This is a genomic window from Rhodohalobacter sulfatireducens (assembly GCF_022012475.1).
Lineage (GTDB): Bacteria > Bacteroidota > Rhodothermia > Balneolales > Balneolaceae > Rhodohalobacter > Rhodohalobacter sulfatireducens.
Genome location: NZ_JAKLWS010000001.1, coordinates 403,700 through 461,370, shown reverse-complemented (window position 1 = coordinate 461,370; position 57,671 = coordinate 403,700). Strand labels below are relative to the sequence as shown.

52 protein-coding genes (1 of these 52 cut by a window edge) are annotated in these 57,671 nt (G+C 44.6%); 19 read left to right on the top strand and 33 right to left on the bottom strand.

Annotated features, from left to right (window positions below; translation table 11 throughout):
- The 14 genes from L6773_RS01980 to L6773_RS01915 form a co-directional block, all read right to left on the bottom strand.
- A protein-coding gene (locus L6773_RS01980; RefSeq protein WP_237852161.1) for an AtpZ/AtpI family protein crosses the window boundary here: on the bottom strand, positions 1 to 95 show its 5' portion. The gene continues 208 nt to the left of window position 1, outside the view; only the first 95 of its 303 coding nucleotides appear in the window; its start codon is at positions 93 to 95; its stop codon lies off the left edge, out of view.
- Positions 96 to 110: 15 nt separating this feature from the next.
- A complete protein-coding gene (locus tag L6773_RS01975; RefSeq protein ID WP_237852160.1) occupies positions 111 to 506 on the bottom strand; it encodes a F0F1 ATP synthase subunit epsilon in 396 nt (131 codons plus the stop codon).
- A complete protein-coding gene (gene atpD, locus L6773_RS01970) occupies positions 503 to 1,879 on the bottom strand; it encodes a F0F1 ATP synthase subunit beta (RefSeq protein ID WP_237852218.1) in 1,377 nt (458 codons plus the stop codon). Before atpD ends, L6773_RS01975 begins: the two co-directional genes overlap by 4 nt.
- 240 nt (positions 1,880 to 2,119) lie before the next feature.
- The gene (locus tag L6773_RS01965) at positions 2,120 to 4,888 is read right to left on the bottom strand and encodes a cation-translocating P-type ATPase (protein ID WP_237852159.1); all 2,769 of its coding nucleotides are present in this window, start codon (positions 4,886 to 4,888) and stop codon (positions 2,120 to 2,122) included.
- Positions 4,866 to 6,500 carry a chaperonin GroEL gene (groL, locus tag L6773_RS01960; protein ID WP_237852158.1) on the bottom strand — a complete coding sequence of 545 codons (1,635 nt, stop codon included), beginning with the start codon at positions 6,498 to 6,500 and terminating at the stop codon, positions 4,866 to 4,868. The genes L6773_RS01965 and groL overlap by 23 nt, the downstream gene beginning before the upstream one ends.
- Positions 6,501 to 6,547: 47 nt before the next feature.
- Positions 6,548 to 7,420, bottom strand: coding sequence for a hypothetical protein (locus tag L6773_RS01955; RefSeq protein WP_237852157.1), 873 nt, complete (start codon positions 7,418 to 7,420; stop codon positions 6,548 to 6,550).
- Positions 7,421 to 7,487: 67 nt separating this feature from the next.
- Positions 7,488 to 7,949, bottom strand: coding sequence for a hypothetical protein (locus L6773_RS01950; RefSeq protein WP_237852156.1), 462 nt, complete (start codon positions 7,947 to 7,949; stop codon positions 7,488 to 7,490).
- A 150-nt stretch (positions 7,950 to 8,099) separates the two neighbouring features.
- On the bottom strand, positions 8,100 to 10,544 hold the full coding sequence (gene ppsA / locus L6773_RS01945) for a phosphoenolpyruvate synthase (RefSeq protein WP_237852155.1): 2,445 nt from the start codon (positions 10,542 to 10,544) through the stop codon (positions 8,100 to 8,102).
- A gap of 80 nt (positions 10,545 to 10,624) precedes the next feature.
- Complete coding sequence (locus L6773_RS01940) at positions 10,625 to 11,380, bottom strand: SDR family NAD(P)-dependent oxidoreductase (protein ID WP_439653416.1); 756 nt, start codon at positions 11,378 to 11,380, stop codon at positions 10,625 to 10,627.
- A gap of 69 nt (positions 11,381 to 11,449) precedes the next feature.
- Positions 11,450 to 11,899, bottom strand: coding sequence for an Hsp20/alpha crystallin family protein (locus tag L6773_RS01935; RefSeq protein WP_237852153.1), 450 nt, complete (start codon positions 11,897 to 11,899; stop codon positions 11,450 to 11,452).
- A 1,160-nt stretch (positions 11,900 to 13,059) separates the two neighbouring features.
- Positions 13,060 to 13,719 (bottom strand): response regulator, encoded by a 660-nt coding sequence (locus L6773_RS01930; protein ID WP_237852152.1) that lies wholly within the window; start codon positions 13,717 to 13,719, stop codon positions 13,060 to 13,062.
- A gap of 46 nt (positions 13,720 to 13,765) precedes the next feature.
- Positions 13,766 to 15,151 (bottom strand): PAS domain-containing sensor histidine kinase, encoded by a 1,386-nt coding sequence (locus L6773_RS01925; protein ID WP_237852151.1) that lies wholly within the window; start codon positions 15,149 to 15,151, stop codon positions 13,766 to 13,768.
- 292 nt (positions 15,152 to 15,443) lie between these two features.
- Positions 15,444 to 15,989, bottom strand: coding sequence for a YfiT family bacillithiol transferase (locus L6773_RS01920; RefSeq protein WP_237852150.1), 546 nt, complete (start codon positions 15,987 to 15,989; stop codon positions 15,444 to 15,446).
- Between the two features lie 83 nt (positions 15,990 to 16,072).
- Positions 16,073 to 17,791 (bottom strand): SulP family inorganic anion transporter, encoded by a 1,719-nt coding sequence (locus L6773_RS01915; RefSeq protein WP_237852149.1) that lies wholly within the window; start codon positions 17,789 to 17,791, stop codon positions 16,073 to 16,075.
- Between the two features lie 159 nt (positions 17,792 to 17,950).
- Here L6773_RS01915 and L6773_RS01910 point away from each other — a divergent pair, with 159 nt between their 5' ends.
- Together L6773_RS01910 and L6773_RS01905 are read left to right on the top strand one after the other, a co-directional pair.
- Positions 17,951 to 19,495 (top strand): class I adenylate-forming enzyme family protein, encoded by a 1,545-nt coding sequence (locus L6773_RS01910; protein ID WP_237852148.1) that lies wholly within the window; start codon positions 17,951 to 17,953, stop codon positions 19,493 to 19,495.
- 476 nt (positions 19,496 to 19,971) lie between these two features.
- Positions 19,972 to 20,127 (top strand): hypothetical protein, encoded by a 156-nt coding sequence (locus tag L6773_RS01905; protein WP_237852147.1) that lies wholly within the window; start codon positions 19,972 to 19,974, stop codon positions 20,125 to 20,127.
- 773 nt (positions 20,128 to 20,900) lie between these two features.
- On the opposite strand, the gene L6773_RS01900 is transcribed toward L6773_RS01905, so the two are convergent.
- Positions 20,901 to 22,883, bottom strand: a complete 1,983-nt coding sequence (locus L6773_RS01900; RefSeq protein ID WP_237852146.1) for a glycoside hydrolase family 3 protein — start codon at positions 22,881 to 22,883, stop codon at positions 20,901 to 20,903.
- 157 nt (positions 22,884 to 23,040) lie between these two features.
- Between L6773_RS01900 and L6773_RS01895 the strand changes: the two genes are divergently transcribed.
- The 4 genes from L6773_RS01895 to L6773_RS01880 all read left to right on the top strand — a co-directional run bounded on the left by L6773_RS01895 (position 23,041) and on the right by L6773_RS01880 (position 28,547).
- Positions 23,041 to 24,567 (top strand): nucleoside hydrolase-like domain-containing protein, encoded by a 1,527-nt coding sequence (locus L6773_RS01895; RefSeq protein ID WP_237852145.1) that lies wholly within the window; start codon positions 23,041 to 23,043, stop codon positions 24,565 to 24,567.
- A gap of 156 nt (positions 24,568 to 24,723) precedes the next feature.
- Positions 24,724 to 26,175, top strand: coding sequence for a nucleoside hydrolase-like domain-containing protein (locus tag L6773_RS01890; protein ID WP_237852144.1), 1,452 nt, complete (start codon positions 24,724 to 24,726; stop codon positions 26,173 to 26,175).
- A gap of 36 nt (positions 26,176 to 26,211) precedes the next feature.
- Positions 26,212 to 27,738 (top strand): hypothetical protein, encoded by a 1,527-nt coding sequence (locus tag L6773_RS01885; protein WP_237852143.1) that lies wholly within the window; start codon positions 26,212 to 26,214, stop codon positions 27,736 to 27,738.
- A gap of 494 nt (positions 27,739 to 28,232) precedes the next feature.
- On the top strand, positions 28,233 to 28,547 hold the full coding sequence (locus L6773_RS01880; RefSeq protein WP_237852142.1) for a hypothetical protein: 315 nt from the start codon (positions 28,233 to 28,235) through the stop codon (positions 28,545 to 28,547).
- A 4-nt stretch (positions 28,548 to 28,551) separates the two neighbouring features.
- Here the strand turns inward: L6773_RS01880 and L6773_RS21655 are convergent, their stop codons facing one another.
- The 14 genes from L6773_RS21655 to L6773_RS01815 all read right to left on the bottom strand — a co-directional run bounded on the left by L6773_RS21655 (position 28,552) and on the right by L6773_RS01815 (position 42,088).
- Positions 28,552 to 28,743, bottom strand: a complete 192-nt coding sequence (locus L6773_RS21655) for a zinc ribbon domain-containing protein (protein WP_369431023.1) — start codon at positions 28,741 to 28,743, stop codon at positions 28,552 to 28,554.
- A gap of 44 nt (positions 28,744 to 28,787) precedes the next feature.
- The gene (locus L6773_RS01875; protein ID WP_237852141.1) at positions 28,788 to 29,282 is read right to left on the bottom strand and encodes a cupin domain-containing protein; all 495 of its coding nucleotides are present in this window, start codon (positions 29,280 to 29,282) and stop codon (positions 28,788 to 28,790) included.
- Between the two features lie 269 nt (positions 29,283 to 29,551).
- On the bottom strand, positions 29,552 to 30,298 hold the full coding sequence (locus L6773_RS01870) for a carboxymuconolactone decarboxylase family protein (RefSeq protein WP_237852140.1): 747 nt from the start codon (positions 30,296 to 30,298) through the stop codon (positions 29,552 to 29,554).
- Between the two features lie 20 nt (positions 30,299 to 30,318).
- Entirely contained in the window at positions 30,319 to 31,974 is a 1,656-nt protein-coding gene (locus tag L6773_RS01865) for a carboxylesterase/lipase family protein (protein ID WP_237852139.1), read from the bottom strand.
- A 233-nt stretch (positions 31,975 to 32,207) separates the two neighbouring features.
- Entirely contained in the window at positions 32,208 to 32,666 is a 459-nt protein-coding gene (locus L6773_RS01860) for a nuclear transport factor 2 family protein (protein WP_237852138.1), read from the bottom strand.
- Between the two features lie 50 nt (positions 32,667 to 32,716).
- The gene (locus L6773_RS01855; protein ID WP_237852137.1) at positions 32,717 to 33,883 is read right to left on the bottom strand and encodes an aldo/keto reductase; all 1,167 of its coding nucleotides are present in this window, start codon (positions 33,881 to 33,883) and stop codon (positions 32,717 to 32,719) included.
- 179 nt (positions 33,884 to 34,062) lie between these two features.
- Positions 34,063 to 35,451 (bottom strand): PQQ-dependent sugar dehydrogenase, encoded by a 1,389-nt coding sequence (locus tag L6773_RS01850; protein ID WP_237852136.1) that lies wholly within the window; start codon positions 35,449 to 35,451, stop codon positions 34,063 to 34,065.
- A 167-nt stretch (positions 35,452 to 35,618) separates the two neighbouring features.
- Positions 35,619 to 36,650, bottom strand: a complete 1,032-nt coding sequence (locus L6773_RS01845) for an SMP-30/gluconolactonase/LRE family protein (protein WP_237852135.1) — start codon at positions 36,648 to 36,650, stop codon at positions 35,619 to 35,621.
- Positions 36,651 to 36,791: 141 nt separating this feature from the next.
- A complete protein-coding gene (locus L6773_RS01840; RefSeq protein ID WP_237852134.1) occupies positions 36,792 to 37,256 on the bottom strand; it encodes a nuclear transport factor 2 family protein in 465 nt (154 codons plus the stop codon).
- 181 nt (positions 37,257 to 37,437) lie between these two features.
- Positions 37,438 to 38,034, bottom strand: coding sequence for a flavodoxin family protein (locus L6773_RS01835; protein ID WP_237852133.1), 597 nt, complete (start codon positions 38,032 to 38,034; stop codon positions 37,438 to 37,440).
- A 28-nt stretch (positions 38,035 to 38,062) separates the two neighbouring features.
- Positions 38,063 to 39,217 carry an aldo/keto reductase gene (locus tag L6773_RS01830; RefSeq protein ID WP_237852132.1) on the bottom strand — a complete coding sequence of 385 codons (1,155 nt, stop codon included), beginning with the start codon at positions 39,215 to 39,217 and terminating at the stop codon, positions 38,063 to 38,065.
- A gap of 61 nt (positions 39,218 to 39,278) precedes the next feature.
- Entirely contained in the window at positions 39,279 to 40,262 is a 984-nt protein-coding gene (locus L6773_RS01825) for an aldo/keto reductase (RefSeq protein WP_369431066.1), read from the bottom strand.
- A 109-nt stretch (positions 40,263 to 40,371) separates the two neighbouring features.
- Entirely contained in the window at positions 40,372 to 41,271 is a 900-nt protein-coding gene (locus L6773_RS01820; RefSeq protein WP_237852130.1) for a helix-turn-helix domain-containing protein, read from the bottom strand.
- A gap of 61 nt (positions 41,272 to 41,332) precedes the next feature.
- Complete coding sequence (locus L6773_RS01815; protein ID WP_237852129.1) at positions 41,333 to 42,088, bottom strand: hypothetical protein; 756 nt, start codon at positions 42,086 to 42,088, stop codon at positions 41,333 to 41,335.
- A gap of 290 nt (positions 42,089 to 42,378) precedes the next feature.
- On the opposite strand from L6773_RS01815, the gene L6773_RS01810 reads away from it, so the two are divergent.
- Both L6773_RS01810 and L6773_RS01805 read left to right on the top strand, forming a co-directional pair.
- A complete protein-coding gene (locus L6773_RS01810; RefSeq protein WP_237852128.1) occupies positions 42,379 to 42,936 on the top strand; it encodes a cupin domain-containing protein in 558 nt (185 codons plus the stop codon).
- Between the two features lie 165 nt (positions 42,937 to 43,101).
- Entirely contained in the window at positions 43,102 to 43,878 is a 777-nt protein-coding gene (locus L6773_RS01805; RefSeq protein ID WP_237852127.1) for a CPBP family intramembrane glutamic endopeptidase, read from the top strand.
- A gap of 33 nt (positions 43,879 to 43,911) precedes the next feature.
- Here the strand turns inward: L6773_RS01805 and L6773_RS01800 are convergent, their stop codons facing one another.
- The 3 genes from L6773_RS01800 to L6773_RS01790 form a co-directional block, all read right to left on the bottom strand.
- A complete protein-coding gene (locus L6773_RS01800) occupies positions 43,912 to 44,304 on the bottom strand; it encodes a c-type cytochrome (protein ID WP_237852126.1) in 393 nt (130 codons plus the stop codon).
- 168 nt (positions 44,305 to 44,472) lie between these two features.
- Positions 44,473 to 46,671, bottom strand: a complete 2,199-nt coding sequence (locus L6773_RS01795) for a xanthine dehydrogenase family protein molybdopterin-binding subunit (RefSeq protein WP_237852125.1) — start codon at positions 46,669 to 46,671, stop codon at positions 44,473 to 44,475.
- Positions 46,672 to 46,674: 3 nt separating this feature from the next.
- Entirely contained in the window at positions 46,675 to 47,133 is a 459-nt protein-coding gene (locus L6773_RS01790) for a (2Fe-2S)-binding protein (RefSeq protein WP_237852124.1), read from the bottom strand.
- A gap of 361 nt (positions 47,134 to 47,494) precedes the next feature.
- Here L6773_RS01790 and L6773_RS01785 point away from each other — a divergent pair, with 361 nt between their 5' ends.
- The 11 genes from L6773_RS01785 (at position 47,495) to L6773_RS01735 (ending at position 56,627) form a co-directional block, all read left to right on the top strand.
- A complete protein-coding gene (locus L6773_RS01785; RefSeq protein WP_237852123.1) occupies positions 47,495 to 48,652 on the top strand; it encodes a cysteine desulfurase family protein in 1,158 nt (385 codons plus the stop codon).
- Positions 48,649 to 49,800: an XdhC family protein gene (locus L6773_RS01780; RefSeq protein WP_237852122.1), complete on the top strand. Its 1,152-nt coding sequence runs from the start codon at positions 48,649 to 48,651 to the stop codon at positions 49,798 to 49,800. The genes L6773_RS01785 and L6773_RS01780 overlap by 4 nt, the downstream gene beginning before the upstream one ends.
- Positions 49,797 to 50,402 carry a nucleotidyltransferase family protein gene (locus L6773_RS01775; RefSeq protein WP_237852121.1) on the top strand — a complete coding sequence of 202 codons (606 nt, stop codon included), beginning with the start codon at positions 49,797 to 49,799 and terminating at the stop codon, positions 50,400 to 50,402. Before L6773_RS01780 ends, L6773_RS01775 begins: the two co-directional genes overlap by 4 nt.
- A gap of 8 nt (positions 50,403 to 50,410) precedes the next feature.
- Complete coding sequence (locus L6773_RS01770) at positions 50,411 to 50,650, top strand: MoaD/ThiS family protein (protein ID WP_237852120.1); 240 nt, start codon at positions 50,411 to 50,413, stop codon at positions 50,648 to 50,650.
- Positions 50,651 to 50,653: 3 nt separating this feature from the next.
- The gene (gene moeB, locus L6773_RS01765) at positions 50,654 to 51,697 is read left to right on the top strand and encodes a HesA/MoeB/ThiF family protein (RefSeq protein ID WP_237852119.1); all 1,044 of its coding nucleotides are present in this window, start codon (positions 50,654 to 50,656) and stop codon (positions 51,695 to 51,697) included.
- Complete coding sequence (locus L6773_RS01760; protein WP_237852118.1) at positions 51,690 to 52,121, top strand: molybdenum cofactor biosynthesis protein MoaE; 432 nt, start codon at positions 51,690 to 51,692, stop codon at positions 52,119 to 52,121. The genes moeB and L6773_RS01760 overlap by 8 nt, the downstream gene beginning before the upstream one ends.
- A 105-nt stretch (positions 52,122 to 52,226) precedes the next feature.
- The gene (locus L6773_RS01755) at positions 52,227 to 52,601 is read left to right on the top strand and encodes a four helix bundle protein (protein ID WP_237852117.1); all 375 of its coding nucleotides are present in this window, start codon (positions 52,227 to 52,229) and stop codon (positions 52,599 to 52,601) included.
- Positions 52,598 to 53,581 carry a bifunctional molybdenum cofactor biosynthesis protein MoaC/MoaB gene (moaCB, locus tag L6773_RS01750; RefSeq protein ID WP_237852116.1) on the top strand — a complete coding sequence of 328 codons (984 nt, stop codon included), beginning with the start codon at positions 52,598 to 52,600 and terminating at the stop codon, positions 53,579 to 53,581. Before L6773_RS01755 ends, moaCB begins: the two co-directional genes overlap by 4 nt.
- Positions 53,574 to 54,566: a GTP 3',8-cyclase MoaA gene (gene moaA / locus L6773_RS01745; protein ID WP_237852115.1), complete on the top strand. Its 993-nt coding sequence runs from the start codon at positions 53,574 to 53,576 to the stop codon at positions 54,564 to 54,566. Before moaCB ends, moaA begins: the two co-directional genes overlap by 8 nt.
- Positions 54,566 to 55,729 (top strand): molybdopterin molybdotransferase MoeA, encoded by a 1,164-nt coding sequence (locus tag L6773_RS01740; protein ID WP_237852114.1) that lies wholly within the window; start codon positions 54,566 to 54,568, stop codon positions 55,727 to 55,729. Before moaA ends, L6773_RS01740 begins: the two co-directional genes overlap by 1 nt.
- A gap of 142 nt (positions 55,730 to 55,871) precedes the next feature.
- Entirely contained in the window at positions 55,872 to 56,627 is a 756-nt protein-coding gene (locus tag L6773_RS01735) for a sulfite exporter TauE/SafE family protein (protein ID WP_237852113.1), read from the top strand.
- A 262-nt stretch (positions 56,628 to 56,889) separates the two neighbouring features.
- Here the strand turns inward: L6773_RS01735 and L6773_RS01730 are convergent, their stop codons facing one another.
- Positions 56,890 to 57,621 (bottom strand): SDR family NAD(P)-dependent oxidoreductase, encoded by a 732-nt coding sequence (locus L6773_RS01730; RefSeq protein WP_237852112.1) that lies wholly within the window; start codon positions 57,619 to 57,621, stop codon positions 56,890 to 56,892.
- Positions 57,622 to 57,671 lie beyond the last annotated feature (50 nt).

Genomic DNA, 57,671 nt, shown 5'->3' with positions numbered 1-57,671 from the left:
TGCTTCTCATTTCGAGCCTTGATTTTTCTCGTAGACTTCTCCTGGATTTTTTCCGCAAATTCTTCCGATTTCTGTTGGTTTTCCTGTTCCGACATCACAGCTCTCTTTCGCTATTTATTGATTTCAATAAAATGGAGCAGCAGCTCCGCTTCCATACTTTTCATGGCAAACTCCGTGGCTTTATTCAACTCCTCTGATTTGTAAAACACGTCTCTTACCGTTTTGTCCAACTCAGCCAGTTTAGTGGCTGCAATTGCGTTCAGCACTGATACCATCACATCTTGACCGCATTTCACGAGTATGCCTTCATCAATCGCCATGTAGTATTCTTCTGCATCCGATTCATACACCAGGATTCCCGGTTTCAGGGCACTCACAAAGTCAATATGACGGGGTTTCAGGCAAAAAGAACCATCCAATCCCTCGGCAATCACTTTGTCAACCTCTTGATCGAGAACTATTTTTTCCGGCTTGATTATCTTCAGGTAGATTTTTTCTTTATTCATAACTCTTTAGCCTCCGGAATTTTTCCAATCATAAACAGTTTGTGCTCCGGTATGCTGTCTAACTCTCCGTCCAGGATTCGCTCACAACCGGAAATCACATCCTCGATATCCACAATTTTTCCCTCGATTCCTGTAAACTGCTCTGTGACTGAGAATGGCTGCGTAAAAAACCGCTCCAAACGCCGGGCTCTGCCTACAATTTGCTGATCTTCCACAGACAGCTCCTCCATTCCAAGCATGGAGATGATATCTTTGAGTTCTTCAAAATGAGCAAGCGTTTCTTTAACGGCCTGCGCAACTTCGTAATGGCGGTCTCCAACAATATGCCGGGCCAGCATTTTGGATCCGGATTTTAACAGATCGATTGCCGGATAAAGTCCCTGCCCGGCTCGGTCTCTCGACAGTACAATGAATGCGGAAAGGTGAGCGAACGTATGAGTAACCGCCGGGTCCGTAAAATCATCGGCGGGTACATACACCGCCTGTATGGATGTAATTGCTCCTTTTTTTGTGTTGCATATTCGTTCCTGGAGTTCGGCAAGCTCACTGCCTAACGTCGGTTGATATCCCAGCCTTGAGGTGACCTTTCCCATTAAACCGGAAACCTCTGCACCGGCCTGGACAAACCTGAAAATATTATCGATGAGAAGCAGTACGTCACGACGTTGAACATCCCGAAAATATTCCGCGATCGTCAGCGCTGTTTGACCGACTCTAAACCTGGCACCCGGAGCTTCATTCATCTGCCCAAAAACCATAACCGTATGCTCCAGCACCCCCGATTCACTAATCTCCCGGTACAACTCCTCAGCTTCCCTGCAGCGCTCACCAATGCCACAAAAGAGACTAACGCCCTCGTGTTTGGTTACCATGTTTCGAATCATCTCCATAATCAGAACCGTTTTGCCGACGCCTGCCCCACCAAAAAGCCCTGCTTTACCACCTCTTTCAAGTGGTGACAAAAGGTCGATGGCTTTAATGCCTGTGGAGAGAATATTCTGGCTGGTTTCCTGGTCCATCAACGGGGATTTTGGCTGGAAAACATTGCGCAGTTCCTCGGGTTCTATCGGGCTCTTGTCATCAATCGGCTCCCCAAAAATGTTAATGGCGCGTCCCAAGAGTCCCGTTCCGACGGGTATCTTCATTGGGGAACCCGTGTCCAGAACTTCAGTACCTCTCCTGAGTCCCTGTGTTGATGTAAGCGCCAGCACCCTGACTACATGCTCGTTAATGTGAGCCGCCACTTCTGCGATAATCCGGGGGTCGGTTTGGATAACCAACATTGTTTGCATTTCGGGAAGATCATACGGAAAATGTACATCAATAACGCTTCCGCGTACCGACTGAACCGAACCCATATTCTCACCACTCATTGAGCGAGTTCTTTCACCAGGCCCACCTTCTGCTATTTTTTGCCCGATTTGCATCCTTCCACCTATTTTTTAAAAATCCGGTAGGTACCCAATCGATTACCGGGGGATTCTTTCTCTGCCTCTCATTCTTAAAGTTCATCAAAAATAGAGAGTACTATTAATGACCCAGAACTTGTTTTTTTGTAGTGAAGTGGATGTTTTTTTTGTAGGCAAATACCTGACAAAATTATGATTATTTAATCAGGCTTCTGATTGTTTAAGGGTGGGAGTGATCCCTGCTTGATGGTGATTGTTGAAAACTAATCGAATTAACTCTCCAGCTACAATGGGAACCAGGCTAAATATCAGAACAACAGCCCAGCCATTGAATGCAGGCGGATGAATCGAGAGTACATTTGCAAGTGAAGGAATATAGACAGCTGCAAGAATTAACCCGGCAGATAGAACAATAGCTCCCCAAACAAAACGATTGTTAATAATCGTATTATCAACAATGCTTGATCGATCTCCACGCATATTAAACACATGCCAAAGCTGGGCAAAGGCCAAGGTTAAAAACGAGAGTGTTACTGCTTCAGCCACCGGGAGGTTCATTACCTTCATACCAACAAATAACGTTGCCATTACGGCCATTGAAATCAAAGCTCCGTAACCGGCAATTCCAAACCAAAGCTGGTTCGTTAGAATGGGTTCCTGCCGTTTTCTGGGCGGCTCTCTCATGATCTGTTTTTCTCCTTCGCCCAGCCCTAAAGCGAGAGCCGGAAACACATCCGTCACTAAATTCAAAAACAAGATCTGGAGGGGTAATATCGGAAGTGGAGAACCTACCACAAATGAAAGCGCAATGACCGTTACCTCGCTCACATTACAACTCATCAGATAATAAACAAATTTTCGAATATTGGTGAAGATGATGCGACCCTGTTCAATGGCTGTGACGATGGAGGAGAAGGCATCATCCGTTAATATCATGTCTGCCGCTTCGCGGGCAACCTGTGACCCACGCCGGCCCATTGCAATTCCGATATCCGCCGATTTCAGTGCGGGGGCATCATTCACTCCATCACCCGTCATTGCCACGGTGCGGTTATTTGCCTGGAACAGATCGATCAGGCTTAACTTTTGCGCCGGGCTGATTCGGGCAAAAACCGTGGTTTCCAAGAGTGATCTTTTTCCCTCGTTTGAGAGTTTCTTGATATCCATTTTTGCCAGGTCGCGGCCGTGCACCACATTTGCATTCGGATCGGATTCAATTCCGATTTCATTGGCTATGTATCGAGCTGTATGCTCCTGGTCACCGGTCACCATCACCACATTAATACCGGCCCTCTTGCAGTTTTCTATGGCTTGCTTCACATCCGATCGAGGCGGATCCAACAGCCCTACCAGTCCGGTAAACGCCAGGGTTTCGTATGGATTCCCGTCTGTTGATGACACGTCTTTTTGAGCAAACGCAATCATCCTCAACCCTTGAGCGGCTAACTGATTATTCTTTTCGATCCATTCTTCTCTTTCGGTTTCAGCCATCGGTTTTGTTGAACCGTTGGCATACACGGAGTTGCATGATCGCAAAACAGCATCCGGTGCCCCTTTTACATGTACCCGATATGTACCTTCGCCAATGGAATTCCAAGTAGCCATCATTTTTGCTTCAGCATCAAACGCCTCTTCTCTTTCTTCGGGGTATTCATTCCGAACCGATTCAACAGAGATCCCAAAATTCTCGGCTGCAGCCAATAGAGCAATTTCGAGCGGATCGCCGGAACCTTTTACATTTTCGAGATCTGTAAGTGTAGCATTGTTGCACAAAATACCGGTCTCCAGCACATCCTTTAAGATTGGGTTATCAGACAATCCCTTTTTATCCTGGTCCTGATTTCCACTTACTGAAACTTCTCCTGACGGCAGCAGGTAACTCTGTGCAGTCATCCTGTTTTCGGTAAGCGTACCCGTTTTATCCGTAAAAATGACTTGTGTTGACCCAAGTGTTTCAACCGAGGAGAGACGAGTGATTAAGGCGTTTTTCCCGGCCATCGTTTTCACCCCATTTGCTAGTGCAATGGTTGCTACAACCGGCAATCCTTCCGGAATAGTTGCAACGGCCAGTGCCACCCCGGTCTGAATCATAAAAATGATCTCCCGGCCTGTGTAGATCCCAGTGATTGTTATTACGGATGCAATGCCAAGCGTTACCCAAATTAGTTTGTTCCCAAGTTTATTGAGCCTCTCTTCAAGAGGAGTTTTCTCGTCATCGGCACCCTGTACAAGTTCGGAGATGGCTCCCAGTTCCGTTTCCATTCCCGTGCTCACCACTACTGCTTTTCCTGAACCGCGAGTAATAGCCGTTCCTTTGTAGAGCATATTGTTTCGTTCGGCCAGGACGGTTTCGGAGGAGAGCGGCTCAATTTCCTTACTCACCGGGAGACTTTCACCCGTCAGCACGGATTCATCTGCCTGGAGTCTTGAACTTTCGAGAATGCGAAGATCGGCTGTAACTACATCTCCGCCCTCAAGCAGTACGATATCGCCGGGAACAAGTGTCTCTGCATCTGCGAGACTTACCTTCCCATTACGCAGGACTCTTGTCTGTACGTGGCCCAATTTGTATAGAGCTTCCATCGACCGAACAGCACGAAGCTCCGTTATGAATCCTATCATTGCACTGATCAACACAACAACCAAAATGGCCCATCCATCGAGGTATTCCCCAAAGAGAAAAGACGAGACTGCCGCAACCACCAAAAGCAGGATGATCAGGCTTTTAAACTGGTCGGCAATGATTTCAAAAATGGACTTCTTTTTATACTCTCTTAGTTTATTTTTACCGAATTTTGAAAGCCTTTTGGTAACCTCTTGACTCGTTAATCCGCCCTGCTGATTTGAATCCAGGTTTTGTAGAGCCTCTTCAAAAGAAATACTCCAGGGTTGATGGTTAACTGAACCTGTTGTTTCATTTCCCATTTTTTGATTCTCCAACAGAACGGGATTATTCCCCAAAATCCCCTCCATAATCACTTGTGTGAGATTTACCGGCTTCTGGTTCTTCGATATCTGTCATCGTGGCTTCCGTAAGCAGCAGAACACTCGCTACGGAAACGGCATTTTCCAGTGCTACCCGTACCACTTTTGTCGGGTCGATAATTCCGTGTTCAAACAAGTTTACATATTGATTGGTGGATCCGTCGAATCCCATGTTTCCTTTTCCGGCCCTCATCTTTTCGACCACCACCCCAGGGTCCATTCCCGAGTTTTCAGCGATTTGACGTGAGGGTGCTTCAAGGGCCCTGCGTAAAGTCATTATACCGGTTCGCACATCACCATCATATTTGGCCGCTTCTTTCTCTACTGCAGAAATAGTTTTGATGAGTGCAAGACCCGCTCCCGGAACAATTCCCTCTTCCACGGCTGCTTTGGTTGCGCTGATGGCATCATCAAACGCCTCTTTTAAGCTTTTTAATTCAGTTTCCGAAGGTGCCCCAACACGTATCACGGCCACTCCGCCGGAAAGTCTTGCAAGGCGTTCCTGCAGCTTTTCTTTGTCGTAATCGGAGGCGGTTTCCTCCATCTGATGACGAATCTCATCACACCGGTTTTTAATAGCATCCGGTTCTCCACGACCGCCGATAATGGTTGTGGTATCTTTTCCTACAATCACCCGCTCGGCATTTCCCAGTACATCAAAACTAGCATCTGTCAGCTTCATCCCTTTCTCTTCTGAGACCAAATCAGCCCCTACAAGTATCGCGATATCTTTCAACATCTCTTTTCTCCGATCGCCAAAACCGGGAGCTTTTACAGCTACACAACTCAAAACGCCGCGCAATTTATTCACAACAAGGCTGGTCAGTGCTTCGCCATCCACATCTTCGGCAATGATGACAACCGATTTTTGTTGATTGGCCACCTCTTCTAAAAAGTTAAGAAGATCTTTTAGCACACTGATTTTTCGATCCACCAGCAAGATCACAGGATTATCTAAAATGGCTTCCATTTTCTGCGGATCGGTAATAAAATAGGCGGAAAGATACCCCCTATCGAACTGCATTCCCTCCACAACTTCAAGAGTGGTTTCCATTCCTTTTGCTTCCTCAACTGTTATCACACCTTCAGGCCCCACTTTTTCCACGGCATCGGCCACCAGGTTCCCGATATTTTCGATGTTATGAGCTGAAATGGAAGCTACCTGTGCCATCTCAATTTTTTCAACAATCGGCTTGGATAGTTTTTTAAGGGATTCGATGGCTGTCTTCATCCCGATCTCAATTCCCCGTTTCAATTCGATGGAACTGGCTCGTGCCGCCACATTTCTAAGGCCTTCCGAATAGAGAGAGTAAGCAAGAATGGTTGATGTAGAAGTGCCGTCGCCCACCACTTCCCCGGTTCGTTCAGCCGCCTCTTTTAAAACCTGAACACCCAAATTTTCATCGGGATCTTTGAGTGTCAGTTCTTTTGCAATGGTTACCCCGTCGTTACAGACGATAGGATGTCCCCATTTTTTTTCGATCAGTACTGATTTTGATTTTGGCCCCAACGTTACCCGAACAGAATCATATAGTTGGGTAGCTCCTCTAAGTACTTTTTCACGTGCCTGTTCTCTGAATAATAACCTTTTATGACTCATTTTTCTCTCCCGGTAAAACGATATTTACCACATGCATTATGTTGATTTTAAAACAAAATTAAATTCCAGCCGACACCTGCTGAAAAGTCGGGCGCCGATTCTGTCAGCCCAAATAGTAACAGCACGTGAAAGGACCTGGAATCGGGATAGGTATAGGCCGCTCCCAGGTTAATGGACATAGGCGGATCAATATCATTGATGATGGCTGTTGATCCACGGAAACTTCCGTTCACAATCCAGTTAGTATATGGGGATTTATGGCCTATTCCGGCACCGTAAGAAACCACATTGTTTAATTCCAGTTCATTCATGTCTCCATAGTTCCAATAAGAAACATCACCAAGAAGAAAGAAATCACGAATCCGCTGAGAAAACGAGAAGCCTGCTCCGGCATCCCATGCCCCGGTTCCAAATCCCTTAGACGGACTTGCAACCGGAAACTTAACACCGGTTGTTATCCTGATGGATGTTCTGCTCCAGGGCTGAAGCAATGAAAAAGAGGCGTTCGCCCATGGATCACCAACTCCCATCTGGTTGTAAGATGTAGTATCCGTAAGTTGAATTTTGCCGTGTTTTCCCATCCCGCTCATCATTCCTGCATTTCCGGACTGCCTGTTGCCCGCACCCCTGCCTACAGATCCATGTTGAGTGCCGCCGGTGGGAACGGCTCCCCTTGCTGTGTATGAAATCCATGGCGAGTTTTGAACAACAAGAGGAAGATTTGCACCTAGAGACAACCTGCCATTTGTATACTGAAGGCCATTTACGAGATAGAAGCTTTTTGTATTCTCCTCAAAAAAATACGATCCCGTAGTAAACTGCCCGTTGCCCGACCATGATACGGACTGAGCCTCACTTCTGCCCATCATAAAGGCAGCCAATACAGTCAAAAATATCGTCGAACGCCAGATCGTATTCATTATTTCCTCCTTGATAAATTGCCATCATTCTTCAGCTAACAGTAAGCCAGATTCAGACGTTAATTTTCTATTGAGACTGCCGTTCCCGCAGCCGGGTTGTCATACGTTCCATCAATTGAACAGCCTCCTCCATCTGACCTGACATACCGGATAGATGTTGCTGCATTCGATTCATATCCTGCTGCATATTCCTATCGCGCATCATCTCCTGGTTTTGGAGAATTTGGTTACACTCATTCAGTGTGTTTTTCATATTCCCGAGAGCCAGTCCTAGCTGATCCCCAAACTGATGCATCATCCGAAACTGATTTCTCATCTGCTCGTTTTGGGCCTGTTGCATGCTTCGGTTCATCTCCATCGTCATATTTTGGGTGCGCTCCATCATCTGATTCATTCGATTCATCATCTCCTGCATATGCTGCTGTTGTTGCATCTGCTGCTGCATTTGCTGGCCCTGTTGCTGAGCCTGCACATTTACGGCAAAAAACATCAATACGATTAACAGGAAATTAAATTTTACTTTTTTCATAATTGTTCTCCCTTTATTTCTGATTTATCTATAGTGTTTACCGGTTAAGAATCTTCAAACGTCCGCATATCCTTAAAGCTTTCGTTTAGTCGTGACCCCGTGACATTTCAAGATCACTTCTATTGCTAACCAGAAACCTGGTTTATCTGCTCATGTTATTTGATACTCCAAATCCTCTTTTGAACTTGTTTCTGCATCTTTCACTTTTTGTATCACATCGATTACACTGTCCGGCACAACCGAGATAGAATCTATTCCGCATTTCACCAGGAATGCAGCGTATTCAGGATTGTCACTGGGTGCCTGGCCGCAAAATCCAACCGGGGTATCTGCCTCATGAACTCGTTCAATCACCTCTCTTATAGCTGTTTTTACAGCTTCATCATTTTCACTGAAAAGGTGAGCCATCTCACTCGAATCCCGGTCTACTCCCAAGATTAACTGTGTTAGATCGTTTGATCCGATAGAAAATCCATCGAACAACTTTGCAAACTGATTTGCCAGAATATAGTTCGAAGGAATTTCACACATCATATAAATTTGAAGGCCTTTTTCACCCCGTTTGAGTTCGTTGTCCGCCATTACGTTTAGAACTTTCTCCGCTTCATTCAGTGTTCTGCAGAATGGTATCATCACAATCACATTGTCCAACCCAATCTCTTCTCTTACTTTCTTCAGGGCCCTGCACTCCAGTTCAAAACCCTCGCGATATCCCTCGCTGTAATATCTCGATGCACCGCGCCATCCAAGCATCGGGTTTTCTTCATGAGGTTCGAAATGCTGTCCGCCAATCAAACCGGCATATTCATTGGTTTTAAAATCACTTGTACGTACAATTACCGGTTTAGGATATTGGGAGGCTGCAATTTTTGATATACCACTTGCCAGCCGATCCACAAAGTATTGCTTCAAATCGCTGTAACCGGCCGTTAGCTTCCTGATTTTCCTGAACTCCTCCTCGTTGTCAATTCGGTCGGGGTGAACCAATGCCATCGGGTGAATTTTTATGTGATTACTGATGATGAACTCCATACGCGCAAGCCCGATCCCTTTCACAGGCAGTTTCCACCACTTAAATGCAGATTCGGGTGTGGCCAGGTTTAGCATCACGTTGGTTTTTGGATCCGGCAGATCAGAAAGGTCAGTTTCATAAATATCGAATTCGAGTTGACCTTCATATACATAGCCGGCATCCCCTTCTGCACTTGACAGAGTGATCTCTTGTCCGTCTTTAAGGGTTTTTGTCGCATTCCCCGTTCCCACAACAGCGGGAATACTCAGCTCACGGCTTACAATAGCTGCATGGCAGGTGCGTCCTCCAAAATCCGTTACAATACCCGAAGCACGCTTCATAGCCGGAACCCAATCCGGTTCGGTCATTTCGGTTACCAAAATCGTATTTTCATCGATACCTTTTAAATCTGTGGCATCGCGTATAACTTTCGCCTTTCCGGTTGAAATACTACTGCCAATGCTCACCCCTTTAACAAGAATATTATGTTTACCCGGCTTCAGTTTATAAGATTTAAAAAGCCCATTTTCTAATGTTGAATGAACCGTCTCAGGTCGGGCCTGTAAAATGTAGAGTTTTTGGGTTTCATCCTCTTTCACCCATTCAATATCCATCGCTTTTTGGTAATGGTTTTCAATGGTAAGTCCCCAACGCGCAAGTGTTAGAATTTCATCGTCACTAAGTACAAACTTATCCCTCTCAGTAATATCTGTGGGTACTACAGCTGTATTTTTACCTTTCTCACTCGCATAGATCATTTTTACCTCTTTTGAGCCCAGAGATTTCTCAATGATCGGTTTGTAGTCCAAATTGTTCAAATGTGGTTTAAATACGTAAAACTGATCAGGGTTTACCGTTCCTTTCACAACTGTTTCACCAAGCCCCCAGGATCCTGTAATCACAATCGCTTTCGGAAAGCCGGTTTCTGTATCTACAGTGAACATGACCCCCGAACAGCTTTCATCAGGCCGAACCATTTTTTGCACTCCTATCGACAGGGCTACTTTCATATGGTCAAATCCCATCTTCTCGCGATAGGTAATTGCTCGATCGGTAAATAGCGATGCAAAACAATTTTTACAGGCATTCATCAGGTCGTCGGGCCCGTTTACATTCAGGTATGTTTCCTGCTGTCCTGCAAAACTTGCATGGGGCAGATCTTCGGCCGTGGCACTACTTCGTACTGCCACGTTAACAGAAAAATCTTCCGACAGTTTTGGAGTGCCGTTCTGATATTTTTTACTTAAAATTTTATATGCTTCCTGAATCCCTTCAGCCAACGGAGTGGGAAAGGTACTCTTAAGAAACATCTGCCGTAATGTACGGCCCGCTTCTTTGAGTTCTACTTCCCCGTTTTGATATGCTGTAATTACATTTTCAATTGCTGGCTCAAGTTTATTAGAGTGGATAAATTCCCAGTAGGCATCGGCCGTTGTGGCAAATCCGTCAGGTACGGAAATTCCTTCTTTTGTAAGGTGCCTCGTCATCTCACCGAGTGAAGCATTCTTTCCGCCAACAATCGGGACATCATCCATTCCAATTTCAGAAAACCATATGATGTAGGGTTTCGATATCTGATTCATATTTTTCTCCATTAAATTCCTATGCCATACCAGTTGTTCATATCCATCTGTCTGTAAAAGTCATGGCATCTATATATTTTTTATTGAACTGTGTATCCGCCATCTACCAGTAATGTATGGCCGGTAACAAAGGTGGACTCATTTGAGGCAAGCCACAAAACGGCATCTGCAACCTCTTCGGGCCTGCCCAGACGCCCCATCGGGTGAAGATTAACAACACTTGCTTTCATCTCTTCGTCGGTAGTAATCCCGGCTTTTTCAAGCATGGGCGTTTCTATAAATGCGGGAGCAATTGCGTTTATACGAATTCCTTTTGTTGCGTATTCCAGCGCCGCCGTTTTTGTAAGACCTATTAAACCGTGTTTTGCAGCCGTGTAGGCGGGTGCATTGGCAAATCCCACAGTTCCCAGGATTGATGCAATATTGATAATTGACCCCTCGCCATTTTCCAGCATGGCTTGAATTTCGTACTTCATGCAGAGCCACTGGCCCCGCAGGTTTATATTGATCACCCGATCCCACTCCTCTATTGAATAATCAGCCGTAGTTGCCAGTTCACCGCCTACACCGGCATTGTTGCAAGCGATATCTAATTGTCCATACTCTTGAATGGTTTCCTCGATCAGTTTCTTTACATCCTTTTCATTGGAAACATCGGCCACAACCGGTATGGCACGTCCTCCCTGTTTTTTGATCGTTTCGGTGGTTTTGATTAGTTGCCCTTTATCAACATCACAGAGCACCAGGAAAGCATTTTTGTTTGAAAACAAGATGGCTACCTCTCTGCCAATTCCGGATGCCGCGCCTGTAATAACCGCCACTTTATTGTGTAACATCATCTTCTACCCCCGGCAAACGGTTAAAATGAAAAGTACCGGAACGTATCATGTCCCGGTACTCTGAGTTCAGCTAATTTTAATAGCTTTAGGTTCTACCACTTCAGCTTTTGGAATTGAAATTTTTAGCACGCCATTTTTAAAGCTTGCATTGATTTCATTTTCTTTTACGGCTTCGGGAAGTGTAAATGACCGATAGAAGCTGCCTTCATATCTCTCTTTACGGATGAAGTCTTTTTCCTCTTCGGTTTCCTCCTCTTTTCGGTCTCCTGTTACGGTAATTCGTCCATCCTGGAAGTTCACTTTGATATCTTTTTTCTCCATTCCGGGAATATCCATTCTAAGCAGATATTCTTTATTATCTTCAGAGATATCGGCACTTGGAGCCCACGATTCCATCATTTTACCACCGTTATCTCGCGTCCATGAAAATGGTACCAGGTCATCAAAGAACTGATCCATCTCCCTTCTCAACACATCTATAGTGCTTGCTTTGGGTCTGTTTTTTGCGAGTTTCATTTTCAATAACCTCAATTGATTTTGATTTATAAGAATTGAACACCCGGTTATCCTGCCGGGCCTTCCATATAAAAGAAAAGCAGATTTAGCCTGAATTCTTGCAGTCTGAGTCTGAAGCAGATTGTAATGGAAGGCTTACTATTTGTTTAAGGGTTTTCCTTACAGAGGTGTTTGGGGATTAAAAATCTACCCTTTCAGGGTCGAAAGAATAAATAGAAGAACCTGCCAGAGTGCGCTATCTCCTGGCAGAATTCGGATCCTATCTAATCTACTTAATGTCGCAAGCGTCCTTGTTTGCCAAAGCTTTAGCGTAGTGAACTCGTGTGTGCCCACGATTCCATGTGCTTTGGTTACTTGCCCAAAAAAATTTACATGCCCAACCCTGCGACATCGATATGTTCCTGGAATAATTATTGCCTTGGGTTTTTAAATGAATACGCTTTTCACCCCGGGGTTGCACCCCTGGCTGTATTCTGTGACCCTTTCAGGGTCGAAAGAATAAATAGAAGGACCTGCCAGGGTGCGTCAGCTCCTGGCAGAGTTCGAACCCTATCTGATCACAGCTCAAAACCTTCGAGTGCCCTTTTGCAATTTCTAATGCAAGCACGAGCGAGTCAACTACGCTAAAGCTTCGTTGACCAAGGGCGCTCGCGCTATCTCCTTCTTGATTTTTGCCGATCCCTAATAATCGTTGAGATTATTTAGTCAATAATAAATCTTCATTTCTCAATGGAATTCTTCAGACCCCGAATGGGGTCATCTATTAAAGCCCAGGGTTAACCCTGCGTAGCTGGGTGCAACCCTGGGTTCAGAGGTCAATACCTACGTAAACCCGAGGCAATACTAGTATCCAAGCCCAAATTGTTGTCGAAGGGTTGGGCAACAAGCCTTTATAGGTTAATAACACTAGCTCCGTTTAAGGATATAGCCGTTGATTCATCCATAGGCGGAGCTATTGGTGATAGAATTGTATTGTCACCCCGGATTGCGCCCGGCATCGCTTTGAGCCTCACCATACTCGCCAGACGGGCTTACCCCGGGCTGTATTCTGTGACCCTTTCAGGGTCGAAAAAATGAATAGGAGAACCTGTCAGAGTTCCCTTTCCTAATCTCTAAGACGAGCACGAGCCAGGACCCTCACTCTATACCTTAAACAAAATCTAATACTCATTTTCAACCCATTTCACGGCATGGTACATCATCTCGGTTGAGTTCTTGAAGTTCAATTTTTCTTTAATCCTGGACCGATAGGTTTCTATGGTTTTGGAGGCAAGATGGAGCTGCTCAGCAATTTCGTTACTGCTTTTCCCACGCCCAATCAATTCAAAAACTTCCAGTTCGCGGTCACTCAGCACATCCACGGGTGATGAAACAGCTTCTTTTTTCCCCTGCATAGCACTCATCAAGAGTTTTTCGTTGATCTCTTCACTTACATAAATGCCACCCCGGAGTACTTTTTTAATTGCACTCATCATCGTTTCACTGTTTTCAAATTTCATCACGTACCCTTTTGCCCCGGCCCTGAGAGCCCGCTCCGCATACAGTGATTCTTCATGCCTGGAGACCATTAATATTTTTTGATCCGGCTTCTGAAAGATCACATTCTTCACCAGTTCTATACCGTTCATACCGGGAAGGGATACATCCACAATCATCAAATCGATATCCTCATCATCCAGTTTTTCGAGAACTTCTTCGGCCGTTTCTAATTGGTATGCTACTTCGTACCCCAACTCCGATTCAATGGTACTCGCCAGCCCTCTTCTCATCATCGGGTGATCGTCAACAATCAGAATTCGTTTTTTAAAAGTTTGTTCCATAACAGCCTCCTTCTAATCATGACTTCGATTCGCTTGTTTATTTATGTTAGTCGAGATCGATTGGAATAACAACTCTCACAACTGTTTTATCATCATCCGTTCTGCAAATATTTACCGTTCCCCCCAAAAGATCGGCCCTGTATTTCATGATTTGAATACCTGATCCTCCGTCAGGCACCTTTCCTGATTCAAAACCGATGCCATCATCTTCAATGATAACGGACAAATACGTTTCATTCTTAGTCAATCGAATACAAATGTTTTCAGGATCTGCATGCCGTACGGCGTTGGTTACGGCTTCCTGAACGATTCGGTAGATGTGTAATGCCAATGTATGATTATCGAACTCAAATTCGCCCTCTTCTGTGTAAATACAATTAATACCAAATGTTTTTGGTATTCGAGCAGCCAGGTTTTCTAATGCATTACTCAACCCCTTTTCAACAAGATGCACCTCCACTAAACCACGGGAAATAGCTCGTGCTTGTTCATCTGCTTCTCTAATCATATTTGAGATCTCCTTTACTTCCCCGGCACCGGGAATTTCGTTGGCTTTTAATTTGCGTGCCAGGCTTTCTGCCACCATCCGGGTTCCCGTGAGCATCTGTCCCAATCCATCATGCAGTTCCCTGCCAATACGCCGCCGCTCTTGATTGGCTATGTCAACCATCTGTTTTTCCAACTCTCTTTTTTGTGTCAGATCTCTGATAATTCCCACGAACATTTGTTCACTATTCCAGGGCACATTGCTGACCGACATACTGATATAAAATACCGATCCATCTTTACGTATCCCCTGAGTATCAATATCTTCGCCTGTATTCTTCATCTCTAATTTGCTGTAGTATCGCTTAATAAAAACATGCAAGCTTTTTGGGTTGAAGGATGGAATGATCGTACGGAGATTTTTACCAATAATTTCCTTTTTATCGTAACCAAACATTCGAACTGCTGCTCGATTAAAATCTAAAATGTTTCCCGACTCATCGGCTGTGAATATCGCTTCAGTACTTGTTTCAAAAATTGTTTTCTCGAGTGCAGTAGATTTTTCGAGGTCCTTTTTTGCTGTTTCAAGAGGTTCGATATTATTGATTGTAATTACGCAATACTTCTTATGATTAGTCTCGTCTATCAACGTGCTTGATTGAGCATCTAACCAAATTTGTGAGCCATTTTTACATTTTGCACGCCATCTTCCCTTGAACTTTTCTTCGCGTCTGCATTTATCTAATAGTTTATAGAATGTTGCGGATTCAGCTTTCTCTTGCAGCAACTTTATAGATTTGCCGATGATCTCTTCAGAAGTATAGCCAAATAACTCTTCACAGGCTGAATTACAGTACAAAATAGTCCCATCGAGATCAATCACAATAATTCCATGCTGAATGTGATTCAGTAGATCGATCTTATTTAATAGTGACGATCCTTGCATGGTCTCTCTGTTTTATTTGAACACAAAAGACAAAGTATTTTAGACGAGAAGTTTCTAATAAACACTTTCCCTATATAAATGTAGTCATATCCAGGGTAATTTAATGTGGGTAAAAACCCTACAAATTGGGCAAAAAAATACCTACATGGCCCCATTCCATTAATTGGGATAGTATGAGTGAGATTCAGACTGACTTGATGGTCGTTAATCCAAAATTTCACACAGCAATATCATGAAAGTAAATGTTCAATCGGAAGTGATGATTCTTCCGAAATCACATTCACTCTTATCATCAAAACTGTCCGGCTGACTCCAATCCCTGTTTGATATGAGCCAAATGATGACGGCAGTGCCACGCATACAAGCCAAGCATAAAAGTCAACGTTAGATCGCAACCCTGCTCAGGATGAAAGAGCTTTCGTTTGAAATCGTCTTCACTCATCGATTTCAGTAGAAGAGTCCAGCGTTTGTGTAATCCATCCAGCAGAGATAGTGAAATTGAGATGGGAGCTTCGGAATCCGCAAGTTCGGCCCACATCTCTTCATGGTATGGTTTGATGGCCGGAACCTCTTCCGTTAGTGCAAGTTTGAACCGAATGATTGAATTCATGTGGCTGTCGGCAACGTGATGTACCACCTGCCGGATTGTCCAGCCATCCGGGCGATATTTCCAATCCAGTTCCTCCTCCGAAAGGTTTTCTGTGATCTCCCTTACTTTTGAGGGAAACAATTCAATAGTATCAATCCATTCTGAAATCTGCTCTTTTGAGACATCTTTCGGAACATTCAACTTTCCGACGGGGTAGCGGAGGGATTCGATGTCGACGGATTCGGCCATGTGCATTCAGTTTGTTGAAGTTTTCAGAAGGGTCTTAGAATATATCAGATTTCAACTTTTTAAATTTAAATATCGGCGATTTTTTAAACCAAATGAGATTCTTCTTCCTTCTCATCGGTTAAACTCTCAACGGCTTCATTGATATCCACATAAAATCTTTCGGGGCCTATGGTATCGTCGAGGCCAGACCGCTGAAACATATCACGAACAGGACCTTTCACCCCCGTAAAAATCACCTTAATGTCTCTCTCTTTGTAGCTGCTGACTAAATCTTTGATGCCTTGCACGGCACTCGCATCCACTTCATTGATTCCAATGGCATCGATAATAATCTGGTTCAGTTTTTTGCCGCTTTCCAGTTCAAGTTTCTCCAACTGTTCTTTAAAGTAAGGGATATTTGCAAAGTAGAGGGCTGCATCAACCCTAACGATAATTGTATTGGTCTGAGTCAGGGCTTCGGGATAGCGATTCAGGTCCCGGTAGGTATCGGTTTCGGGGATGCGACCCAGCATCACAATATTCGGGTATGTACTTCGATGAATCACAATGACCAGTGAAATGAGTACCCCCACTCCAATACCTTCGAGTATCCCCAGCAAAAGAGTGGCGAAAAAAGTGATCATCATCAGGGCAAGCTCTCTTTTTCGTACTCGCAGCAGAAAACGAACTTCACCCAACTCAATAAGCCCGGGAACTGCCGTAATGATAATTGCCGCCAGCACCGCATTCGGTAAATAGTAGATGAAGGAAGTAAAAAACAGGAGCATCAACAAAACAAGCAATGCGCTTATCAAAAGAGAAACCGGTGATTTTGCATCATTTTCGGAGTTCACGGCCGTCCTTGAAAAGCTGCCGGCAACCGGGTATGCATTAAATACCGACCCAATCATGTTGGCAAGCCCTAGACTGAACAGCTCCTGGTTCGAATCAACTTTATAGTCCGTTTCCGGCCCTGTCATCGCCTTTGCAAGCGCAACGGATTGCGTGAACCCAAGAAATGCAACGGCAAGAACCGTAGGAAGAATATTCCAAAAGGGGATATCAAAAAGAGCAGGAAGAGCCGGTGTCGGAAAGCCGCTTCCAACGTCTCCTGTGATACCGACCCCCATTTCATGAAGACCAAAGAGCCAAACGGCAAATGTAGATAACACTACAGCAATCAGGTGTGCCGGTAATTTTGGGCGGATTTTTTGGATGATCAGAATCAATACCAGCGATCCCAAACCCAGGGCAAATGTGGGAAGATGAATTTGGCCGATGTTTTGGTAGATATCAGCGATTACAACGATTACATATTTGCTCCCCTCCAGGTCGATGCCTAACAAGTTGCCGGCTTGGCTGAAACCGATTATGAATGCTGCCGCTGAAGTAAAACCGCTTAATACAGGATTTGACAAAAAATTCATCAAAAAACCTAACCGGGAAAGCCCCATCAAAAACTGGGTGGCTCCAACCATCAGTGCAATGCCCAATACAATAGCGATATATTGTTCACTTCCCTGCTCGGCAATTCCACTCACACCGGTTGCTATTAGTATGGATATGATAGCAACCGGCCCGATACTTAACTGGCGGGATGTGCCGAATATGGCATAAATCATCAGTGGAATGACGGACGCATACAGACCATACGTTGGCGGCAGACCGGCGAGAAGAGCGTAGGCCATACTCTGCGGAATAAGGATAACTCCAACAGTAAGGCCTGCACGTAAATCGTTTTGGAAGTCCGGGTAATTGTAATTCCGGATCCAATCAGTAACAGGAACGAAACGGTTTAAAATTGATTTTTCCCGGTGTTTCATCTGCTATTCAGATACAGTTTAGTATTTAACCAAAGCAAACCGTTTTCTGATATTTACATTAAATGAATTACAAACAATTACTATTCATTCCATCTGTTAAGAGTAGTAAATGATTGTGACTCTTAAAATTAAAATCTGACTGATATCAAGGTATGACTGATGCAAATAACGAAATATTGTAAAAAAGCGGTAGAAAATTATCCAAACCGTCCGGCGACTGTCGATTTGCAAACAAACCGTCAAATCAATTGGCAACATTTCATAAAGCGTGTAAGTAAACTTGCCGGGGCACTTCTATCGTTGGGATTGAAGAGGGATGATCGCGTAGCGGCTCTGACCTGTAACAGCGCCGTTCACCTGGAATATTACTTTGCAACCATATGGGCCGGTGGAATTTTTGTGCCCCTGAACACTAGATTAACGTCGCATGAAATCAGTCGTCTTTTGTATGATTGCCGTGCAAATATTTTGGTTGCAGATGATCACACCTATTCAAAGTTGGATGAGTCCTCTAAACCTGAGCACACCATCTTTGCCGGGAAGAGCTGTACACCTGATGGATGGATTGACCATGAATCCTTTTTAAAATCCGGTAAACCTGCAACCGACAAAAATCGTGGCGGGGAGGATGTAGCTACGATTCTCTATACCGGCGGGACAACCGGTCAACCGAAAGGAGTAATGCTGACCCACAACAATATCATCAGCAATTCACACTCGGCTTTATCCATTTTGGATGATGGAAAACCCTGGAGATATCTGCATGCCGCACCGATGTATCACATAGCCGATTGCCAGTGGAATCTCGGAGTTACGATGATTGCAGGCACGCATCTTTTCCCGGAAAAATTTGAACCCGATCAAGTTCTCTCCGTGATTGATCGCTTCAGGATCACTCACACAGCTTTGGTACCGACGATGATCAAGATACTCTGTGATGTACCGAATATCGATTCGTATGACCTCTCCAGTCTAAGAAAAATCAACTTTGGCGGTTCACCGATCTCTCCTCAACTTATTAAAAGAGCCAGGGAAACATTTCCGAAGTGTGAATTCATCCAGGGATATGGAATGACGGAAACCTCACCGAATATCTCCATGCTGCAGGACCGATACAACACCCCGGGCAATCCCAAAATTGAATCAGCGGGCCGGCCTGTTCCCGGAATGAGCGTAAAGGTTGTTGATGAGAATGGTGAGGAACTGTCGCGAGGAAAAATAGGGGAGATCATCACAAAAGGGCCGCACGTGATGGCCGGATATTGGAATAACCCAAAAGAAACCGAAAGGACGATTCGAAACGGTTGGCTGCACACCGGGGATCTGGGATATATGGATGAAGATGGGTTTATCTATATCGTGGATCGCCTGAAAGATATGATCATTACCGGCGGGGAGAATGTCTATTCAACCGAGGTAGAAACAGCCATCAAAAAACTGGACAAAATCAATTCCTGTACGGTTATTGGCATTCCGGATGATACCTGGGGTGAGGCGGTTTTTGCAATCGTCGTTCCAAACTCAGGCCAAGAGATAACTGAAGAGGAAGTCATCTCTCATTGCCGGAAATATATCGCTGGTTATAAGTGTCCAAAATCAGTTGAAATCCGCCGAGAGCCGATGCCGACGAGCGGGCCCGGCAAGATCTTAAAACGAAAACTACGCAAACCTTTTTGGCCGGATGATGAGCGACAGGTGAGTTGATGTAAATTTGATGCAAAAATTCGAGAGGAGTGTCCCCCTTCGATGTTCTGTTTCGGGACATGGTTTTACACAGATAGCGCACGCGTCCTTGGGTAACGAAGCTTTAGTGTAGTTCAATCGCTTGTGCTCCCAGCAAGGGCTTCAACTAACACAGGTGTTCATTTTGGCTTGACCCAAAACGAACCAAAAGGTCAAGGCTGCGAAAGAATTTGCGGCGGTCACTGAATCTCTGCTACCTTTTATCAATGGTCCATCGCGCTTATAGATTGTAAACCAAGGTAAGAGCCGGTATGATAAAAGGTCTCCGCAGATCTTCAGGTTCCCTCAATCCGCCAATTCTTTCGAGGCCGAATTTCATGAATGCTTAAGAACGTCATTCTATCTTCTGACCGGGAATAGCGGGTCCCGAGGCTTAGGGGTTTGGGTACCTTTTTTCACATAAAAAAGGTACGACCACTTAATGGGAGTAGATTTAGGTGAGGCTACTTTTAACACTTGCATTAGATGGTTTAGCGAAAAAAATGATGGATGGAATCTTTAACTGGCTGGCTGAAATGGAAGCTGGAGGTTTCCCGAGGGGTCGGGGTGTGGTGGCTGATGGTTCAGCGTTGTGCCTTTCAAATGACTCATAGTTCATTTTGGCTTGACCCATTCCGACAATATCGGGACCAGCAAAGCTGGACCAAAAGTTCAAGGCCAATTTCTTTTTTCTGCACTTTCGAACAATATGAAATAGCGCAAGCGTCCTTGGTCAACGAAGCTTTAGCGTAGTTGACTCGCTTGTGCTCCCAGTAAGGGCACCCAATGGCACAAATGCTCACCGAAGCGTCAGTTGAGCCGCCCACCGGCCGTATCGCCCAGAGAAAGTGGACCAGCCGGATATTCTCATAAAAACGATTGATAGCTTTGAAGTTGAAATTTCTCCTAACCCTCCAAAAGGATAGGCTATTGCTTTCTCTGATGCCCTTTTACTCATTTAGAGTCTCAATCTTTTCTTCAAATAATAACAGTCATGGGTCTCCCACTGGTGTTGGTTTGGCAAGTGAGAAAGGAAGCCGGAGCTTCCATAGTTCCGTTGTGAAGGAGGACCTTCGCAACGAGTAAAGCTCTGCTTCCTTTCACATGATAAAATTTGATTACTGAATCCCATCTCGTCCATTCAAGCAGAATGGACTGAGGGGATGGAGCTGTGGATACGAAAACAGTCGTCGGTACAATTCATGACTGCAGTGGACACAGAGGATGGTGCTGAGTTTACAAATTCTCAACCAATTGCCGCAATTAATACATTTTTAAGGTTTTTACACAGGCCATGACCTTCGGAACGAGTTAAAGAATCTCAATGACCAACGAACTCGAACCACAACCACTAACTACCAACTACCAACTACCAACAATTTCAATTTTACTCTTCATAACTCAACCCATACCCAAACGGAAAAAGAGGATCTTCCGAATCAAACGGGACATCTTCTTTCTGATTCAGTACTGCCTCCCATGACGACGGCATCTCAAACGGTAGTTTCCCGGTTGGATTGAACTCACCAAAGAGCAGATCAAAAATAGCTTCGTTGCTTGCACCGAAATTGGCTACAATAGCTGAAGCAGACTCAGCCAACTCAGGAATCACAGCCGGCCTGGAAAGATAGGTGGTAATGACCGTCGGCTTCTGTCGAATGATCTCCATCACCGGGGCCAGTTCTTCTTCGGTATAGTATAACCGGCCCATCGGAAATAGATCCATCCCGGCAAAACTTCCCATCTCCGGATCTTTGGGAGCCTCAAGGTTCAGAATGGCCACATCGGCTTCCTCAACAGTTTCAACCACTTGTCCATATTGAGAGGCAACCTCCAGATCCAAATTTTCAATGTAAATCCTGGTTCCCTTTTGAAGCGGAAGAATGGGGGATCCGTTGACGGTTTGATTTGTCAAAAGTACTTGCGATCTCAACTGTGATTCATACCCCAATTGAATCGCTTCTTCGGTACCGGTTAGCTCAGATACATGATCAACATCCACATACGGCTCATCAAACAGCCCCAACCTGAATTTCAGGGCAAGTAACTTTCGTACGGACTGATCCAGCCGTGATTCAGGAATGCTGCCTTCCTCCACAAGCTGCACCACAAGTTCCGGTGTTGATTCACCACCAAACTGATCCACACCGGCATCCAGTGCTTTTTTTACCCGCAGTACAGGAGATAGATTTTCAACTCCGTAATTTTTCGTGCCGGCAAACTCAATGATTTCGCCCAAAGGATATCCCAAAATGGTTGTCTCGTTAATCAGTCCCCAGTCTGTACAGACAATTCCCTCATACTGGAGTGAATCCCGAAGCAGATCGGTAATGATCTCCTCGTTGAAAGCAAATCCTACCTCTTCGCTGGTCTGCCCGACAGGCACGCCATAGTAGGGCATAATTTGTGAGGTTCCGGCTTCAAACGCCGCTTCGAACGGAATCAGGTGATAGTCGAAATTATCTCCCGGGTATACCTGGTCTTTTCCGAAGCGAAAGTGCGCATCCCAACCATCGTCCTGCGGGCCACCGCCCGGAAAGTGTTTGGTCATTGTAGATACGCTTGATGAGGTAAGTGAATCTCCCTGGAAACCGTGTACATAGGCGGCGGTGAGTTTGGCAGCCAGTTCAGCATCTTCCCCAAAGGTACCGTTAATGCGTGCCCATCGGGGATCGGTAGCTAAATCAGCCATCGGGTGAAGAGCCGTGTGAATACCAACCGCTCGATATTCCTGTGCCGCGATTTCACCAAAGCGGTGGACAAACGCCGAATCGCCAATTGCCGCAAGGCCGATCGGTTCCGTCCATTTGGAAAATCCTTCGATATTAAATCCAATAGTAGCCAGTTCCATGGTAGTGTGGCGAGGATCAGAGCTGATGGTAACCGGGATTCCCAATCGAGTTCTCTCAGCAAGCTCTTGTACCCTGTTTTGCCACTCTGCAAGAAGTTCTGCTTTGGGCACGGCAAAAAGGTTAAAGAAATTCATCTTCTTTTCCAGGATAGCCACTTCCAGGGGTAATGTATTCATAATGTTGAATACACCTGCAAAATTCCCGTCCGAACCCACAGCCGCCGGACTGTGAAACATCAACCCGGCTTTCTCTTCAACAGTCATCTGTGACAACAGATCTTCCACCCTGAGTTCAACAGGCTGACGAAAATCTTCATATGGATCCAATTCTCCGTTCTTGTTTAGATCCCGAAACCTCTCCCCATCAAGGATTATCCTGTCAGCCGGAGGACCGGCTATTTCCATAGCTGTATCTATTTTACTGGTTTGATTGAAGTAGAAATAGCTCACCAAGCCAACAATCAGAATCACAAGTACCAGCAAAAAAACCCCGATAAACTTTAGCACTTTTTTAATCATAGTTCTCTCGTGTTTAGATATTGTTTCACGATTTTGCTTATTTATAATTTAAGTCGTTTTTATAACAACTTGAACCATCTCCCTTTCTATTACTTTGAAGCGGGATGAGTTTTTATCAACCAAACCAACAACCACGACCTAAACAGGTAAAATAATCATGTCGAATCATAACATGAGTGCGAAACTTCCAATCTATAATTTTCTGACTGTTTTTATTTTAGCGTTTTTCATTCACATAAACCCGGCTTTCGCTCAACTTGAGTTCGAAGAGATTCCCCTCGAAAAACCGCGGGTTCTTGTACTCACGGACATTACCAATGAGCCCGACGACCAGGAATCTCTCGTTCGGTTTCTCTCCTATGCCAATGAATTTGATATCGAGGGTTTTGTGGCAACTACATCAAACTGGATGAGGGATGAAGTACGTCCGGATGTAATTCGTGAACTGATCTCATCATACGGTGAAATTCATGATAATCTTGAACAACATGCACCCGGATATCCTGCAGAAGAGTACCTGATGGAACGAGTTACGGCTCACCTTCCCGTGTATGGAATGAGAGGTGTCGGGGCCGGGAAAAGCACAGAAGGTTCCCGCCATATTATTGATGTAGTGGATAAAGCGGATAACCGCCCGGTTTGGGTGACAGTCTGGGGCGGGGCCAGTGCACTGGCACAAGCGCTATGGGAAGTAAGGGAGATGCGAAGCCCGCAGGAAGTGGATGAGTTTGTATCCAAAATGAAAGTCTATACCATTTCCGACCAGGACGATTCCGGAATCTGGATTCGGGACAACTTTCCAAACCTGTTTTATATCAACAGTCCCAACGAACCGGATGGAGGGCAATGGTATCATCGTGCAACATGGACCGGAATTGCGGGAGATGAGTTCTATCAAAATGGACCCGGACATAAGTTTGAACTGGTTGAAAACGAATGGCTCCGCGAACATGTGATGGAGAATCACGGGCCGCTTGGCGCTCAGTACCCCGAGCACCATTTTATTATGGAGGGGGATACGCCGTCTTACCTTGGGTTGATACGCAACGGGCTTGGATGGGCGCTGAGTCCCGCTTACGGTGGTTGGGGCGGACGATATCAATATACTCAAGTATTCGGTGAAAAGAGTCCGCTCTGGACAAATGGCCGTAACTCCCGCGACCGTGTAGTTGCCGATGACGGAAATGCGTACGTCTCAGACCAGGCAACCATCTGGCGATGGCGGGATGCTTTTCAATACGACTTTGCCGCACGAATGGATTGGGGCATCATGTCATACGAAGAAGCCAATCATAATCCTGAAGCGGTGGTCAACGGACACGAAGGCAAGAATGTGTTGAAGGTGCAGGCATCTCCCGGAGAAACGATTACACTTGATGCATCCGAAAGTTCCGATCCGGATGGCGATCAACTCTCCTACAAATGGTGGGACTATCCGGAAGCCGGTACGTTAAGCCGCTGGTGGACCTTCTACTGGACCGACAGGCACCCCGGGGATACGGAAGTATTAAATCCGAATGAAGCCGTTACTGATATTACCATCCCGTCAAATTTCTTAGAAGAAGTTCCGGGTCGTTCGCCTGAGGAAAACAACATTCACATTATCTTAGAAGTAATTGATGATGGTGAGCCGCAGTTAACATCGTATCGAAGAGTAATTATAGAAGTTGTTGAGGAGAATTAAAGTCCCCTCTCGAGAGGGGATTTAGGGGTGTGTTAGTCCCCTTGGAAGGGGGCAAACGACCGAAGCGAGTTGAGGGAAGACACCCCTCGCCCCCGACAAGCCTGTCGAGGGCACTCCCCTCAAGGTGAGATTATCTCTTGAAATCAAAAAAACATTATGAAAAAACCAATACTGACTTTATCGTTTTTAGTTTTAATAATTTCTTGCAACTACGAATGGCTACATGCACAACCCTCGAATGAGCAACGCCATCGGGTGATTGTTCTTACGGATATAGAAGCCGACCCTGATGATACTCAATCATTAGTCCGACTGCTTCTTTACTCAAACCAAATTGATATTGAAGGCATCGTTGCAACCACTTCGGTCTGGAAAAAGACAAGTATCTCACCTGAAACCATTTTGAAGGTTATTAACGCCTATGGAGAAGTCCAATCCAATCTCAGCCGGCACGAAGAGGGATATCCTACAGTACAAGAGTTGTTAGCCCTGGTAAAAGAAGGTTTGCCGTCATACGGAATGACAGGTGTGGGTGAGGGAATGGATTCGGAGGGATCGGAGTGGATCATTGAAACACTTGAAAAAGAGGATGACCGGCCGCTTTGGATAAGTGTCTGGGGTGGCGTGAATACACTTGCACAGGCATTATATAAAATCAGGGATACCTATACAGAAGAAGAAGTGGACGAGATGATTTCGAAATTACGGGTCTACACGATCTCCGACCAGGATGACAGCGGGAACTGGATTCGAAATAATTTTCCGAACCTGTTTTATATCGTGAGTCCGGGTGATGATTATGGAAGTGCAACCTGGAGTTCCATTAATACCTATGTGGATGGAATCAACAATGATGAAATCAGTAATCGTTGGTTTGCAGAACACGTTCAGCAAGATCATGGACCGCTTGGTGCTGTTTATCCTGATGTGGCGTGGGGAGTCGAAGGAGATACCCCAGCATATCTCTCCTTGATACCAAACGGACTCAATGTTCCCGATCGGCCTGATTGGGGAGGCTGGGGCGGCCGTTATGAACTTTATCAACCGGAGTTTGAAACCATCGGAGAAGGCGGCTCGGATGTTGTGGCGAAACCCGAAAACCGTGAAATCTGGACAAATGCTTCGGATTCATATACACCCTATATATTCGATAACTATGGCCGTGCAGTTGAACAAGCCGATACTACATTCACGGGAAATAAAGTAACTCTGTGGCGCTGGCGGGATGACTTTCAAAACGACTTTGCAGCACGGATGGACTGGACAGTCAAATCATATGAAGAGGCGAATCACCCGCCCGTACCGGTTTTGGAAACCCCAAATCAAATAACAGTTCAATCTGGCGAAAGTTTTACACTGGATGCACGAAATTCATATGATCCGGATGGCGATAACCTCAGCTTTTTGTGGTTTCATTACCCGGAAGCAGGCTCATATGATGAGTTGATACCCGTTCCCGGTGCTGAGAATGTGTATCACGTCAATTATACAGCGCCGGAAGTAGATCAACCTGAAACCGCGCATATCATTTTGAAAGTAACGGATAAGGGAACACCGGCTTTAACAAGATATCAACGCATAATTGTAAACATTATGCCATCGCAGTAAACTTCTTTTCATTTAATAACCGGAAACAGATAGAAGATGGATAAAATAAAATTTCAAGAATATCGCTCATTCAAAACCTATTTTTATCAGAATGCAGGATTGCAATTTTTAGGACACCTCATATCATACACAGTTCTGATTGTTATCTCCTTCACAACATTCCATCAGGCAGCAATTGCCCAAAACCACCAAGAAGAAGCCGTTCGACCCTATCACGATCATCCCATGTATTGGCAGTATAAGGGCGAGCCCGTGATGTTGATCGGGGGAACGGATTCAGATAATGTTTTCCAGTTGCAGTACCTGGAACAGCACTTGGATGATCTTGCAGCTGTTGGCGGCAATTACGTCAGAAATACGATGGCATTCTCCCGGGCAGAGGATGCCTGGCCGTACCAGGTGAATGAGGAGGGAAAGTTTGACCTGAACCGCTTCAACCCGGAATTTTTTGAGCGGTTTGAGCAACTGCTCCAATTGGCCTTTGAGCGTGATATTATTGTCCAGGTAGAGATCTGGGCAACCTGGAATTATTATATGGATGGAGGAGAAGGATACCCGAAAAGAGGGTGGAGCCGGAGTCCGTTTAATCCCATCAACAACATCAATTATACCGTTGAAGAATCCGGACTGCCGACTGATGTTGATTATTCAAAAAGTGAATATCCGGGGGAGCATTCTTTTTTCTATACCCGCCCGTCGGAACTGGATCTGGAAATTGTGCGAGAATACCAGGAAGCTTTTGTGGATAAAATCCTGGAGATTGCCTTTCAGTACCCTAATGTGTTGTACTGTATGAATAATGAAGTGAATGAGGCACACTCCTGGGGACGATACTGGGCACAATACATTCAGGACAAAGCCGAAAGGGAGGGAATTAACGTTCAAACTGCAGACATGTACGACATCAATGCGCTTACTCATCCACGTCATCGTGAGATTTTAGATGATCCGGCCTATACTTATGTGGATATTTCACAAAACAATTTCCATACCGGGGAGGTGCATTACGAACTTGTCCGATATCTTCGTGAATACAGTTTTGACGGCCCCCAAAAACCGTTGAATAATACAAAAATATATGGGGGTTTTTGGACCTATGATGAGGGTGGAGAGGATGAAAGTGTAGCCCGGTTCATGAGAAACCTGTTTGCCGGTTCTGCATCCATGCGATTCCATCGAAGAGACGCAGATCCTTATGCTGAGCTTCGCAACTACTACGGCCTTGGCCTTGGGGATGAGGCGAAAGCTGTGATTCAGAGTACAAAAATGCTTCTCGATAAGGTTCAGCCCTGGAACCTTGAACCAACCTACCATCATTTCCTGGACCGCAGCCGTAATGAGGCTTATATCATGGCTGACCCTGGAAATTCGTATGCTATCTATTTCACCAACGGAGGCGGAGTAGATCTCGATCTCAGGGAGCGGTCCGGCTCATTCACTGTTCAATGGTTGGATATTATGAACTCCTCCTGGGTTGATGAGTCTCAATTTGAAGCCGGTGAATTGAGAGAAATTGCGGCTCCCGGTGACGGTCATTGGGTAGCTGTCATTCAGCGGAGATGAGAATTTGAACCCGTCAGGCCGCTGTCTTTGCGGTCAGACGGATAAATACTAATTTTTGAGGTTACCAACCACCCATCGAATGATTTTTAATTGTTTAAATCAAGGTTAAAGAGAGCCAGAATCTCAACCTCATTGCGCTTGGCTGCTGCCTTTTTAACCATAACCAGATGGACTCAGAAAAAGCAGGGAGCAACAGGCGAGTGTGATTGTTACTGACTCTCCCAACCAATAAATTGATCACTGCCTGTTAATTCTAAAGAGACACTCCTATCTGATTTCTAATGAATTATTTTGGGGAAATCTATTAGAAAGTCAGTTTGAGCCCGCCTGCATTAAGATTTCAGAAAACAGGCTCTTCACCCCGAAGTGTCGAGTTCAAGCAGCTGGAGAGCGCAATATTCAAGCTTATTATCTCGAACTGACGTTAATTAAATAAGCCAACTATTATTTTTATTTTATCACAACCAAAATTAACAACAACTTACGTGATATCTATGGACCATAATGAAATAACGAATGGTAATCAGCTGATTAAAGATTTTATGGGCGGCACTATTAAAGTAGACCAGGATGATGTGAAAGACATTCCACTCGCATTTTTAAAGGGCAGTGATCTGAAATTTCATCTTTCCTGGAAATGGTTAATGCCGGTAGTTGTAAAAATAGAAGAAGAGGAAGGTCACAGCGTTCGCATTGAAGGCCAACGTTGCAGCGTTACAGGCGAAGATGACACCTACGATTCCGAAGCAGATTCCAAAATGGAGGCTATCTGGAAATCCGTTGTGGCTTACCTCGAAGCTGAAAAATAAGCTTTTATAAGCTTGTGGATTGATTAGCGAAGAGGTCGAGAATATCACCAAGTGTACTCATAGCAACTTTGCAGAACCCCTTGAATCTGCATTTGGTACATGTTAACACTGTATACTTTTTAGCCTGAATATTGAAGAATTTTGAAAAAACATCTCCTGTAGCTGTAATTGGTTTTTGTTTCTTCCTTTCAGACAATTCCTATTTGATAGATTAGGTTCTGAACAATTTTGAAATGGAAACTACCTGATGCTATCATATTCTTCATCCGTTACCGGACCTGCCCATTGAGCTCCGCCTCTATCAAGATTTGGACCGATGGCCGTATGTGTCATGGAATGTTCATGAGAAGCTCCGTGCCAATGTTTTGCATCTGCCGGGACTTTAATGACATCTCCCTCCCGAATAACTTGAATGGGTTTTCCTTCTATTTGGTGATAACCAGTTCCGTCGGTTACAATGAGAATTTGCCCACCGGGATGGCTGTGCCAGTTCGATCGTGCCTTCGGTTCAAACTTCACCTTACCCCCATTCGTGTTTAAATTATCTTCCGGAAGTACGATCATATTTACCCATACTGTACCTGTGAAATTTCCTCCGGATACCTCATTACCTTCCGGCAGGATGGACGTCATATTATAATGTTCATCGCTATCTGTTTGTGCCATTGCCTGGAAAGCAGGCATTAGCAAAAAAACGATTACTAAAATTGCAGGAATTGATTGATTAAGATTCATATCTGATGGTTGAGTTTGAATTGTTGTTTGTAAAATCTCCCCTACTTTTTAAGGAGGGGATTAAGGGGTGGTTAATTTCGTCTCGCTGTTCTGTTCCAAGACTAAAAACAAAGCTGCATCGCTTTATTTTACATACTACCAGAAGGCTTAAAACGGAACGCTAAATTTTGATTAGAATGAATCTTTTTCTACCACCCCAAGCCCCTCCTAATCATAGGAGGGAAAGTTCATTTCAAATTCTTGTGTTGGAGTCACATTTAGTAAAAATATTAATCCTGTTCTTGGTTTCTGTTTTCCAGTACGTTATCTAATACAGATTGAGCGATTTCTCCTTTTTCTTCACCAAGTGTCGTTTCGATGATATCCACAAAATGCTGCAATTGGACCTGTGTTAAACCGACATTCAGGGAAAGATTTAAATGGCTTCCCAACATGGGTTCCACGCCATCGAGGCCGCTGAGTATGGAGATGACCACCAGCTCTCGCTGGGCATAGGTTAACACATCCCGCTCAAACAGGTCCGCAAATAGATGCTCTTTGAGGAATGTGTCGATGGCAGGAGCAAATGCTCCGTAACCTGATTGCGGATTACCCCAGTTTGCACCGGTTAACTCATACAGGGTTTCCACACCTCGTTCGTACTTGCTTCGGTCATCATTGATTGGAGAGGCTTCCGGGCCCTGTTCATCTTGAATGCCGTCAGCCTGGCGCTCATCTAAGATCTCCATAAAGGTAGAAAGCCCGCGAATACTACGAGGGAATCCGGCGTACGCATACAGATGCACCATCGACTCTTTGATCTCATTGATTGTCAGGCCGGCATCCAAACCGTTATGCAGTGCAGGTTTTAAACGTTGAAGGTCACCAATGGCGGTGTAAGCTGCTATTGGAATGAGAGTTTGCTGTTTTTCGCTGAGCCTCTGATTCTGTTCTGAGGTTTGTGCTTTCAAATCGAGTGGAAAACAACTGATGGCTACAATTAAACTGAGTAGTAGTTGTGTACTAAATTTTTTCATGTTACTGGTTTATTTGAGGGTTAAATACCGCGCGTTTGTAAACGGTCTCTTAATGTCTCAATGGCCTTTTGAATCACATCCAGTCTTTTTTCTCTGGGATCGGGTTTTCCGACTGTTTCACCGTCGGGTTCAATTTCGAGTATCTCTTCATTTTGGGTATTGTAAACGGCCCATTCAGGTACCCCTTTGCCATTGGGATCACCTGTCTTGGCGAAGTTTGCCCAATAGGTGTTCATCACTTGCGCTAACTCTTGTTCTTCAGTCGTTGGCTCAATATCTCCCCAGCGGGCATCCAGGTTGTTAAACACGTAGGCAACTTCTGATCCGTGTCCGGCACCAAAGCGCATTCGCTCCCGCATCGCTTCCGGCACATAGGAGAACAGATACATGTAAGCCGGGTTACCTTCATCAACAAAAGCTCTTGCTGTCATGCGAGCCGGCTCTCCCCATGCCCAGTCGGTGTTAAACTTTGTGATAACTTCAGCAAACTCTTTATTTCCCTCAGGATCGTATGCAGTTCTCGCCTCATCTTCCAGTTCACTAAAAAGTGAAAACAGTTCTTCTTTTGAACTGCTGTTATTAACAAAACTGCCGCCTATTTCGGCACTTGTATTCCCGATGATAAGTGGAACGTCTGCCTGTCTGTCTGCTTTGTAAGCACTTTCAGCCGTTTCTACCACCAGCTCCCCATCCAGAATTGGGCCTGAATAGGTGCGCGGGCCATTCTCACCATCGGTTTCCTGGCCTCCATCCACAATCTCTTCAACACTCAGATCGCGAAGTTCTGCAAGTGCTTCTTCACCGGTTCCTTCGATTCCCTTTTTACGGGCAAAGTTGATTCCAATGGTTTCAGCAGAAACCGTGTAGAGTGGATCCGCATTATCTTCACGAATGGGTCGGCCGGTAAGAACACCGTCACGACCGCCGCCTGATTCACTAATCACTTTATGAAACTGACCTCTTGCAGCCGGAATGGTCATGAGCGAATGAACAGATACGCCACCGGCAGAGAAACCGAAAATGGTCACATTATCCGGATTACCACCGAATGCTTCAATATTCTCCTGTATCCATTCGAGGGCGGCAATCTGGTCCATATAAGCGTAGCTGCCTTTTGGCTCCTCGGGATGCTCTTCGCTCAATGCAGGAAATGCAAAATGGCCGAGGCGTCCCAAGCGATAATTGATGGTCATCAAAATGACGTCCTGTTTGGCGAATTCCTCTCCTGTGGTTGCACCACCGGCGCCACTTCCGCCCACAAAAGCACCTCCGTGGATCCATACCATCACGGGAAGATTCGAACCCTCTTCAACTCCGGCAGGTTTCCAGATATTCAGGAAGAGACAATCTTCCGATGAACCGTCCGCAATGGTTCCGGGAGCAGCGCCCCATCCGGCCTGCGCACAATTTGCGCCATACTCGGTTGCATCACGCACACCCTCCCAGTTCGATACGGGCTGAGGTGGACGCCAGCGATATTCGCCAACCGGCGGCGCTGCAAAGCGAATCCCTTTGAAGCTTGTAACATCTCCTTCCGTCACACCACGCAAAAGACCGTTTTCAGTTTGAACTGTTGGGGATGTATTGGAATCCGTTTCCTGTGCAACCACAGATGTATGATGAGCCGGCAAATAGCAACTCATGATGATGAATAAACCAAGGATTATTTTTTTCATTTTGATTGGGTTTTAATTTTTAACTGTACTTATATAATCTGGCATGAGTTCGAAACAAGAATGTTTGATATTGTGCTCCCCTCCTGTGTAAGAGCCTGCCCCGATACTTCGGGGAGGGGTTGGGGGAGGGAGAATTCTCCCCTTGAGGGGAGTCCGCCTTTAGGCGGGAGGGGTGTACATCCCCCGAGTTCACACGACATTCGTCGTGCTCACATTCCCCCTTCTAAGGAGGACTAATCATCACCACGAGACATCAGCCTGGTAAACGACAAAGAGCCCAGCTTCCAACCATCGTCAAGTTTCACATACACTTCAGTTACTTCAAATGGATTTGTGACTTCATTCCCGCCAACTTCCGCTATCAGGGTAATCCTGTTTAAAAGGATGGCCGTTTTGTCAATAATATTGACCGATACCTCATGGATATCCGCCTGTTTGTACCAGATCCCCCCACTTTCGATGATAGCGAGTTCACGTTCTGTTCCCCATGATCCACCCATGTGAACAAACTCCGCTTTTTCATGAAAGAGATCCGCCAGGGCCTCCACGTTTTTGTCGGCCATCCACCGCCATTTTTGTTCGGACAAATTGATGATCTCCTGTTCTACACTCGTAACGTTTTCATTTTTCTGTGCCACCGCCTGGGTTGATAGTGCGACAAACAATAAAAGAGTATATATAACTTGTTTCATGAGTTTGATTATTGGTTGATTGATTTCTAATGATCTCTGGTTATAAGTCTTCAATTCTTCGGTGGGGCTTCCACACCGGTCATGTTGAGCACGGGTTCCGGCAGACGCTCTCCCCGTATCTCGATATTACGGACGGCAGCGTTCAGTTCATCAAGTTCAGAATCTGAAAACTGTACCAAAGCTCCCCCGATATTCTGGATCACGTGATCTTTGTTGGTGCTTCCCGGGATCGGAACGATCCATGGTTTCTGTGCTAACAGCCAGGCCAGTGCAATCTGAGCCGGTGCAGCCTCTTTCCGTTCAGCCCAGGTATTGACCAGGTCAACCAGTGCTACATTATGAGCAAGGTTTTCCGGTGAAAAACGGGGCTCAAGACCGCGAAAATCACCCTGGGCGAAGCGTGTATTCTCATCAATCCACCCGGTCAGGAACTGCACGCCAAGCGGACTCCACGGCACAAAACCGATTCCCAGCTTCTCACAAGTGGGGAGTACTTCTTCTTCAGGTCCGCGCCACAACATCGAGTATTCACTTTGAACAGCAGTAACCGGCAATTCCGCGTGGGCACGGCGAAGCGTATTCAGTCCCATCTCCGACATCCCCCAGTGCAATACCTTGCCCTCATCCATCAGCTCTTTGACGGCTCCGGCCACATCCTCAATAGGTACTTCGGGATCAACACGATGCTGATAGAGCAGATCAATACGGTCGGTCCGCAGGCGCCGAAGCATTCCCTCAACGACACGCTTGATGTGCCCGGGTTCACTGTTTGTTCCACGTCCGCGTTCACCCGTTTCAGGGTTGATGTCAAAACCAAACTTGGAAGCTATTTTCACCTCATCGCGAAAGGGTTCCACAGCCTCACCCAGTAGGCGCTCGCACTCAAGAGGCCCATACGCTTCAGCGGTATCAAAAAAAGTGACTCCATTATCGAATGCAGCCCGTATCACTTCAACCATCTCGGGCCGATAGGGTGTCGTTGTTGTATATTTTCTTGCCATGTTCTGAACCCCCATTCCAATACTGGAGACCTCCAGCGAACCGAGCATTCGTTTGTCGTTTATGGATGCATTTTGACTTGATAGACTTCCCGAATTTTTCTTCTCTGATTCTGGCTGTGATTTAAATCCCATCAAAGGTAACGCTGCAAAACCAGAACCGGTCAGTGCAGTTCTGCGCATAAAATCACGGCGACTCATCTTATTTTTCTTATTCATTTTTTCTCCTTTTTTGATCTTTTTCCGGAACACTCTTCCCGATGCTCCTTTTTTAAAAATGCTCTCTCAAACCTACTTTATGCTTAAAGAAAGACTTACTAAAACCTGTCAGGTTTTTGAAAACCGAGTTCTATTTATTTTAAACTTTCAAACCTGACAGGTTTTGTTTTGACAAATATCTACTCACTCTCCCCCGTATACACCACACGCCAGATTCGACCTTTAACGGAGTCAGAAATATAGAGGGCGCCGTCCGGTGCAATTGCGAGGCCCATCGGACGGTGTTCTGCCACACCGGGGCTGGGGATTGGATCTACACCGGCAAACCCATCGGCAAAGGTCTCGTAATCACCCGCCGGAGAACCGTTTTCAAAAGGCACAAATGATACCCTATATCCTCTTTGCGGCAATGGTGCTCGGTTCCAGGAACCATGAAATGCGATGAAAGCACCGCCCTGATAGTGCCCTGGAAAGTGCTGACCGGTGTAAAACAGAAGTACATTTGGTGCCCAGTGACCAGGAAAGGCTACTACCGGGTCGAGAAACTCTGAGCATCGCCCGACTTCCTCTCCATCGCCACCATATTCGGGACTCAAAACTTTTTCTTCCTGCTGCCAGTCATAATAGCAGTATGGCCAGCCTGCATTCGCACCTTCAGTCAGTCTCAACATCTCTTCAGCAGGCAATTCAGCATTATCCTTTTCGGTATAAAGATCCGGCCAGAGTGTATTGAGTTGATCCCGACCGTGCTGCATTACGTACAGGGCGTTGTCCTCATGATTCCAATCAAGGCCCACGACGTTGCGAATCCCTATTGCATAGTGCATGCCGTCATCCTGCTGTGTTTGGCCCAAAGAGTCAGCATGAAAGCGCCAAATACCCGCTTGCCGCTCCAGCTGCGAACATGGATCTTCTCCCATGGAGCCGGGAGTACGTGGTTCTTGCTGACAAGCATTGGATGGAGCACCCACATTTACGTAGAGGTAGCCATTATCGTCAAAAGCAATCGATTTGGAATCGTGAGACTGCTGTTCCGGGAAACCGGTAACAACGATCTCCGGCTCACCTTCGGGAACAAGCGATCCGTCCTCAGGCATCGGCCACCGATAGACGGACTCCGTATTGGAAGCCCAGATATACCCATCGTGGATAGCCATGCCGGTTTCCCACAAAATTCCGCCTCTCATGGGAGTCATATCACTGAAACGCTCAATGATGTCAGCTTTAAAGTCACCTGTGGTATCACGTAATGCAGCGACTCCACCCTCTTCGCTTCGCGTTTTTACATAGATGTCACCATTCGGCGCAACTGCAATGTGGCGCGCCGGCCCGAGACTATCGACAACGACGCTCGCACAAAATCCATCCGGCAGGGTAATGCCTCCATTATCCTCATCGCATACAATTTCTGCACTTGCAAGGTTTTGATTACTGTCGGCCGAAGGACCCCCGCATCCGGCAATGAGCAGTACCGCGAAAATAGACAGAGCTGCAAAAAAATGATCGGTATTTGTGAAACGAGAAAACCTTCTTCTGATCGGGTTCGAAATGTTTTTATTGATATCCATAATATTTATGTCGTTTTAGTATCGTATCGCTGAAAGAGATGTTGGTTTTGTATGATCATTTGAGTCAAGAATTAAGTGTGGAAAAGCTGAGAAAAAGTCCCCTCATTTTTAAGGAGGGGAAATTCAGGTTCCTAATTTTCTGCTATTAAATTGCATATGCTATTTCGTTAATCTAAAGGTACAAACCCGAGCGTACTCTGTGATGTCATCGGGACCACAAGCTGGTTGTTATCTGAATCGTAGCAAATAGAAGCCGCACTTGGAATATTCTCTGCAATCAGTTCGGCCGATTCGCCTGGACGAATTCTGGAAACTCCGCCCTGTCTTACACTGCTGATATACTTCGTTCCGTCCTTCATGATCTCGATTCCATCGCCTCCAGCCTGAACGGCTTGTTCCGTTTTCAGCAGATCACCATCCGGAGAAAAAGTGAGGACATCGGGATTGCCAAAGTTGACTACCACAATATTACCATCGGTGTCTATCGCAATGCCGTTGGGGACATTAATCGGATCGCCCACTATAAATTCAGAATTACTCCCCTCCGGAGAGATTTTCCATACTTTCCAGGATTGCGGGTCACCATCGGGACCGATATCACCGGATTGTGTGGTGTAGATCGTTCCGTCTTCTGCTACAGTGATGTCGTTAATCCAGGGAGATTCTTCGATTCGGATATCTTCAAGAGGAATGCCCGTTTCCAGGTCAAACCGGCGAATGACGGCTATTGATGGATCATCCAGGCTTGTACCGCCATCCCGATCGGCAAAGTAGAGAACGCCATCTGCAATTTCGCTTCCGAGGGGATCATTCAAAACCAGTGGCGGAGATAAATTGCTGCGCTGACCGGAATTCTGAACACCAATCCATTTTGGTGTATGAACCGATCCATCAGAGTTAATCAGCGAAACCCACGCATTATTTACCTGTACATTTTGCCGGTCACCCATGCTTGGCACGATGATTCGTTCTCGTTCCGCATCATAAATACAGCTTTCGGCAGATTGGATGGCTCCGTACACACTTACATTGGGTGAGATCGGTTGAAATTCACCGTTAGAAGTCAGACCCAGAGGATTTCCAACCGAATAGGGCTCCGATTCCTGTGCGGATACCGAATTTGCGAAGAGTCCGACGGTCAGGGTTAATATTACAAGCGAGTAAAGTATCTTTCCGTGATTCATTTTCTTTATCATCATTATCTGTTTTTCTATTAGTGGATGGCTCTGCTGAATCCATCAGACGGCTGGTTTTGCCGTCAGATGGTTAGATTAGGTATCGAAGAACCCGTCTGACCGAAAATACAACGGTCGGACGGGGCAGTTTTTAAAATTCTCTCACTACTCTTCAATGCTATGAGTATCCCGCACGCTGCTAAATGTCAGGTCTAACAGGCTCCAATCTCCGTCTTGGTTTTGATAGACTTCCGTAACCGTAAACTCATTGGATACGACATTTCCCCGAACCTCAGCCTCCAGGGTAATGCGGTTCCAAAGAATCACGGTATCGCCAAACGTTTCTACCACAACCTGGTGCACGTCTGTATTCTTGTACCAAATGCTTCCGCTTTCAATGATTTCGAGTTCACGGTTTGTTCCCCACGATCCGCTCATGTGGACAAATCGTGCATCCTCATTAAATAAGTTTGAGAGCTCATCTACATTCTTGTCAGCCATCCACTGCCATTTCTCCTGGGAAAGATCTTTAATTTCCTCCACAACATCCGCATTTTGGGCGAAGGCAGGTACGCTGATTAAAATTATAAAGAGTCCAATGAGAACTGTTTTTAATTGATTGAATTTCATTGTATTGATGATTTATGAGTTGTGTGATTAATGTTTAGAGGACTTTTCAAAACCCATCAGACGGCTGGTTTTGCCGTCAGATGGGTATCCTATCATCGCTTTAACCCGTCTGACCGCAAAGTCAGCGGTCGGACGGGATAGCATTGCAAAGTTTTCATCCAATTATTTCTTGTTATTTAAACTATTGCATCCCAATATTCCGCAACCACTCAACGGCTTCGGCACGGACTTCTTCTCGTCGATCTCCTTTGATATCCAGGTAGATTCCATCTCGTTCCAATCCGCCTCTGACTGAAAAACTTTCCAGTATCTTTGAATCCGGACAGAGTTCTTCAATTTGACGAATACTGCTTCCCAAACCATAACCTCCATTTGTATTGAATGGGATGACTATTTTGCCGCTCAGATCATACTCATTCAAAAAGCTTTTCATGGGTGGAGGGAGTTGCATTCCCCAAGTTGGAAAGCCAATAAAGATTGTTTCATAATCCTGAATGTTCTCAATTTCAGTTTTTAAAGGAGGTAAATATCCGGTCTCATTTTCCCTGGCAACTTGCGCCACGATTGCATCATAATCCTCCGGGTAGGGAGTTTCCAGTTCGAGTTCAACCATCTCACCGTCAACTTCATCCCGGATCATTTCGGCTACTGCCTCCGTGTTCCCGGTACGGGACAGGTAGACGATGAGTATATCCTCCGAATCGGACTCAACCTGTGCTTTGACAGGGTTTGCCACCAGTAAAAGAATCAGAATCCAAAAAAAGGTAAATCTATTCATAAGCCGCAGGGGCTTTTTTGATATTGGTTTATTGATCTTCAAGAGCGGATGCAAACGACCGAACACCACCTAATTCAATGGCTTCGAACTCTTCCCGAAATTCGTTCAGCTCTTCCGGGGTAAATTCAACATTCAGGGCACCGAGGTTCTCTTCCAGGTGATGAAGCTTGGTTGTACCCGGAATTGGAACAATAAACGGTTTTTGTGCAAGCAGCCATGCAAGAGCAATCTGAGCAGGCGTGGCATCTTTTCGCACGCCCCATTCCCGAACCAGGTTCAGCAGCGCCAGGTTCTTCTCCAGGTTTTCGGGAGAAAAAGATGCAACTGAGTTATGCCTCGAATTCTCAGAAAACCGGCTGTATTCATTAAACTTGTCACCAAACAGTCCGCGTGCAACCGGACCCCAGGGAACAAAACCGATTCCCAACTCTTCGCATGTATCTAAAATTTGATTTTCGGGGAATCGCTCCATGAGGGAATATTGCGTTTGAAGGGCTGCAACAGGCTGAACGGCATGAGCTCGCCGGATCGTGTCCGGTGCCATCTCCGAAAGGCCAAAGTGGAGAGCTTTCCCTTCATCAATCAGATCCCTTACAGTACCGGCAATATCTTCGATGGGAACATTTGGATCCAGGCGGTGGCAATAGAGCAAGTCGATACGATCCGTTTGAAGCCGCTGAAGCATACCATCCACTGCCTGTCGAATGTGCTCCGGACGACTGTTTCGACCAGCTCTTTGACCATTTCTGAATTCGAACCCGAATTTGGTGGCAATGACAACCTCATCCCGAACGGGGGCAAGCGCCTCGCCTACGAGCTCTTCATCTGTAAAAGGGCCATACACTTCCGCCGTATCAAAAAACGTTACGCCCCGTTCCACCGCACCACGAATCACGGGAATCATCTCCTCATTCGGCCGGGGCGGGTTGTAAGAACCAGACTTCATACTCATACATCCCAATCCAATAGCAGAGACCTCAAGGTCGCCAAGCATTCGTGTTTGGACGGCAGATTGAAGCTTTCCGAAATCTTCTTTTGATTCATTCAACGGATTCGCTTTAGACGCTGTCCACGCTAAAGAAGCCAGTGTTAACCCGGCACTTGCACCAGCGGTTTTTTTCAAAAAATCTCGACGGCTGGTTTTGTTTGTCTTTGAATCGATTAAGTCTTTTTCGTTTTTCATGACTTGGTGATCGTATTGATTATTATGAAGGTTTTCGCACTCAATTTTTAGGTCATATTAATTAATTCCCCGTCCGTTCTTCCAGCTCTTTCGGGTACCGTGCCCCTTGAACCTGGATTTTTGACAGGGCTGTTTCGATTTGGTTGAGGTCATTCGAAGTTAAATTAATATCTGCCGCTTCAATATCACTTTTCAGGTGTTCCAGTTTCGTGGTTCCCGGAATGGGGACAATCCACGGTTTTTGAGAAAGCACCCAGGCGATGGCGATTTGAGCTTTTGAGGCATTCTTCTGTTTTGCAATTTCACCCAACAGCTTCACAAGGTCTTGGTTTGCTTTCCGGTTTTCCTTGTTGAATCGGGGTACAATGTTACGAAAATCGTTCTCACTGAATTCTGTACTTTCGTCAATCTCACCGGTCAGAAATCCCTTGCCGAGCGGACTAAACGGTACAAAACCAATTCCCATCTCTTCCAGTGCAGGAAACAACTCATTTTCAGGTTTTCTCCACCACATAGAGTATTCACTTTGAACGGCTGTGACCGGTTGAACGACATGAGCTTTTCGAATGGTTTGGACACCCGCTTCCGACATTCCAAAGTGCTTCACTTTACCCTCTTCGATCAAATCTTTCACCGTTCCGGCCACATCTTCGATGGGTACATCCGGATCAACGCGATGCTGGTAATATAGATCGATCGTTTCTACACCGAGCCTTTTCAAAGATCCTTCTGCGGCCTTCCGGATCTGCTCCGGCTTGCTGTTTAAAACCTGTTTTCCATTGTGATGATAGATGCCAAATTTTGTAGCGACCACTACCTGGTCACGAATAGGCGAGAGGGCTTCTCCGACTAATTTTTCGTTTTCTTGCGGACCGTATGCCTCAGCCGTATCAAAAAATGTGACTCCCCGGTCAAAAGCCGTGCGGATCAGGTTGATCATCTCCTGTTTGTCTGATGCCGGACCGTATCCGTAACTCATACCCATGCAGCCGAGTCCGACTTTTGAAACTTCTAAACTGCTCTCCCCAAGCCGGCGGGTTTCCATGGTCGCTATCATAATCGATCCGTTTTAGATTTAATGTTTAACATCTAAAACAAATATACTGTTGAGACCCCTCAATGAATTACGATTAGCAAACCATCACTTACGAAATTCAAACATTCCTGAATTGCGAAGGGCTTGTGTCCGTATGTTTTTTGAAGAAGTTGCTGAAATGAGTGGCTTCACTAAATCCTAAGGAGTATCCAATCTCTGAAATATCCTGTTGACTGTGCTTCAACAGGATTTTTGATTCCTGGAGCAGGCGTTCGGCTATAAGCTCAGAGGTGGTTTTATTGGTGGTTTGTTTCAGCGCCCGGTTTAGGTGATTCACATGAACGTTCAGTTGTTTGGCAAAATCGGAAGCTGTACGGAGGTTGATGCTTTTATGAGAATCGTTAATCGGGAATTGACGCTCTAAGAGCTCCAAAAACATCGAAGAGATTCGCTGAGATGCATTGATCTCCGTGCTTTGAATGCTTGATGATGGTTCCATCTTCATCGCAAGATGCATCAATTCAAATACTGTGGTTCGCAGGACGTCATATTTGTGTTTATAATCAGACTCAAACTCTTCAAACAACCGTTCAAAAAGCGCTACAGATTTTTCTAACTGTTCGTCTGACAACTCAAATACATGATTTCCGCCGGGCTGAAAAACCGAGTAGTCACTTAAGTCCGCAAATTGATGAAAAAACTGTTTATCAAAAATACAAAAGACTCCACCCTGGACATTCTCTTTTTCAATCCATTTACAGGGAATAAGCGGATTCGAAAAGCTTAACACCTGTTGTTTTGCCTCAAGCACTTTATCAGCATATAGCACTTTGGCTTTCCCCTTGAACAGCATGATTTTGTAATAATCTCTCTTATCATAAGGGATTGGCTCCGGATTATCACCCAAAAAGGGATCTAATGTAAACAGGTCGAAATGCTCATTTACCAATTGAATTTTTTTACTAAATGATCCAAACTTTTGAGTGTAAAAGCTTCCTTTCTTTTCATTTTTTTTCATATCACATTCAATTAAGTGATGCCAGATTGTAAGTTTTGTGAATGCGTTCCACTTCATAATACTAAAAACGAAACGAGTAATTTAAGCTGATATTCCAAAGCGGGTCTGTGTTTTCAATTTCCGTATCTACCACTTTGTTGATGGTGGTTGAAACAGTAACCGGAAGTTCTCTCACACCCAGTGCAATATTTGTTGACGCATAAAACCCGTCGATCTCGTCAATTTTTAAATAATAGAACTGCGGCCGAAGATTCAGGTACAGATCACTAACAAGAGAGATATTCGGAATGCTGCTATAGAAACTCAGAAAGTGTGTGTAATCGGGTACGGAAGGCTCAAACCCGTGAGCTGCTAAATAATACACCCCAATGTTAAGACGCTCATTGACAGCGTAACTTGTATTCAAATCACCTGCTAAAAAACGTCGTGCTTCAATAACATCTTCTGATTGCTCAGAATTATTAATCAGTGCCGGAACCGTTCGAAAGGAAAAGGCCGGATGTGCACCGATTCGGAACGATAACTTATTATTCTGAACCACATCATACCGAAACCAAAACAGGAACGACCACGGTTTACCCTCCATCGAAAATCGCAATTCCGGTTCAAACCGAAATCGATTCCCGACCGACAAATTATAGATCATTGCCGGCTTTCCCAGGGCCAGAGAGGGGACTGTGGATATGCCATCATTCATCACACTGATGGTGCCTGATACATCCAGCTTGTCAGTTGAACCTCCTTGTGAAAATCCTGCATCTGTAAAACACAAGATCAGAATAATAAACAGAGATGTCTGCAGATTGCTTTTTGACATTTATAAACTTCATTTCATTAGGTCTTAAAAGAAAGTTAGGCAGGAGATTCATCATTCAATTATGAGAATCAAGCAAACAGTTACGAAATTCAAACAGTTCTGAATAGAGTATCATGCTTTTAATTAATCAGCATCAACAAATAATCGTAATTGGTTAATAACTCCGTTTTCACCATTATACTTTCATTATTCTTTTAGAGTACCTTGAATAAAACTTACATAGGAAGAAGGGATAACCCGAAAAGCGTTGGTGGCATACCGATACTTTATTAAATATTAAAACTTCAATCATGCCAATAAAAGGACAAAAATTAATAGATAAATTTACCGGAGATACGATTGAATTTATCGAGACTTCTTCAGATACGAATGGTGAAAGAGTTACTTTAAAAGTCACCTTAAAAAGCAAAGGTCAAACAGTTGACGATCATATTCACCTTTTACAGGAAGAGAATTTTAAAATCCTATCGGGTCGTATGACATATTTTTTGGATGGTAAACAGCATGATATAAAAGTGGGAGAGGAAGTAACATTGCCCAAAAACAGACCTCATAATCATTATAATATGGATGATGAACCCGCCGAATATATACAACAAATTACCCCTGGAATTGACATAGATTTCTTTCTCGAAAATTTATTCGGGATGATAAATGACGGTAAGGTAAAAGGTGGCAAACTACCCTTTTTACAGGCTATGGTAACCGGTAAATACCTAGAAAGTCCCTCCAGACTTGCTTCAATTCCTCTTGGACCACAAAATTTTTTGATCGGTATTCTTGGACCTATAGCCAGGTTTTTTGGATATAGAGCTATTTACAAAAAGTATACGGGGATCGAAAAATAGTTGAAAACACCTTAGGCTCTGCCCCCTATTTAGATTATATCAGGAATTAGATTTCAGCATCAAAACAAGTATAACGTTTGTAACACAAAAAAGGACATTGTAACTAAATACGAACTCCCCTCGTACCTCCTTAAAACACAGTGCCCTATAACGTTACAATCATTTATGTATAATCTGCGCTCAACAGAAAAAAGAGAAATCATTCTGTTCTCGGTCGTTGTTATTGTCTTGAGTTCACTTATCTGTTTGATCGCTTATCAATTCGAGAATCCAAATCTCTCCATTTTATCCATTTTTACGCCTTCAATCGTGGCATTGATTCTAACGGCCTTGGCAAAGGGGAAAAGAGGTCTTTACGTATTGTTCGTTCAACAGACCGTTCAGAAAACGGCCTTTAAATGGCTTCTGCTTTCATTACTCGGATTTCCAATTCTTGCATCTTTAGCTGTGCTCTCGATTTTGAACTTCGACATTTCCGGTTTTCAATTGCGAACAACTCAATTGCTGCCTCAGGTTCTTGTGATTGTATTGATCGCCATTGGAGAGGAGTACGGCTGGAGAGGATACTTACTTCCCAGGTTGATGAAGAGATTCAGTGTTTTTTATTCAAGCATCATCCTTGGTTTGATCTGGGGGTTCTGGCATTTTCCGGCCTACCTGATTGGAACGGGTACACCCCAGGAAATGAGCTTCTTCGTATTTTTGCTATGGGTTATTTTGGGAACCCTTTTTATTAGCTGGATCTATTATTACACCCAAAGCGTGCTCACGTCCATACTTGCCCACATCAGCGCAAATGCTGCATTTAATTATCTAAATATTTTACCGGAGTTTACTGGAAGTATGGACACATTCTGGTTGTTTATCCTCTATCTCTCTGTCTTTATGGTGATCGTTTACTACATCAGCAGAAATGATTTAGTGACCAACGTAAACCGATAAAGCGTAATAAAAATTAGTAAACAGGCCTACGCCTCAGTCACCTTCCTCACTCTCTTGTAATGCAGGCTGAACCTCTTCAGGCAGAATTGCCTCCCCTTCATGGCCCCATGAATTTCGAATGTAATTCAGCAGGTCAGAAACTTCCCGGTCTGTCAATGAAAAGCTATGCGACACTCCATTGACTTCTCCTCCATCAACTATCCAGGTAAGCATTTCTGGAATATCATTCATCAGGCTGTCGGCACCAGCAAGAGAAGGATAAACGCCACTTATCCCAGTTCCATTCATCATATGGCAAGAAGCACAGCTGGAAGAGTAAATGGTATTCCCTCTTTGAATGCTTGCTTCAAGGTCAAATTCTTGTGCTAGGACCGGATTGCATAGCAGTGCAAACAAAATGGGAAAAAACAGTTTTTCAACTTTCATAGACACCTCGGGATTGATGTGCGTTTATAAATGTCTAAACTAAAATAAACGACCTTCCCAAAAAATGAGTTCACCGGGGTCACCTTTTCAATTTCAATAAAAAGTCAAACAAAGGTTAATTTCATATATCGAGAAGGTCCGTTGCTCCTTGATTTAGTTGTTAATCTTTCAACGATGCATGGCAAGCATCGTTTGGTCTTTAACCAAGTATGGCTGATTGTAATAGCGATTACCTGTTGCTTTGTAAAGTGCATTAGCATAGGCCGGCATAATCGGTGGAAATGGCGGTTCACCTAATCCTGTTGGATGGGTGTCGCTCTCCACAAAGAAAACTTCAATCTCTGCCGGGGCTTCTGAGTTTCTCATAATTCGGTAATTATTGAAGTTACTCTGTTGGGGCGCCCCGTCATTGAATGTTAATTCACTGTACATGGCGTGTCCCAGCCCGTCAATGATACAACCTTCCACCTGGTTGACAGCACCTTCCATATTCACGACAATACCGCAGTCTACAGCGCACCACACTTTTTGGATTTTAATATCATCCCCCTCTTTCACCAGATCGACCACTTGAGCCGCGTATGATCCATAAGAAAAATAGGCTGCAACACCACGATATACACCGGGCATCTCCTGGCCCCAGTTTGATTTTTCTCTGACCAGTTCCAGCACACCTGCATAGCGATCCGCTTCGTAGTCATTTTCTTCGCCAACCGGGTCTCTCATAGCTCTGTCAAAAAGATCCAGCCTAAATTCAATTGGGTCTTTACCGGCTGCCTCGGCCAGTTCGTCCATAAAGCATTGCTCGGCACTGGCCGTGAAGTTAGAGCTTGGAGCGCGCCAAGCTCCTGTAGAGATGTTCGTATGAATCGGAATCTTTTCACATGAGTAATGATCCAGAGTACCTGCAGGATAGCGGTTGGCGTACAATGAGTCTCCGGGCATTCCGGTTCCTTTGGCCTGGAAAGACATCAAACTTCCGTCATTATCCAATGCAGCTTTATACTTGATAGCATACGCCGGCCGGTACGTTCCCTGGGTCATATCATCTTCCCTTGTATAGATAAGCTTAACAGACCCACCGATTTTTTGGGAAATAGCAGCCGCTTCCAACCCAAAGTTTCCATAGAGCCGACGTCCGAATCCACCGCCCATGCGGGTCATATCCACATGGATATTTTCTTCGGGCAACCCTAACAGTTGGGATGCTGATGTCCGTAATTGTTCCGGTGTTTGAACCGGTCCTATCAGATCTGCTGAGTCCTCTTTTACATCTGCAAAGAAGTTCATTGGTGCCATTGGGTTATGTGGCAGGAACGGTGCCGTGTAGGTTCGTTCTATCACGGTCGGAGCACGTGCAGCAACGGCCTCGGGGTCGCCATCCACTCGTTCCATATTCCCGGAGCCATTTTGGATGGCATCTGCAAGCTTTCTCATATGGTCGTCACTGTTTTCCAGCTCGCTGACCGCTTCCCATTCAACCTCTAAGGCTTTTTTAGCATTCAGGATCTCCCAGGTGGTATCACCCGTAATGACGATCAATTCATTAAATGCATTTACATCAGACCATTGGGGATCGTCGATCGATGTATCGATTGTAAAAACATCTTTGACGCCCGGCATAGATCTCACTTCAGTGTCGTCATATGATTTTAATCTCATTCCGAATGCCGGTGGATGAATGATCATAGCAAGGGTCATACCTTCTCTTGTAAAATCATATCCAAAGAGAGGTTTTCCGGTTACAATTTCGAAACCATCAACATTCTTGATATTCTTGCCAATCAGTGTAAAATCATCCGTATCCTTCAGCGGAACTTCATCGGGTATAGGAATAGAAACTGCTTTGGAAGCAATATCACCATAACCAATCGTTTCACCTGTGTTAGTATTTGTAATGATCCCCTTTTCCGTGGTAAGGTCTTCAATATCAGCATTCCATTCTTGAGCAGCCGCCGTTACCATCAACAGTTTCGCTGTAGCCCCGGCCATTCTAAGGCTGTCCCAGCCCAGTCGAATCGACTGACTTCCACCTGCCAACTGTCTTGTATATTTCGACGTATCCAGAGGGGCTTGCTCTACACGTACATCATTCCAGTCTACATCAAGTTCTTCGGCCACAATCAGAGGCATCGATGTTTTTACATTTTGACCGATTTCGGGATTAGGGGACAAGATCGTCACTTTCCCGTCGGGATGAACCTTGATATAGGCATTGATTTCAAATATTTCATCCGGCAAATTCGCGGCTTTTGGATCCTTTGCCAACGCTGAGAACCAACTGAATCCAAGCATGAGTCCGCCTCCACCCACTGCCATTGTTTTCAAAAAAGATCGTCTGTCAAATTTTGTTTTTGCAACTGTCATATCTTAGGAATTTTTGGCTGCGGTTTTAATGGCTTTGTTGATTCGGAGGTAAGTACCACACCGGCACAGGATTCCGTTCATCGCCGACTGAATTTCTTGATCCGATGGATCCGCATTCTGATTTAAGAGTGCTGCGGCCGTCATAATTTGACCTGCCTGGCAATAACCGCATTGCGAGACATCATGCTCCAGCCACGCTTGTTGAACGGGATGATCACCATTCTCTGACAACCCTTCAATCGTTGTTATTTCAGCATCTCTCACGGCCGAAACCGGGAAAGTACAGGATCGAATTGCACTTCCATCCAAATGAACCGTACAGGAACCGCACTGAGCAATACCGCATGCATATTTTGTACCCAATAGATTCAGATGGTCTCTTAAGACCCATAAAAGGGGGGTATCTTGTGAAGCATCTACTTCTCTTTCTTCTCCATTTATATTTAAAGTGTATGTAGGCATGTTGATGAGGTCTTTAATTAATCATATGTATTAGTAATTAAACTATTCGGTGCGCATAAATCAATATTTCAATCTCCAAATAATTCACTTTTTTAACTACCATTATTCATAATAAATAAATAATTATTACTGCAGTTTGATGTTAAATAAATTTAAAAGATGATTGATTCTTCATAATTCAAAAAAAATCTTATTACTTAGTTTTAGTGAGTGGTATTACAACCTCTTTAAAAAGTCTGTCAGACAGCTACAAAAACACTAAATCACTAAAATTTTTTGTTTTTGTAGCCTCTTTCTTAAGACGCAGTTTACACTCATTGATTATAATTGAGATATACTAATGTCGTGAATTCAACAAGCCATGAATCCCGATAAGAAAATCTATTTAGATTACAATTCCACCACCCCGGTTGATCCCGGGGTTTTGGAAGAGATGCTGCCCTATTTTACCGAAAAGTTTGGTAATGCCTCGAGCATCAGTCACGCCTTTGGATGGGAAGCTGAGGAAGCGGTTGATATTGCACGAGAACAAATTGCTAATTTGATCGGTGCAAGTGCGACCGAAATAACATTTACATCCGGCGCGACGGAAGCAATCAACATAGCTCTTAGAGGTTTATCGAAGGCTCATCGGGATAATGGAAATCATATCATAACCTGTGCCACGGAACACAAAGCGGTACTTGACACCTGTGAAAGCTTAGAGCAGGAGGGATTTGAAGTTACATATTTGCCGGTCGATGAGTCCGGGATGATTAATCTGAATGAATTACATAGCGCCATCAGGAATGAGACGATTTTGGTCACCCTGATGCACGCCAACAATGAAATTGCCACGATTCATCCACTGAAAGAAATTTCAAAAATCACCCGGGAAAACAGTATTCCACTAATGTCCGATGCCACTCAATCCGTTGGTAAAATACCGGTGGATGTGAAAGACCTTGGCGTGGATATCATGACCTTTTCATCTCATAAAATGTACGGCCCAAAAGGAGCGGGTGCGTTGTATCTTAATAAAGATAACAAGCCGGATATTTCGCCATTCATCACCGGTGGCGGACAGGAAAAGGGAGTGCGACCCGGAACGCTGAATGTACCTGCAATTGTAGGATTTGGAAAAGCTTGTGAACTATGTTCGAATAAAATGGAAGAGGACTCAGAACGCTTGAGTCTTTTACGAGAAAAACTGGAAAAAGAATTATTGGAAATGGATGGTGTGGAATTGAATGGCACAGCAGAAAACCGATTGCCTTATATGACAAACATCTCGTTCCAAAATATCGATAACACCTACATGATTCGACGCCTGAAAAATCTTGCAGTCTCACAGGGCTCGGCCTGTACATCGTCTACGCACAAGCCGTCTCACGTATTAAAAGCGATTGGGCTTTCTAATGAACTTGCCCTTTCCTCCATTCGAATTGGACTCGGCAGGTTCACAACAGAAGAAGAGATTAAAACAGCTATCAGCACTATTAAAGAAGTGATTCCAAGATTAAAATTAAGTATGCAATGAGAGAAATTGAATCGATCATATCAGCCTACGAAGAGAAAAAAAACAAGGATCAAAAATCGGTTTTAGCAACTGTTGTTCACGTAGAGGGATCTTCCTACCGAGCCGCAGGGGCCCGGATGCTGGTCGATGAATATGGTTTTATGACCGGGGCGATTAGCGGCGGATGCCTGGAAGGGGATGCCTTGCGAAAAGCCCTGCTGGCACTGGATCAAAACAAAAACAAACTGGTGACTTATGATACCAGCGACGAAGATGATGCTATAATCGGTGCCCAGCTTGGTTGTAATGGAATCATCCAGGTATTGTTTGAACCGATTGATCCTGGCCAAGAGAATAACCCAATCGAATTGTTGAAAATAGCAGAAAGTTATGATCAGCCCGTAGCTTTGGTCTCGATCTTCAATCTTGATAAAACCAAGGACCAGGTGGGTACCACATTATTGATTGATGAAAAAGGAGAGAGCACGGGAAAGATTGATAAACCCGCACTTTCTGAGAAGATCCATCAGGTTGCCGGGAATTCTCTTGAGAAACGGCTCAACCATTTCGGTGAATATCATACTGAAAACGATACTCAGAATGCATTTACAGATATCATCACTCCGCCACTAACGTTGGTCTTGGTTGGAGCGGGGAATGACTCCCAGGTATTGTCGCGAATGGCTGAAGTGCTGGGCTGGGACATAATCGTTGCGGATGGTCGACCCACTCACGCAAACGAACAACGATTCAGTTCCTGCCAGGTCGTTGTGACCAACCCCGAAGAGATTCTTGATGACATCAGGATTAATGAGACCACGGCATTTGTGCTGATGACTCACAACTATAATTACGACCTGGCGGTACTTAAACTTTTATTGAATGAGGAGAAAATTCCATACATCGGCATTTTGGGTCCAAATAAGAAATACCAACGCATGCTGGGTGATCTTGCAGCCGATGGAATAGAGTTAACCAATGAACAATCAGCCAAAATCTATGCTCCGGTTGGCTTGCAACTCGGAGCTGAAACTCCCGCGGAAATCGGCCTTTCCATTTTGTCTGAAATTCAGGCTGTGCTGACCGGATCGGACGTTCACCATCTTCGGGAACTGGAGGGATCCATCCACAAAAAAGAACTTTATGAGTTCAAATCGATTGAGCTTTGAGTGAATCAGAAAACATAGGAGTCGTGATTTTAGCAGCCGGTTCGTCAAGTCGGTTAGGCCGACCGAAGCAACTCGTGGAGTTTCAAAATAAATCGCTGCTGCAACATGTTATTGATACAATCAATCCATTTCAGTTTCATCCGAGTGTTTTGGTGCTTGGCGCAAATGCTGATGAAATCCGAAAATCAATCAACCCAAAAAACGTTACTCTCTTACATAATGAGAATTGGTCAGAAGGAATTGCATCCAGTATTCGATTGGGAGTTTCGGAATCGATCAAATTAGAAAAATCACTCGATGGCATTCTGTTTCTGTTATCTGATCAGCCATTTGTGAATAAAGAACTGATTGGGGAATTATTAGAAAATCATGCGAACGGAAATCAAAAGATCACGGCTTGTAGCTATAAAGGAAATGTTGGGGTTCCAGCCATTTTGAGTAAAGACTTTTTTCCTCACTTATTGGAATTAAAAGGGGATGTCGGAGCTAAAAAAATTATCGCTCAAAACAGTGACAATGTTCAAAGTGTGATTTTCAAAAAAGGTTCCTTTGATGTGGATACGGAAGAAGATGTCCAGGAACTGCTCCACAAAGAGATCTAAATAGGTTTATGAAGATTACAATAAAATATTTTGGTGTGATAGCGGAAGAGGCCGGCAAGACTGAAGAAGTGTTAGAACTGGATTCCGATGACATTGATGTGGAATTTTTAAAGGACCACTGTTTTTCAAAATATTCTCTGTCCGACACTAAATCGATACAGGTTGCGGTCAATCAAAACATGGGAGCGTCAGGCCCATTACAAGATGGAGATGAAGTTGCCTTTTTACCCCCATTTTCCGGAGGATAATTTATGCCAAAGAATGGGTTCACAGAAAAATACAGCCGACAAATAAAACTACCTGAGGTCGGGTCGGCCGGCCAGGAGAAATTGGGCAATGCCAAGATATTGATTGTCGGTATGGGTGGATTGGGCTGTCCGGCCGCTCAATATTTAGCCGCTGCCGGAGTCGGCACGTTGGGATTGATGGATCACGATCATGTGAACCTGTCCAACCTTCATCGACAAATTTTGTACAGAGAATCTGATGTCGGAAAACTGAAGGGTGAGGTTGCGAAAACGGCTCTTCGAAAGCTCAATCCGGATGTCAATCTCATTTCCATTCCTGAACGGTTGGATAATAATAACGCACTCGCTCTTTTTGAGAAGTTTGATTTGATCATCGACGGCTCCGATAACTTTCAAACAAAATACCTGATTAATGATGCAGCCGTGTTGACCGATAAGCCTTGGATTTATGCATCCATCTATAAATACCAGGGGCAGCTTTCTGTATTTAATTATGAGAGCGGCCCAACCTACCGGTGCTTATTTCCGACCACGACAAATCAAAATGTCAGTTGTGAGGAGGTTGGTGTGATTGGCGTTCTGCCCGGCGTTTTGGGTACGTTACAAGCTACAGAAGCGATCAAAATGATTTTGAATGCCGGGTCCGTAATCTCCGGAAAATTGAAAATCATAGATCTGTTGACAAATCAAGATCAATTGATAAAACTTCAAAAAAATGCAGAACAAGTTGAAAAGGTAAAAAGCCGTGGTTTAAAACCGGAAATCATTGAATGTGAATTGGCTTCAGCTGACAAATTGTATCTTGATGTTCGGGAGCCCTATGAAGAACCACGGCCTCAAAATTCCAATATCATCAGCATTCCATTGAATCAATTGAAAGCTCGGCATCATGAAATTCCAAAAGACCGGCAGGTTCATGTATTTTGTCAGCACGGAATCAGAAGTAAGAACGCCATAGAATATCTCAGCGATAATTTTGGGTTCACGAATTTGGTGAATGTTGAGGATGGCATTCAGTCTATATTAAAAGAGGAAACTCATGCCTAAAAAGATTTTTATACAAGGTGCAATTCCGCCCGAGAAAATTTCTGATTCTATCGCGAAGCACCAGTCCAAAACAGAGATTGGCGGACACAGTATTTTTCTCGGACAAATTCGTGCAGATGAAGTGGATGGTAAAGCAGTCACCGCCATAGAATACACCGCATACGAGGAGATGGCTGAAAAAGAGATTGATAAAATCCGGGAAGAAGCCTTCGAAAAGTTTGATCTGACTTGTGCTCACATTTATCACAGCCTCGGTAAAATTCAGGCCGGGGAATTATGCTTCTTTGTATTTACATCCTCGGCTCACAGAAAAGCCGCAAGGGAAGCGAACCAGTTTTTGGTCGATGAAATCAAAGAACGAGTCCCGATTTTTGGCAAAGAAATTTTTGAAGATGAAACGCATCAGTGGAAGGTGAATCGGTAGGTCGGTGGGTCGGATTTCGGTAAGTCGGTGTTCAGTATTCGGTGAGTCGGTGATCGGTAGGTCGGTTTTCGGTGTTCTTTACTTTAATAATGTAATTTATTTGTTATGGCGTATGTTGACAGTTTTAGGGATTTGGAGGTTTATAAGTTATCTCGTGAATTGGCATCTACAATTTTTGAGATTACAAAACGATTTCCGAATGAGGAGAAGTTTTCGCTGACGGATCAGGTTCGGCGATCTTCTCGCTCAATTGGTGCTCAGATAGCTGAAGCGTGGGCGAAACGCAGATATGTGAAACACTTTATAAGCAAACTCACGGACGCCGATGGCGAACAGCAGGAAACACAACATTGGATCGAAGTTGCACTCGACTGTGAATACATTAATAAAGATGAGGCAGAACAGCTAATTTCTGAATATCAAAAATTAGGAAGAATGATCGGTGCAATGATCAATAAAGCTTCTACATTTTGTAAATGATACTGAATGAAACCACTAATCACCGATTCACCGAATACCGACGTGCCGAATACCGACACACTGATCACCGAATACCGAAAACAATGGTAGACATCACTCACAAAACGAACACCCTACGTATCGCCACTGCCCGGGCAATCGTAAAAACAAGCAGTAAGGAAACAATTGAATTGCTTGAGAATGATCAGATTCCAAAAGGTAATGTGTTTGAGATGGCAAAAGCTGCCGGTTTATTGGGAGTGAAAAAAACCCCGGACCTGCTTCCGGATTGTCATCCTTTGCCCATCGAATCCACGAATATAGAATATGAGATCCAGGGCCTGGATATTTTTATCAATATGACGGTAAAAACCATTTACAAGACCGGTGTGGAAGTGGAAGCGATGCATGGCGTCAGCGTTGTTGCTCTCACCATGTATGATATGCTTAAGCCCGTTGACAAAGGTGTGGAAATCAGCACGATCAAATTGTTGAAAAAGTCAGGCGGGAAATCATCCTTCAAAACGAAAACAGAAGGATTGACCGCGCTGGTTGTAGTCTGCTCCGATTCCGTCTCACAAGGAAAAAAAGAGGACAAATCCGGGAAGCTGATTGTATCAAAAATGGAATCGTTTGGCCTTAAAACTGATTATAAAGTTATTCCGGATGAGCATTCCGAAATTGAAAAACTGGTCAAAGAGTCAGAGAATGACTTGGTCATTTTTACGGGCGGAACAGGAGTCGGACCGAGGGATGTGACACCGGATGCAATCCGGCCCTTGCTGGATACAACACTCGCCGGGGTAGAAGAACAGATGCGCCGTTATGGCCAAGATCGCATGCCGTATGCGATGCTGTCGCGATCCGTGGCCGGAATCAAAGACAACAGAATAATCTTGGGACTACCCGGTTCTACAAAGGGAGCTGAAGAATGTATCGACTCTGTATTTCCACACCTTTTACACGTATTTCAAGTTTTAAAAGGAAAAAGACATGACTAAAGTGACTCCACAAATTGTCGACAAATTCGGACGAGAACACACGTACCTCAGGATCTCGATCACGGATCGTTGCAATCTTCGCTGTTTTTATTGCATGCCTGAGGAGGGCATCGAGCTGACAGAGAAGCCGAAGATTATGACGTTGGAGGAGATCGTTGGAATTGCTGAGAAATTTGTCAATTTGGGAGTAGATACGATCCGGCTTACGGGGGGCGAACCGCTGGTTCGAAAAAATGCAGGATATCTGATCAAAGAGCTTGCTGATTTAGGGGTGACTCTTAAGCTCACTACAAACGGTATCATCCTGGACAAATATTTTGACCTCTTCCAGGAAGTTGGACTGCGCAAGATCAATATCAGCCTGGATACCCTTGAGAAGTCGAAATCTGTGTTTATCACCAAGCGTGATTACTTTGATCGGATCATGGCAAATATCAACAAAGCCATTGATTATGATTTCGATATCAAGCTCAACATCGTTCTGATTAAGGGCGTCAACGATATGGAGATCAATGATTTTATCGATCTCACCAAAGACCAGGATATCGGCGTGAAGTTTATTGAATTTATGCCGTTCAAAGGTAATGAGTGGGATTGGGAAAAAGGTGTCAGCAAAGAAGAGATTTTAGAGACTGCGAATTCTAAATTCGGTGAAATTGTGAAGCTTGATGATCCGGAACACAGTACATCCGCTAACTATAAAGTGAAAGGATTTAAGGGACACTTTGGAATTGTCAGTACCATTACGAATCCATTTTGTGCGGGCTGTAATAGAATCCGCCTGACCGCCGACGGCAAAATGAAGAACTGCCTCTTTGCCACATCCGAGACAGACCTGCTGAACCCATACAGAGATGGAAAATCTATTGAGGATATTATTCTGAGCTCCATCAAAGAGAAGAAATTTTCAAGAGACGGCATGGATGTAGAGATGGAGAAAGAGCACTACGAACAGAATCGGTCTATGATATCAATCGGCGGGTAATGATTTCAATTGAACAAGCCTTAAAAATCGTAGAGCAACAGGAGATCGAAAGGAAAACGTCTGATGTCGATCTCGATGACTCTCACGGATTTTACCTCTCTGAAAAGATCTCATCACCATTCGACTTGCCATCCTTTGATAATTCCGCCATGGATGGGTACGCGGTTTCCGGGATCTACGATTACTATGAAATTGTGGGTGAAATTGCCGCTGGAGACACTTCTGAAAAATCCCTTCAATCAGGAGAAGCGATGCGAATTTTTACAGGAGCCAAAATCCCCTCAAATACCACAGCCGTGGTGATGCAGGAAAGGACCAATGAAGAGGATTCAGTTCTACATGTCGATGAACGTATAAGCGAAGGACAGCACATTCGGCGACAAGGAAATGAGTTGGCATTGGGAGAAACAGTTTTTGCGCCGGGTCATTTGATATCCCCGGCTTCGGTCGGTTTGATTGGATCTTTAGGGTTGAATCGTGTGACGGTGTTTAAAAAACCGGACGTACGAATCATTAGTACGGGAAATGAATTAATTCCGCCGGGTGAATCAAAATCGGAGGGTCAGATTTATGAATCGAACAGTTATGCTCTTCAATCGGCCCTGAATCGTTTCGGTTTTGAGTGCCGGGAGAAAACTCATATCAAAGATGATTTTTCAGCCGTCAAATCCGGCATCGCTGAGTATTTGGATCGATCTGATGTACTGCTTCTATCCGGGGGGATTTCGGTCGGGGACTACGATTTTGTAAAACAGGCTCTGGAAGAAAATGGAGTCACCCAACTGTTTTACAAAATATTTCAGAAACCGGGAAAGCCACTTTATTTCGGGCGAAAAGAGAACAAATTTGTCTTCGCACTTCCGGGGAATCCCGCCTCGTCTCTGACCTGTTTTTACATTCATGTTTTGCCTTTACTTCAACGATTCAGCGGAGCAGCAGAAACAGGATTGCAGAGACTTTCAATTCCAATCAGCCATGAGTTTGAATACGGTTCGGAGCGGCCGATTTTTTTGAAAGCACATGTGGATAACCAAACCGTATCGATTTTGAATCGACAAAGTTCATCCATGATTCACTCGATGGCGATGGGAAATGCGCTTGTCTTTTTCGACGGACCAAAGTCTGTGCCGGAAGGTGAAATAGTCGAGGTTATTTTGATTTAAATGATTTAACAGTTATCGGATGAGTTTTTTCGAAGAATGCAGGGACTTTTGAATAATTGAATCGCTTTAGAGTTGACTCAACCGATGACTGCCAGAAATTCTATACTTCTCCAAAAAATTTTAGTCATAGCAAAACTCATAAATGGATGTAGAATACCTCCCATACATTTTCTTCCTGGTTGCACTTTTTTACAGCTCTGTGGGCTTTGGAGGAGGATCCAGTTACCTGGCCATTTTGAGTCTCTTTTTTACTGATTTTTTTGAGATACGATCCACCGCCCTGGTGTTGAATGTCTGCGTGGTCACCATTGGCACGCTCATTTTTATAAGAAAACGGGTTTTCGATTTTAGGCAGTTCTGGCCCTTCCTTGCAGTCAGTATCCCGATGGCGTATTTAGGGGCTCAGCTACGTTTAACTCAGCAGATTTTTTTCCTGATTTTAGGGTCAGCCCTGATGCTTGCCGGCTGTTTTATGATTCTAAAATTTGTGAAATATAAACTTCAGTCTAAAAATTTCAGCCTTTCTAAAAAGCTATCCCTCGGCGGAAGTGTGGGTTTGTTAGCCGGAATTTCGGGGATTGGGGGAGGGATTTACCTTTCACCCGTTCTTAATCTCATGGATTGGAAGAATCCGCGAACGATCGCTTCGTTAGCTTCTGTCTTTATTCTTGTGAATTCCATCGCCGGACTGATTGGCCTGACCGTGGCAGGAACATTTCAAATTAACCATGACCTGATTTTTCAACTTATTATAGCAGTCGTTTTGGGAGGGAGCCTCGGGTCTTATCTGACCAATGAGAAATTTAATATTCGGATTATAGGAGTGTTAACCGCTATTCTTGTGATGTACGTTGGTTTGAGATTAGTTTTGCTGCACGGGTTTGGGATCAGGATTTAATTTGCCTATTCAACGTGAACTCGAGATAAGGAAAAAAATTGGTATAGAAAAGTCCCCTCCTTTTCTAAGAGCCTGTCCCGAACCGTCGGGAAGGGGTTTTAGGGGTGGTTACGCAAAAGGCATCTCATTAGAGGAACAGAATTTTGTTCAAATTTCAGAATTAAATCTCTTTTCTACCTCCCCGAACCACTCCTTACACCCCGACGTATCGAGGGCAGGTAGGAGGGGATATCTTTTTCAACATTCTAATCCCTAACTAAGGCTATTCAGGAAAATGAACACCCGTTGCATGTTCGCAAACATCCATAAATTTATCCTGCAATTCCGTATCATCAGCTTTCGATTGATAGTTTGCCTCTTTTTTGTGATAAAAATATCGGCCGCTCACTTTCGCTTTTTCATCATCACTCACTGCCAGCCACACCTGCGTTTCATATCCTTTGTCGAGGTCATCCGGTGCACCACGTCCTCCCATTTTTGTAGGAACCCAGCCCGGATCGACAGCATTGGAATAGACATCCGGCCATTTGCGGGCAACCGCTTTTGCAAGCATCAGATCATGAAATTTGGAATCAGAATAGCTCACACCTTTTCCTGATTTTATTCTCTCAAGTGAGGGGCTTCCATGCTTGTGCGAGCCGGAACTCAGGTAGATAAGACGTTTCGGTTTTTCAATCAAGCAGGTAAGAATGTAGGGAGCCAGGGTATTCACGGTCAATATTTTCTCCTGATCCGTCCGATACACTCCGGCATTGTGAATGATGGCATCAAACGTTCCAAGGGCCATTACTTTTTCGGCCAAATGCTTCGTCTCTTCAATACTTGACAGATCACCGATCAACACGTCTTCGGCATCCTGCACACTTTCCAGCGTATCCTGCTTTCTATTTTGATTGCGGGCGTGCAGTAAAACCCGGTGTCCCTGACTGATCAATGATTTTGCTGCTAATTGCCCAAGTCCCGCTGATGATCCTGTGATAAATATTCTTGCCATGATAAACAAAATCTTCGATTTACATTCATACGTAGGAAAAAAGTAAAGAA

Coding starts and splice junctions, on each gene's coding strand:
- L6773_RS01800 (WP_237852126.1), bottom strand. CDS start 44,304: ATGAAAGTTGAAAAACTGTTTTTTCCCATTTTGTTTGCACTGCTATGC.
- L6773_RS01895 (WP_237852145.1), top strand. CDS start 23,041: ATGTCGAATCATAACATGAGTGCGAAACTTCCAATCTATAATTTTCTG.
- L6773_RS01805 (WP_237852127.1), top strand. CDS start 43,102: ATGTATAATCTGCGCTCAACAGAAAAAAGAGAAATCATTCTGTTCTCG.
- L6773_RS01820 (WP_237852130.1), bottom strand. CDS start 41,271: ATGAAAAAAAATGAAAAGAAAGGAAGCTTTTACACTCAAAAGTTTGGA.
- L6773_RS01735 (WP_237852113.1), top strand. CDS start 55,872: ATGGATGTAGAATACCTCCCATACATTTTCTTCCTGGTTGCACTTTTT.
- L6773_RS01885 (WP_237852143.1), top strand. CDS start 26,212: ATGGATAAAATAAAATTTCAAGAATATCGCTCATTCAAAACCTATTTT.
- L6773_RS01890 (WP_237852144.1), top strand. CDS start 24,724: ATGAAAAAACCAATACTGACTTTATCGTTTTTAGTTTTAATAATTTCT.
- moaA (WP_237852115.1), top strand. CDS start 53,574: ATGACTAAAGTGACTCCACAAATTGTCGACAAATTCGGACGAGAACAC.
- L6773_RS01790 (WP_237852124.1), bottom strand. CDS start 47,133: ATGCCTACATACACTTTAAATATAAATGGAGAAGAAAGAGAAGTAGAT.
- L6773_RS01845 (WP_237852135.1), bottom strand. CDS start 36,650: ATGATGATAAAGAAAATGAATCACGGAAAGATACTTTACTCGCTTGTA.
- L6773_RS01920 (WP_237852150.1), bottom strand. CDS start 15,989: ATGGCCGAATCCGTCGACATCGAATCCCTCCGCTACCCCGTCGGAAAG.
- L6773_RS01850 (WP_237852136.1), bottom strand. CDS start 35,451: ATGGATATCAATAAAAACATTTCGAACCCGATCAGAAGAAGGTTTTCT.
- L6773_RS01815 (WP_237852129.1), bottom strand. CDS start 42,088: ATGTCAAAAAGCAATCTGCAGACATCTCTGTTTATTATTCTGATCTTG.
- L6773_RS01935 (WP_237852153.1), bottom strand. CDS start 11,899: ATGAAACTCGCAAAAAACAGACCCAAAGCAAGCACTATAGATGTGTTG.
- L6773_RS01880 (WP_237852142.1), top strand. CDS start 28,233: ATGGACCATAATGAAATAACGAATGGTAATCAGCTGATTAAAGATTTT.
- L6773_RS01940 (WP_439653416.1), bottom strand. CDS start 11,380: ATGTTACACAATAAAGTGGCGGTTATTACAGGCGCGGCATCCGGAATT.
- ppsA (WP_237852155.1), bottom strand. CDS start 10,544: ATGAATCAGATATCGAAACCCTACATCATATGGTTTTCTGAAATTGGA.
- L6773_RS01730 (WP_237852112.1), bottom strand. CDS start 57,621: ATGGCAAGAATATTTATCACAGGATCATCAGCGGGACTTGGGCAATTA.
- L6773_RS01780 (WP_237852122.1), top strand. CDS start 48,649: ATGAGAGAAATTGAATCGATCATATCAGCCTACGAAGAGAAAAAAAAC.
- L6773_RS01955 (WP_237852157.1), bottom strand. CDS start 7,420: ATGAATACGATCTGGCGTTCGACGATATTTTTGACTGTATTGGCTGCC.
- L6773_RS01840 (WP_237852134.1), bottom strand. CDS start 37,256: ATGAAATTCAATCAATTAAAAACAGTTCTCATTGGACTCTTTATAATT.
- L6773_RS01910 (WP_237852148.1), top strand. CDS start 17,951: ATGCAAATAACGAAATATTGTAAAAAAGCGGTAGAAAATTATCCAAAC.
- L6773_RS01770 (WP_237852120.1), top strand. CDS start 50,411: ATGAAGATTACAATAAAATATTTTGGTGTGATAGCGGAAGAGGCCGGC.
- L6773_RS01975 (WP_237852160.1), bottom strand. CDS start 506: ATGAATAAAGAAAAAATCTACCTGAAGATAATCAAGCCGGAAAAAATA.
- L6773_RS01785 (WP_237852123.1), top strand. CDS start 47,495: ATGAATCCCGATAAGAAAATCTATTTAGATTACAATTCCACCACCCCG.
- atpD (WP_237852218.1), bottom strand. CDS start 1,879: ATGAGTGGTGAGAATATGGGTTCGGTTCAGTCGGTACGCGGAAGCGTT.
- L6773_RS01870 (WP_237852140.1), bottom strand. CDS start 30,298: ATGAAAAAATTTAGTACACAACTACTACTCAGTTTAATTGTAGCCATC.
- L6773_RS01830 (WP_237852132.1), bottom strand. CDS start 39,217: ATGAAAAACGAAAAAGACTTAATCGATTCAAAGACAAACAAAACCAGC.
- L6773_RS01965 (WP_237852159.1), bottom strand. CDS start 4,888: ATGGAGGGGATTTTGGGGAATAATCCCGTTCTGTTGGAGAATCAAAAA.
- L6773_RS01925 (WP_237852151.1), bottom strand. CDS start 15,151: ATGCAAGGATCGTCACTATTAAATAAGATCGATCTACTGAATCACATT.
- groL (WP_237852158.1), bottom strand. CDS start 6,500: ATGAGTCATAAAAGGTTATTATTCAGAGAACAGGCACGTGAAAAAGTA.
- moeB (WP_237852119.1), top strand. CDS start 50,654: ATGCCAAAGAATGGGTTCACAGAAAAATACAGCCGACAAATAAAACTA.
- L6773_RS01760 (WP_237852118.1), top strand. CDS start 51,690: ATGCCTAAAAAGATTTTTATACAAGGTGCAATTCCGCCCGAGAAAATT.
- L6773_RS01900 (WP_237852146.1), bottom strand. CDS start 22,883: ATGATTAAAAAAGTGCTAAAGTTTATCGGGGTTTTTTTGCTGGTACTT.
- L6773_RS01855 (WP_237852137.1), bottom strand. CDS start 33,883: ATGAATAAGAAAAATAAGATGAGTCGCCGTGATTTTATGCGCAGAACT.
- L6773_RS01810 (WP_237852128.1), top strand. CDS start 42,379: ATGCCAATAAAAGGACAAAAATTAATAGATAAATTTACCGGAGATACG.
- L6773_RS01915 (WP_237852149.1), bottom strand. CDS start 17,791: ATGAAACACCGGGAAAAATCAATTTTAAACCGTTTCGTTCCTGTTACT.
- L6773_RS01860 (WP_237852138.1), bottom strand. CDS start 32,666: ATGAAACAAGTTATATATACTCTTTTATTGTTTGTCGCACTATCAACC.
- L6773_RS01740 (WP_237852114.1), top strand. CDS start 54,566: ATGATTTCAATTGAACAAGCCTTAAAAATCGTAGAGCAACAGGAGATC.
- L6773_RS01875 (WP_237852141.1), bottom strand. CDS start 29,282: ATGAATCTTAATCAATCAATTCCTGCAATTTTAGTAATCGTTTTTTTG.
- L6773_RS01835 (WP_237852133.1), bottom strand. CDS start 38,034: ATGAATAGATTTACCTTTTTTTGGATTCTGATTCTTTTACTGGTGGCA.
- L6773_RS01795 (WP_237852125.1), bottom strand. CDS start 46,671: ATGACAGTTGCAAAAACAAAATTTGACAGACGATCTTTTTTGAAAACA.
- L6773_RS01825 (WP_369431066.1), bottom strand. CDS start 40,262: ATGGAAACCCGCCGGCTTGGGGAGAGCAGTTTAGAAGTTTCAAAAGTC.
- L6773_RS01755 (WP_237852117.1), top strand. CDS start 52,227: ATGGCGTATGTTGACAGTTTTAGGGATTTGGAGGTTTATAAGTTATCT.
- L6773_RS01930 (WP_237852152.1), bottom strand. CDS start 13,719: ATGGAACAAACTTTTAAAAAACGAATTCTGATTGTTGACGATCACCCG.
- L6773_RS01950 (WP_237852156.1), bottom strand. CDS start 7,949: ATGAAAAAAGTAAAATTTAATTTCCTGTTAATCGTATTGATGTTTTTT.
- moaCB (WP_237852116.1), top strand. CDS start 52,598: ATGATACTGAATGAAACCACTAATCACCGATTCACCGAATACCGACGT.
- L6773_RS01865 (WP_237852139.1), bottom strand. CDS start 31,974: ATGAAAAAAATAATCCTTGGTTTATTCATCATCATGAGTTGCTATTTG.